The 54503-nt window shown below is 45.2% G+C and carries 65 protein-coding genes, 1 riboswitch and 1 other annotated feature (2 of these 67 only partly in view); of the genes, 40 read left to right on the top strand and 25 right to left on the bottom strand.

From position 1 onward, the window contains the following. Positions 1–453: the end of a GGDEF domain-containing protein gene (locus FQV28_RS13850; RefSeq protein ID WP_146497086.1), read on the top strand. 639 nt of this gene lie to the left of the window's left edge; only the last 453 of its 1092 coding nucleotides appear in the window; the start codon falls outside the window, past its left edge; it ends in the stop codon at positions 451–453. Between the two features lie 64 nt (positions 454–517). Next, the gene (locus tag FQV28_RS13845) at positions 518–1153 is read left to right on the top strand and encodes an NUDIX hydrolase (protein ID WP_146497085.1); all 636 of its coding nucleotides are present in this window, start codon (positions 518–520) and stop codon (positions 1151–1153) included. Between the two features lie 90 nt (positions 1154–1243). On the opposite strand, the gene FQV28_RS13840 is transcribed toward FQV28_RS13845, so the two are convergent. The 5 genes from FQV28_RS13840 to FQV28_RS13820 all read right to left on the bottom strand — a co-directional run bounded on the left by FQV28_RS13840 (position 1244) and on the right by FQV28_RS13820 (position 5894). Then, on the bottom strand, positions 1244–2431 hold the full coding sequence (locus tag FQV28_RS13840; RefSeq protein WP_146497084.1) for an NRAMP family divalent metal transporter: 1188 nt from the start codon (positions 2429–2431) through the stop codon (positions 1244–1246). A 25-nt stretch (positions 2432–2456) separates the two neighbouring features. Then, a complete protein-coding gene (locus FQV28_RS13835; RefSeq protein ID WP_146497083.1) occupies positions 2457–3227 on the bottom strand; it encodes a LamB/YcsF family protein in 771 nt (256 codons plus the stop codon). Further along, a complete protein-coding gene (locus FQV28_RS13830) occupies positions 3224–4204 on the bottom strand; it encodes a 5-oxoprolinase subunit C family protein (protein WP_146497082.1) in 981 nt (326 codons plus the stop codon). The genes FQV28_RS13835 and FQV28_RS13830 overlap by 4 nt, the downstream gene beginning before the upstream one ends. Continuing rightward, on the bottom strand, positions 4188–4886 hold the full coding sequence (gene pxpB, locus FQV28_RS13825) for a 5-oxoprolinase subunit PxpB (protein ID WP_146497081.1): 699 nt from the start codon (positions 4884–4886) through the stop codon (positions 4188–4190). Before pxpB ends, FQV28_RS13830 begins: the two co-directional genes overlap by 17 nt. Before the next feature lie 159 nt (positions 4887–5045). Continuing rightward, positions 5046–5894: a transporter substrate-binding domain-containing protein gene (locus tag FQV28_RS13820; protein ID WP_146497080.1), complete on the bottom strand. Its 849-nt coding sequence runs from the start codon at positions 5892–5894 to the stop codon at positions 5046–5048. A gap of 182 nt (positions 5895–6076) precedes the next feature. Here FQV28_RS13820 and FQV28_RS13815 point away from each other — a divergent pair, with 182 nt between their 5' ends. From FQV28_RS13815 to FQV28_RS13805, 3 genes are read left to right on the top strand one after another with little or no spacing between them, the layout of a single operon-like run. Then, positions 6077–6715 carry a TetR/AcrR family transcriptional regulator gene (locus tag FQV28_RS13815; RefSeq protein WP_146497079.1) on the top strand — a complete coding sequence of 213 codons (639 nt, stop codon included), beginning with the start codon at positions 6077–6079 and terminating at the stop codon, positions 6713–6715. After that, positions 6712–7611 carry an ABC transporter ATP-binding protein gene (locus tag FQV28_RS13810; RefSeq protein WP_146497078.1) on the top strand — a complete coding sequence of 300 codons (900 nt, stop codon included), beginning with the start codon at positions 6712–6714 and terminating at the stop codon, positions 7609–7611. The genes FQV28_RS13815 and FQV28_RS13810 overlap by 4 nt, the downstream gene beginning before the upstream one ends. Then, positions 7611–9215, top strand: a complete 1605-nt coding sequence (locus tag FQV28_RS13805) for an ABC transporter permease (protein ID WP_146497077.1) — start codon at positions 7611–7613, stop codon at positions 9213–9215. The genes FQV28_RS13810 and FQV28_RS13805 overlap by 1 nt, the downstream gene beginning before the upstream one ends. Positions 9216–9260: 45 nt before the next feature. Here FQV28_RS13805 and FQV28_RS13800 read toward each other — a convergent pair whose 3' ends face one another. Together FQV28_RS13800 and FQV28_RS13795 are read right to left on the bottom strand one after the other, a co-directional pair. Beyond that, positions 9261–9950, bottom strand: a complete 690-nt coding sequence (locus FQV28_RS13800; protein WP_146497076.1) for an LrgB family protein — start codon at positions 9948–9950, stop codon at positions 9261–9263. A 1-nt stretch (position 9951) separates the two neighbouring features. Then, on the bottom strand, positions 9952–10326 hold the full coding sequence (locus FQV28_RS13795; RefSeq protein WP_370455135.1) for a CidA/LrgA family protein: 375 nt from the start codon (positions 10324–10326) through the stop codon (positions 9952–9954). A gap of 234 nt (positions 10327–10560) precedes the next feature. On the opposite strand from FQV28_RS13795, the gene FQV28_RS13790 reads away from it, so the two are divergent. The 5 genes from FQV28_RS13790 (at position 10561) to brnQ (ending at position 15422) form a co-directional block, all read left to right on the top strand. Beyond that, a complete protein-coding gene (locus FQV28_RS13790; RefSeq protein ID WP_146497075.1) occupies positions 10561–11217 on the top strand; it encodes a LysE family translocator in 657 nt (218 codons plus the stop codon). A 43-nt stretch (positions 11218–11260) separates the two neighbouring features. Further along, a complete protein-coding gene (locus FQV28_RS13785) occupies positions 11261–11953 on the top strand; it encodes an AIM24 family protein (protein ID WP_146497074.1) in 693 nt (230 codons plus the stop codon). An 85-nt stretch (positions 11954–12038) separates the two neighbouring features. Then, positions 12039–12953, top strand: a complete 915-nt coding sequence (locus FQV28_RS13780) for a DUF2971 domain-containing protein (RefSeq protein ID WP_186763880.1) — start codon at positions 12039–12041, stop codon at positions 12951–12953. Positions 12954–12979: 26 nt separating this feature from the next. Beyond that, complete coding sequence (locus FQV28_RS13775) at positions 12980–13756, top strand: glucose 1-dehydrogenase (RefSeq protein WP_146497072.1); 777 nt, start codon at positions 12980–12982, stop codon at positions 13754–13756. Between the two features lie 295 nt (positions 13757–14051). Beyond that, on the top strand, positions 14052–15422 hold the full coding sequence (gene brnQ, locus FQV28_RS13770; protein ID WP_146497071.1) for a branched-chain amino acid transport system II carrier protein: 1371 nt from the start codon (positions 14052–14054) through the stop codon (positions 15420–15422). A 98-nt stretch (positions 15423–15520) separates the two neighbouring features. On the opposite strand, the gene FQV28_RS13765 is transcribed toward brnQ, so the two are convergent. Next, on the bottom strand, positions 15521–16183 hold the full coding sequence (locus FQV28_RS13765; RefSeq protein ID WP_146497070.1) for a GntR family transcriptional regulator: 663 nt from the start codon (positions 16181–16183) through the stop codon (positions 15521–15523). A gap of 181 nt (positions 16184–16364) precedes the next feature. On the opposite strand from FQV28_RS13765, the gene FQV28_RS13760 reads away from it, so the two are divergent. From FQV28_RS13760 to FQV28_RS13725, 8 genes are all read left to right on the top strand, one after another. Next, on the top strand, positions 16365–16721 hold the full coding sequence (locus tag FQV28_RS13760; protein WP_146497069.1) for a SpoIIAA family protein: 357 nt from the start codon (positions 16365–16367) through the stop codon (positions 16719–16721). Positions 16722–16866: 145 nt separating this feature from the next. Beyond that, a complete protein-coding gene (locus FQV28_RS13755; RefSeq protein ID WP_146497068.1) occupies positions 16867–18060 on the top strand; it encodes a class I SAM-dependent rRNA methyltransferase in 1194 nt (397 codons plus the stop codon). Positions 18061–18203: 143 nt separating this feature from the next. After that, the gene (locus FQV28_RS13750) at positions 18204–18509 is read left to right on the top strand and encodes a DUF3817 domain-containing protein (protein ID WP_146497067.1); all 306 of its coding nucleotides are present in this window, start codon (positions 18204–18206) and stop codon (positions 18507–18509) included. A 128-nt stretch (positions 18510–18637) separates the two neighbouring features. After that, positions 18638–19852: an MFS transporter gene (locus FQV28_RS13745; protein WP_146497066.1), complete on the top strand. Its 1215-nt coding sequence runs from the start codon at positions 18638–18640 to the stop codon at positions 19850–19852. 17 nt (positions 19853–19869) lie between these two features. Further along, positions 19870–20430 (top strand): GNAT family N-acetyltransferase, encoded by a 561-nt coding sequence (locus FQV28_RS13740; protein WP_146497065.1) that lies wholly within the window; start codon positions 19870–19872, stop codon positions 20428–20430. Between the two features lie 45 nt (positions 20431–20475). Next, positions 20476–22215 (top strand): ABC transporter ATP-binding protein, encoded by a 1740-nt coding sequence (locus tag FQV28_RS13735; RefSeq protein WP_146497064.1) that lies wholly within the window; start codon positions 20476–20478, stop codon positions 22213–22215. Positions 22216–22276: 61 nt separating this feature from the next. Beyond that, on the top strand, positions 22277–23044 hold the full coding sequence (locus FQV28_RS13730; RefSeq protein ID WP_146497063.1) for a MerR family transcriptional regulator: 768 nt from the start codon (positions 22277–22279) through the stop codon (positions 23042–23044). 175 nt (positions 23045–23219) lie between these two features. Beyond that, the gene (locus FQV28_RS13725; protein WP_255472951.1) at positions 23220–24062 is read left to right on the top strand and encodes an endonuclease/exonuclease/phosphatase family protein; all 843 of its coding nucleotides are present in this window, start codon (positions 23220–23222) and stop codon (positions 24060–24062) included. A 69-nt stretch (positions 24063–24131) separates the two neighbouring features. On the opposite strand, the gene queF is transcribed toward FQV28_RS13725, so the two are convergent. Next, on the bottom strand, positions 24132–24626 hold the full coding sequence (gene queF, locus FQV28_RS13720) for a preQ(1) synthase (RefSeq protein ID WP_146497062.1): 495 nt from the start codon (positions 24624–24626) through the stop codon (positions 24132–24134). Positions 24627–24722: 96 nt separating this feature from the next. Continuing rightward, positions 24723–24770: riboswitch (PreQ1 riboswitch) on the bottom strand. A gap of 168 nt (positions 24771–24938) precedes the next feature. Continuing rightward, positions 24939–26252, bottom strand: a complete 1314-nt coding sequence (locus FQV28_RS13715) for a cytochrome P450 (RefSeq protein ID WP_146497061.1) — start codon at positions 26250–26252, stop codon at positions 24939–24941. 280 nt (positions 26253–26532) lie between these two features. Between FQV28_RS13715 and FQV28_RS13710 the strand changes: the two genes are divergently transcribed. The 4 genes from FQV28_RS13710 (at position 26533) to FQV28_RS13695 (ending at position 29023) form a co-directional block, all read left to right on the top strand. After that, positions 26533–27468 carry an aminoglycoside phosphotransferase family protein gene (locus tag FQV28_RS13710; RefSeq protein ID WP_146497060.1) on the top strand — a complete coding sequence of 312 codons (936 nt, stop codon included), beginning with the start codon at positions 26533–26535 and terminating at the stop codon, positions 27466–27468. Between the two features lie 75 nt (positions 27469–27543). Continuing rightward, the gene (locus FQV28_RS13705; RefSeq protein WP_146497059.1) at positions 27544–28083 is read left to right on the top strand and encodes a TraR/DksA C4-type zinc finger protein; all 540 of its coding nucleotides are present in this window, start codon (positions 27544–27546) and stop codon (positions 28081–28083) included. Positions 28084–28199: 116 nt separating this feature from the next. After that, on the top strand, positions 28200–28553 hold the full coding sequence (locus FQV28_RS13700) for a nuclear transport factor 2 family protein (protein ID WP_146497058.1): 354 nt from the start codon (positions 28200–28202) through the stop codon (positions 28551–28553). Positions 28554–28624: 71 nt separating this feature from the next. Further along, positions 28625–29023 (top strand): thiol-disulfide oxidoreductase DCC family protein, encoded by a 399-nt coding sequence (locus FQV28_RS13695; RefSeq protein WP_146497057.1) that lies wholly within the window; start codon positions 28625–28627, stop codon positions 29021–29023. 55 nt (positions 29024–29078) lie between these two features. On the opposite strand, the gene FQV28_RS13690 is transcribed toward FQV28_RS13695, so the two are convergent. After that, positions 29079–30284 (bottom strand): DUF3238 domain-containing protein, encoded by a 1206-nt coding sequence (locus FQV28_RS13690; protein ID WP_146497056.1) that lies wholly within the window; start codon positions 30282–30284, stop codon positions 29079–29081. Positions 30285–30464: 180 nt separating this feature from the next. Between FQV28_RS13690 and FQV28_RS13685 the strand changes: the two genes are divergently transcribed. Beyond that, complete coding sequence (locus FQV28_RS13685) at positions 30465–31340, top strand: STAS domain-containing protein (protein WP_146497055.1); 876 nt, start codon at positions 30465–30467, stop codon at positions 31338–31340. A 16-nt stretch (positions 31341–31356) separates the two neighbouring features. Here the strand turns inward: FQV28_RS13685 and FQV28_RS13680 are convergent, their stop codons facing one another. Next, entirely contained in the window at positions 31357–31857 is a 501-nt protein-coding gene (locus tag FQV28_RS13680; protein ID WP_146497054.1) for a metallophosphoesterase family protein, read from the bottom strand. 195 nt (positions 31858–32052) lie between these two features. On the opposite strand from FQV28_RS13680, the gene FQV28_RS13675 reads away from it, so the two are divergent. Together FQV28_RS13675 and FQV28_RS13670 are read left to right on the top strand one after the other, a co-directional pair. Beyond that, entirely contained in the window at positions 32053–32505 is a 453-nt protein-coding gene (locus FQV28_RS13675; RefSeq protein WP_146497053.1) for an NUDIX domain-containing protein, read from the top strand. Between the two features lie 47 nt (positions 32506–32552). Next, positions 32553–33086, top strand: coding sequence for a dihydrofolate reductase family protein (locus FQV28_RS13670; protein WP_146497052.1), 534 nt, complete (start codon positions 32553–32555; stop codon positions 33084–33086). Positions 33087–33178: 92 nt separating this feature from the next. Here the strand turns inward: FQV28_RS13670 and FQV28_RS13665 are convergent, their stop codons facing one another. After that, on the bottom strand, positions 33179–33523 hold the full coding sequence (locus tag FQV28_RS13665) for a PaaI family thioesterase (protein WP_255472948.1): 345 nt from the start codon (positions 33521–33523) through the stop codon (positions 33179–33181). A gap of 123 nt (positions 33524–33646) precedes the next feature. Here FQV28_RS13665 and FQV28_RS13660 point away from each other — a divergent pair, with 123 nt between their 5' ends. Beyond that, complete coding sequence (locus FQV28_RS13660; protein ID WP_146497051.1) at positions 33647–33997, top strand: ASCH domain-containing protein; 351 nt, start codon at positions 33647–33649, stop codon at positions 33995–33997. Positions 33998–34003: 6 nt separating this feature from the next. After that, a complete protein-coding gene (locus FQV28_RS13655; protein WP_146497050.1) occupies positions 34004–34435 on the top strand; it encodes a hypothetical protein in 432 nt (143 codons plus the stop codon). A 51-nt stretch (positions 34436–34486) separates the two neighbouring features. Here FQV28_RS13655 and FQV28_RS13650 read toward each other — a convergent pair whose 3' ends face one another. From FQV28_RS13650 to FQV28_RS13640, 3 genes are read right to left on the bottom strand one after another with little or no spacing between them, the layout of a single operon-like run. Then, complete coding sequence (locus FQV28_RS13650) at positions 34487–35296, bottom strand: carbohydrate ABC transporter permease (protein ID WP_146497049.1); 810 nt, start codon at positions 35294–35296, stop codon at positions 34487–34489. An 18-nt stretch (positions 35297–35314) separates the two neighbouring features. Next, complete coding sequence (locus FQV28_RS13645) at positions 35315–36190, bottom strand: carbohydrate ABC transporter permease (protein ID WP_146497048.1); 876 nt, start codon at positions 36188–36190, stop codon at positions 35315–35317. A gap of 4 nt (positions 36191–36194) precedes the next feature. Beyond that, positions 36195–37454, bottom strand: a complete 1260-nt coding sequence (locus FQV28_RS13640) for an ABC transporter substrate-binding protein (protein WP_146497047.1) — start codon at positions 37452–37454, stop codon at positions 36195–36197. A 205-nt stretch (positions 37455–37659) separates the two neighbouring features. Next, positions 37660–37871: a binding site (T-box leader), on the top strand. A gap of 69 nt (positions 37872–37940) precedes the next feature. Between FQV28_RS13640 and trpE the strand changes: the two genes are divergently transcribed. Together trpE and FQV28_RS13630 are read left to right on the top strand one after the other, a co-directional pair. Then, positions 37941–39281: an anthranilate synthase component I gene (trpE, locus tag FQV28_RS13635; RefSeq protein WP_146497046.1), complete on the top strand. Its 1341-nt coding sequence runs from the start codon at positions 37941–37943 to the stop codon at positions 39279–39281. After that, complete coding sequence (locus FQV28_RS13630; protein ID WP_146497045.1) at positions 39278–39868, top strand: anthranilate synthase component II; 591 nt, start codon at positions 39278–39280, stop codon at positions 39866–39868. Before trpE ends, FQV28_RS13630 begins: the two co-directional genes overlap by 4 nt. Positions 39869–39998: 130 nt before the next feature. Here FQV28_RS13630 and FQV28_RS13625 read toward each other — a convergent pair whose 3' ends face one another. After that, on the bottom strand, positions 39999–40856 hold the full coding sequence (locus FQV28_RS13625; RefSeq protein WP_146497044.1) for a dimethylarginine dimethylaminohydrolase family protein: 858 nt from the start codon (positions 40854–40856) through the stop codon (positions 39999–40001). Positions 40857–40995: 139 nt separating this feature from the next. On the opposite strand from FQV28_RS13625, the gene FQV28_RS13620 reads away from it, so the two are divergent. Beyond that, positions 40996–41418, top strand: coding sequence for a GNAT family N-acetyltransferase (locus FQV28_RS13620; protein WP_146497043.1), 423 nt, complete (start codon positions 40996–40998; stop codon positions 41416–41418). A gap of 32 nt (positions 41419–41450) precedes the next feature. Here the strand turns inward: FQV28_RS13620 and FQV28_RS13615 are convergent, their stop codons facing one another. Together FQV28_RS13615 and FQV28_RS13610 are read right to left on the bottom strand one after the other, a co-directional pair. Next, positions 41451–41834, bottom strand: coding sequence for a nucleotide excision repair endonuclease (locus tag FQV28_RS13615; protein ID WP_255472961.1), 384 nt, complete (start codon positions 41832–41834; stop codon positions 41451–41453). A 91-nt stretch (positions 41835–41925) separates the two neighbouring features. Further along, positions 41926–42573, bottom strand: a complete 648-nt coding sequence (locus FQV28_RS13610; protein WP_146497041.1) for an SDR family oxidoreductase — start codon at positions 42571–42573, stop codon at positions 41926–41928. A gap of 134 nt (positions 42574–42707) precedes the next feature. Between FQV28_RS13610 and FQV28_RS13605 the strand changes: the two genes are divergently transcribed. Continuing rightward, complete coding sequence (locus FQV28_RS13605; protein ID WP_146497040.1) at positions 42708–42986, top strand: DUF6509 family protein; 279 nt, start codon at positions 42708–42710, stop codon at positions 42984–42986. 29 nt (positions 42987–43015) lie between these two features. Here the strand turns inward: FQV28_RS13605 and FQV28_RS13600 are convergent, their stop codons facing one another. After that, on the bottom strand, positions 43016–43753 hold the full coding sequence (locus tag FQV28_RS13600; protein ID WP_146497039.1) for a SurA N-terminal domain-containing protein: 738 nt from the start codon (positions 43751–43753) through the stop codon (positions 43016–43018). A 111-nt stretch (positions 43754–43864) separates the two neighbouring features. Between FQV28_RS13600 and FQV28_RS13595 the strand changes: the two genes are divergently transcribed. The 5 genes from FQV28_RS13595 (at position 43865) to FQV28_RS13575 (ending at position 47854) form a co-directional block, all read left to right on the top strand. After that, on the top strand, positions 43865–44746 hold the full coding sequence (locus FQV28_RS13595) for a DMT family transporter (protein WP_146497038.1): 882 nt from the start codon (positions 43865–43867) through the stop codon (positions 44744–44746). Positions 44747–44920: 174 nt separating this feature from the next. Then, a complete protein-coding gene (gene hisC, locus FQV28_RS13590) occupies positions 44921–46030 on the top strand; it encodes a histidinol-phosphate transaminase (protein WP_146497037.1) in 1110 nt (369 codons plus the stop codon). A gap of 137 nt (positions 46031–46167) precedes the next feature. Further along, positions 46168–47079, top strand: coding sequence for an NAD(P)/FAD-dependent oxidoreductase (locus FQV28_RS13585; protein ID WP_146497036.1), 912 nt, complete (start codon positions 46168–46170; stop codon positions 47077–47079). 83 nt (positions 47080–47162) lie between these two features. Continuing rightward, complete coding sequence (locus FQV28_RS13580; protein ID WP_146497035.1) at positions 47163–47462, top strand: hypothetical protein; 300 nt, start codon at positions 47163–47165, stop codon at positions 47460–47462. 23 nt (positions 47463–47485) lie between these two features. Continuing rightward, positions 47486–47854, top strand: coding sequence for a nuclear transport factor 2 family protein (locus FQV28_RS13575; RefSeq protein WP_146497034.1), 369 nt, complete (start codon positions 47486–47488; stop codon positions 47852–47854). 66 nt (positions 47855–47920) lie between these two features. Here the strand turns inward: FQV28_RS13575 and FQV28_RS13570 are convergent, their stop codons facing one another. Genes FQV28_RS13570 through FQV28_RS13560 form a run of 3 tightly spaced genes read right to left on the bottom strand, consistent with a single transcriptional unit; the run spans position 47921 to position 50332 of the window. Then, complete coding sequence (locus FQV28_RS13570) at positions 47921–48484, bottom strand: 5' nucleotidase, NT5C type (RefSeq protein ID WP_146497033.1); 564 nt, start codon at positions 48482–48484, stop codon at positions 47921–47923. Then, positions 48481–49584, bottom strand: coding sequence for a bifunctional diaminohydroxyphosphoribosylaminopyrimidine deaminase/5-amino-6-(5-phosphoribosylamino)uracil reductase RibD (ribD, locus tag FQV28_RS13565; RefSeq protein WP_146497032.1), 1104 nt, complete (start codon positions 49582–49584; stop codon positions 48481–48483). The genes FQV28_RS13570 and ribD overlap by 4 nt, the downstream gene beginning before the upstream one ends. After that, positions 49571–50332: a GTP cyclohydrolase II gene (locus tag FQV28_RS13560; RefSeq protein WP_146497031.1), complete on the bottom strand. Its 762-nt coding sequence runs from the start codon at positions 50330–50332 to the stop codon at positions 49571–49573. Before FQV28_RS13560 ends, ribD begins: the two co-directional genes overlap by 14 nt. A gap of 240 nt (positions 50333–50572) precedes the next feature. Between FQV28_RS13560 and FQV28_RS13555 the strand changes: the two genes are divergently transcribed. From FQV28_RS13555 to FQV28_RS13545, 3 genes are all read left to right on the top strand, one after another. After that, on the top strand, positions 50573–51073 hold the full coding sequence (locus FQV28_RS13555; RefSeq protein WP_146497030.1) for a ferritin: 501 nt from the start codon (positions 50573–50575) through the stop codon (positions 51071–51073). Between the two features lie 63 nt (positions 51074–51136). Further along, complete coding sequence (locus FQV28_RS13550) at positions 51137–51868, top strand: ABC transporter ATP-binding protein (protein WP_146497029.1); 732 nt, start codon at positions 51137–51139, stop codon at positions 51866–51868. Next, positions 51865–52614: an ABC transporter permease gene (locus FQV28_RS13545; RefSeq protein ID WP_146497028.1), complete on the top strand. Its 750-nt coding sequence runs from the start codon at positions 51865–51867 to the stop codon at positions 52612–52614. The genes FQV28_RS13550 and FQV28_RS13545 overlap by 4 nt, the downstream gene beginning before the upstream one ends. Before the next feature lie 27 nt (positions 52615–52641). On the opposite strand, the gene FQV28_RS13540 is transcribed toward FQV28_RS13545, so the two are convergent. Beyond that, a complete protein-coding gene (locus FQV28_RS13540) occupies positions 52642–53691 on the bottom strand; it encodes a saccharopine dehydrogenase family protein (protein WP_146497027.1) in 1050 nt (349 codons plus the stop codon). A 190-nt stretch (positions 53692–53881) separates the two neighbouring features. Beyond that, positions 53882–54289, bottom strand: coding sequence for a GNAT family N-acetyltransferase (locus FQV28_RS13535; RefSeq protein ID WP_146497026.1), 408 nt, complete (start codon positions 54287–54289; stop codon positions 53882–53884). Positions 54290–54446: 157 nt separating this feature from the next. Here FQV28_RS13535 and FQV28_RS13530 point away from each other — a divergent pair, with 157 nt between their 5' ends. Then, a protein-coding gene (locus tag FQV28_RS13530; RefSeq protein WP_146497025.1) for a S8 family peptidase crosses the window boundary here: on the top strand, positions 54447–54503 show its start. Its footprint extends 915 nt past the window's final position; the window shows 57 of its 972 coding nt (coding positions 1–57); it begins with the start codon at positions 54447–54449; the stop codon falls past the right edge of the window.

The following is a 54503-nucleotide window of genomic DNA, read 5'->3' as shown; positions in this document are numbered from 1 at the left end:
CGGTTTTTCAAGAACAGGGTACAAAAGCTTTTAATGAAGGATGAGCCGGTATCCATTGTGATGTTTGATGTGGATTATTTTAAAACATATAACGATACCCATGGCCATCAAAAAGGAGATGCGGTATTAAGAACATTGGGCCAGTTGTTGAAAGAAGCGGCTGGAAAAAATGATTTGATTGCCAGATATGGCGGCGAAGAATTTATCCTTTGTTATTCGGGAGCTTCAGACGCGGACAGAGTAAATGCAGCTGCTGAGCACTTCCGGAAAACGGTGCAGGATTACCGGTTCGAAGGCGAAGAACAGCAGCCGGAAGGGAATTTGACCATTTCACTTGGCGTCAGTTTCTCGGGAAGCGGTAAAACGCTGGAACAGATCATCGAAGAAGCAGATCAAGCGCTCTATCAATCTAAGAAAATGGGCAGAAACCGTGTAACGGTTTGGGCTGGCTGAAGATAAAGAAGTCACGGAAAACCGGCATAGGATTGCCGGTTTTTTGCTCGGAAGGAGACCAAAAATGGAAGCGGAAAAAATTGCAGTATGCGATGAAGAAGGCATTTTTCTGAAAGTGGCTTCGCGCCAGGAAGTCCATGGAAAAGGTTATTGGCATGAGACATTTCACTGCTGGTTTGTTGGCAGGAAACAGGGAAAAGACATTATCCACCTGCAATTGCGGAGCAAAGACAAGAAAGATTTTCCGGGTTTATTTGATATTACGGCGGCCGGACATATTCTAGCGGATGAAACGATGGAAGACGGCGTAAGGGAAGTTGAAGAAGAGCTTGGGATTGCCGTGTCTTTTGAAGAACTGATTCCACTGGGCGTCATTAAAGATCAAATCCATGAAAATGATTTCCTGGACAACGAACGGTGCCATGTTTTTTTATACAAAGCGGAAACTAACATTGCGGCAATGTATAAGCTGCAGAAAGAAGAAGTGGCCGGAATGATGTCAGCCGACTTCTCTTCTTTTTATGATATGTGCATGGGCACTTCTGCGGAGATGGAAGTGGAGGGAATTGAATGGCTTCCAGGCGGAGAAAAGGCTGCTATTCAAAAAAGCGTGTCTTTAAAAAATTTAGTTCCTCACGGAAAACACTATTTGCGTGATGTAGCATTAGCCATCAAATCAGAACTAGACGCTTTTAAATAAACGTCAGCAAGCTGGAGCCTGTGGCGCCTAACTATGTCCCGAAGAGCAAAACGCTTGGACCAGAGTTGATTGGCCCAAGCGTTTTTTTTGTTACTGAAAAAGTTGAGGAATCCCGTTCGACAATGTATAAATTCCCATCCAAGCCATGGCAATCACGATTATTACGCCGACAATGGTCATCCACAATGGGTGCTTATAGTCGCCGACAATTTTTGCTTTATGCGCGGCGACAAGCATAACCCCTAGGGCAATTGGCAAGATTAAGCCATTCAACGACCCAACGAGAACCAAAATCAGCACCGGCTGGCCGATAGTTGCAAAAACAATAGTCGAAATGATGATAAAGCTAATTGTCAGCAAACGGTGATATTTGTCCAGCGCAGGGCTGAATGTTCGGATAAATGACACCGATGTATAGGCTGCTCCGACAACTGACGTAACAGCTGCAGCCCACATGACGACACCAAATATTTTATACCCGATATTTCCGGCCGCCAGTTGGAAAACAGATGCTGGAGGGTTGCTCGGGTCGAGTGTTAGTCCCTGGGATACGACGCCAAGCACGGCGAGGAATAAAATAATGCGCATGAGGGAAGCGATCCCGATAGCATAAATGGAACTGCGCGTCACTTCCGGAAGCGCCGCTTTGCCTGTCAGTCCCGCATCAATCAATCGGTGTCCGCCGGCAAATGTGATATAGCCGCCCACCGTTCCGCCAACCAAAGTGACAATGGCAAAAATATCAATGGTATCCGGTACAAATGTTTTAGCAACGGCTTCCCCGACAGGAGGCTGCGAGACGATCATGACATAAACGGTCAAGCCGATCATGACAAAACCAAGGATTTGAGCAAAGCGGTCCATTGCCTTCCCGGCTTCTTTGACAGTGAAAATGCCGATGGCCAGGACTCCGCTCAAAAGAGCACCAGTCCTGGGAGATATGCCGAAAAGAACGTTTGTGCCAAGGCCAGCGCCCCCGATGTTTCCGATATTGAAAGCAAGGCCGCCCATGACAACCAGTAAAGCCAAAAAATAGCCAAGCCCGGGCAGGACGTCATTGGCAATATCCTGTGCCCGCTTTCCCGATACAGCAATGATGCGCCAAATATTTGTCTGTGCACCGATATCGATTAGGATAGAAATCAAAATAACAAAACCAAATGAGGCAAGAAGCGATTCGGTAAAGACGGTTGTCTGAGTCAGGAAGCCCGGTCCGATAGCTGAAGTCGCCATCAGAAAAGCAGCACCAAGCAAAATGCTGCGATTTGTGTTTTTCATGCCAGTCACTCCTTTCGTATAGTGATTATATAAATTCCTGTACTTTCATCACTTGAATGCCTGTTTCCCGAAGCGTTTGGGAAATCTGAACAGCAAAATCAAGCGCCATCGCGCCGTCGCCGTGTATGCAGATCGTATCGGCTTGGATATCGACATCTTGATGTTCAACCGTTTGAACTTTGTTTTCTTTTATCATCCGCACCACTTGATTGATAGCTGTTTGCGGATCGGTGATCAAAGCGTTTGGTTGGGTCCGCGGCGTCAAGGTTGCATCAGGCTGATAGGTCCGGTCAGAAAACACTTCGTTTGCGGTGTGCAGTCCGATTTTTTGTCCTGCTCTAATAATTTCGCTGCCCGACAAACCAAATAGCACCAGCTCAGGATCGATTTTATAAACCGCTTCCGCAATTGCTTCTGACAGGGCTGCGTTTTTAGCTGCCATGTTGTAAAGTGCGCCGTGCGCCTTTACATGCTGTAAACGGCCGCCTTCCGCTTGAACAAAGCCCGACAAAGCACCAATTTGGTAAACCGTGAGGTCATAAGCTTCCTGAGGTGAAATCGCTATGTTGCGCCGGCCGAAACCGACCAGGTCCTGAAGGCCTGGATGGGCTCCGATGCCGACATTTTTCTCGAGCGCCAGCTGCACGGTTTTTCGCATCGTCGCCGGGTCGCCGGCGTGGAAGCCGCAAGCGATATTCGCCGATGTCACATAGTCGAGTATCTCGGCATCATGGCCCATTGTGTAGGTGCCGAAACTTTCACCCATGTCACAGTTCAAATCCACTTTGTAACTCATTTCCATTCCTCCCATTTCAGCTGGATGCTGATCTTTAATTGCCGGATTCTCTGTTCCTGCTCGGTCCAAAGCCGCTGGGCTTCTTTTAAGCTGATTTCCTGGAAGCGAAGGCGATCTCCCGGCTTGAGCTGCGAGATGAGCGGCAAGTCGATCGATGCGACCTGGCCGATTTTCGGATAGCCGCCGGTTGTCTGGCGGTCCGCAAGCAAGACAATCGGATTGCCATCGGCTGGCACTTGAATCGAGCCGAAGGCCACTGCTTCAGAAATCAATTCACCTGGCTCTTTAAGAGACAATGTTGCCCCTTCTAGGCGGTAGCCCATACGGTCAGAATTTGAAGATACCGAAAAGAAATCGGTAAATATAGTGCTTTGGCTTTCTTCATTGAACAACTCGTATTGGCGCCCTCTCATTATCCGGACAACAGGTTCCATCGAGTAATGGGGGGCAGGTACTTGCCAGTCCGATTCCTTAGACAAGGCTTTGTCAAATGCGGCAAGTTGCCAAGCCGGTGTAGGATTTATTTCTACTAAATCATTCGCTTTTAACGCTCGCCCCTGATAGCCGCCGATTTCCGCCCTTAAGTAAGTAGAACGGCTATTCATCACTTCCGGAACGGAAATGCCGCCGGAGACCGCCAAATAACAGCGGCAGCCTGTCTTTGGTGCACCAAATGTCAATTGGCTGCCTTTTCTCACAGCAAGCGGCCGCCACGCATCTACTTTTTGGCCATCGATTTTAGGAGATAACTCTCCGCCGCACAATGCAATGAACAGATCTCTTTCAAATTGGATAACAGGGCCGACAAGCGTAATTTCAAGCGTTGGAGCATTTTCTTCATTGCCAACCAGCAAGTTGGCTAAGCGGTGGGCATATGGGTCCATGGCGCCGCTTGCGATAACACCGTATTTTTGGAAGCCGTAGCGCCCCAAATCCTGCACAGTTGTTTGAAGGCCGCTTTTAATAATTTTCAGCATCGTCCTCCTCCTTCCATGCGTGATACTCGCTTTCTGTGATTTTTTTAAAAACAATCTTATCGCCCGCGCGCAGCAAGCTTGGCACAGGATTTTCAGGACGGAACAACCGGACGGGGGTCCTGCCGATCAACTGCCAGCCGCCCGGAGTTTCAATAGGGTAGACGCCGGTTTGTTTGCCGGCAATCCCCACAGTCCGTTCCGGTATGCGAAGGCGCGGGGAATCGCGGCGGGGAGCTGCAATTTTCTCGGACATTCCGCCGATGAACGGAAATCCTGGAGCAAAACCGATCATGTGGACAGAATAAGTGCCGCTTGTGTGGATGGCGATAACTTCTTCCGGTGTTAATCCGTTGTGTTCAGCGACAAATTCCAAATCGGGACCGAAATCTCCGCCATAACAGACAGGAATTTCGACAGTCCGTACTTCTGAAGCTATAACTTCTTTTGTTTGTTGCAGCAGTTCTTTCAGTTCGGCTTCGACTGTTTCAAAATCTGCGGACATCGGATTATAAAACACTGCTACGGTTGTAAAAGCCGGAATGGTTTCTATCAGCCAATGGGGCGGCTTGCTTTCGAGAAGCTGAGAAACTGTCCGAACACGATTTTGCCCTTCGTCACTTATTTCCTGGCCGATTTCGATCATGATGGCTTGGTCACCGAGTGGGGAAAAAGAGTAGTCCAATCGCTCACCTCATTCATTAAGTATTCTGATTATAAATTCAGTATAAGGCTTCGCTTCAAGCAACGAAAGCAACAAGGTGGCTAATTTACAAGAAAGGAAAAAGAAGGAGAATAAAAAAGAAGCGGCTGAGAAAGTCTCGGCCGCTTCTTTTCATGCTTCTTATTCTTCAATATCCACTTTTTTTGTCACATCTGCACCGTTGAAGAATTCGCCTGAAATTTCGGTGACGGTGCCGTCTTCAATCATTTCCTCGATTACGCGGTTAACGTTTTCCGCCAGTTCCGCGTTGTCTTTGTTCATGACGACGCCTACTTCTGACGGGCTGTATTTAATGTCCGGATGAATGGTAATGTTCAATTCCGGGAACGCGGCGAGTGCCAGTGTCTGCAAGTAGTAGTCGTTTAAGATGACATCAGTCCGGCCGATAGCTACATCGCGCAGATATGTTTCATTTGTTGCATTGTCGTAGACGACTTCTTCGGCGCCGTAAGAGCGTGCAGTTTCCATGTACACCGAAGTGGAAGCACCGGCCGCTTTTTTGCCTTCTAAATCTTCCAGCGTTTCAATGCCGGACAGATCATCTTTGCGGACAATTGCTGTTCCATAAGAATACTTGAAAGGTGTTGAAAACAAGAAATTCTCTTTTCGGTCTTCAGTCACTTCGATGTCATTTGCAGCCATGTCCACTTGGCCTGTTTGGACAGATGTCAACATTTCATCAAAACCAAGTTCCGTAAATTCAATTTCGAGGTCTAAGCGCTTCCCAATTTCCTTTACCACTTCCACTTCAAAACCTGTCAATTCGTCCGTGCCTTCAGCGCGGTAAGAAGTCGGGAAAAGGGTGCCGGAAGTTGCAACAGTCAATTTGCCTTCTTCCTGAATCCGGTCCCATTCGGTTGTTGTTTCTTCAGCTGTGTTATCGCTTCCGTTTCCGCAAGCCGTTAAAAGAGCAAGTGACGCAATCCCAACAAGTAACGCGCGGCTCTGTTTTTTCAATAAATTCTTCAAAACGTTCGTACCTCCTATTTTTGTTCTCTTCAAAACATAGCACTTAGGAGGAAATAGGGCAAAGCTTTATTGCTGCGAAAAAGATATTTAACTATTCGTTCAACTTCGAGTTGACCAGGGTGGTCGAGAAGTATATACTGAGGTCGACCGAAGTGGTCTAAAGAGAAGGAGAGGTTTGCGCAATGGATAAATTTATCGCTTTGGATGAAACCAAGCAACAAAAAATCCTCAATGCCGCGTTGAAGGAATTTGCGGAAAATGGCTATGAACAAGCTTCGACTAATCGGATTGTAAAAGAAGCGGGCATTGGAAAAGGGATGCTGTTCTACTACTTTAAAAGCAAAAAGGAATTATACGATTATTTAGCGGAGTATAGCCTGGACTTTATGGTAAAGCGTTATTTCAACTTAATAGATGCGAGTGAACCGGACTTTATTGAAAGGCTCAAGCAAATAGCAGAAGTGAAAATCAAGGCCCAATCGGAAAACAGGAGTGTTTTCGATTTTATTGGGACTTTATTATTGGCAAAAGAAAGCGACCTGCCTGTATCCATACAAAAAAAGTACGAAAATATGCAGAAAGCTGGAAACGCGATGCTTTACGAAGGCATTGATCTGACATTGTTCCGGGATGATGTGGATGTAGAAAAAGCTTTTAAGTTAATCCGTTGGTCAATGGATGGCTATCAAAATGAGTTATTGCATAGGTTAGAAGGGCAGAAGTTGGCTGCTATCGACTTTGAACCATACTGGAAGGAATTTTACGGCTACCTGGATATTTTAAAGAAAAGTTTCTATAAAGAAGGGAAGCGGGAAAGATGACCATTTTGCAGACAAAAGGGCTAACGAAAAAATTCGGGGATTTTGCGGCGCTCGATGGCGTGGATATTGAAGTCGGGAAAGGAGAAATTTATGGCTTCATTGGCCCGAACGGCGCCGGAAAGTCGACAACCATCCGTGTGCTTCTTGGCATATTACGGGCGACTGAGGGGCAGGCAACTATATTTGGCAAGGATGTTTGGAAAGACGCCGTAGATATTCACAAGCGCGTTGCTTATGTGCCAGGAGATGTCAACCTATGGCCAAATCTGACTGGTGGTGAGGTGATCGACTTGTTCATCAAATTGCGGGGGAGAACCGACAAAAATCGGCGTGAGGAATTGATTCGCAGATTTGATTTGGATCCAAGCAAAAAATGCCGCACGTATTCGAAGGGAAACCGGCAAAAAGTGGCCTTGGTTGCGGCATTTTCTTCAGATGCCGACCTTTATATATTGGATGAACCAACGTCGGGATTAGATCCATTGATGGAACGTGTTTTCCAGGAATGTGTCATGGAAGCGAAAGCACAAGGGAAAAGCATCTTGTTGTCGAGCCATATCTTGTCTGAAGTTGAAAAACTATGCGACAAAGTCGCCATCATCCGCCAAGGGAAAATTATTGAAAAAGGGACGCTGCATGAGCTGCGGCATTTAACCGGGACGATTTTGCTGGTTGAGACCAGACAGCCGATGCCTGCGTTAAGTGAGATGAAAGGTGTGAGGGGCATTGAAGAAAAAGGCGGCGCTCTTTCTTTTCAAGTGGATACCGAAGAACTGGATAATGTAATCCGCTATATCAGCGGTTTTGGGGTTGTACGGATGGAAAGCTCACCCCCAACTTTAGAAGAATTGTTCATGCGCCATTATGAAGGAGCAGGTGTAGGAGGCGTGTCTTAATGGAAAAGCAGTTTTTTGCCGAAACAGCAAGTCTCTCACGTTTTGTTCTGCGGCGGGACAGGTTACGGATCCCAATCTGGATTTTTGCCTTTGTCGCTGCTACTTTGCTGATTGCTGTTGCGTTTACCGATCTCTACCAGAATGCCCAAGAGCGGCAAGCGATAGCGGAAACGATGAAAAACCCTGCAATGACAGCAATGGTTGGACCGGGATATGGCTTGGCAAATTACACGGCCGGTGCGATGATGGCGCATCAAATGCTGTTAATGACTGCGGTCGTCGTTGGCTTGATGAATATCTTGCTGTTGACCCGCCATACCCGGACAGACGAGGAAGACGGGCGCATTGAACTGGTCCGTTCACTGCCTGTCGGCCGCTTATCAAATTTGGTATCGGCATTATTGGTAATGGTTCTTGTCAATGTTCTCTTGGCACTCATTACAGGGACCGGATTATACGCGCTCGGCATAGAAACCATGAATTTAGAAGGATCTTTGCTCTACGGTGCCGCATTGGGCGCAACCGGCTTGATATTTGCGGCCATCACCGCTGTCTTTGTTCAACTTTCCCAAAATGCCAGAAGCGCTATCGGCCTGTCAATCGGCTTTTTATTGCTGGCGTATATGGTGCGTGCAATCGGCGATGTCGGGGACGAAGCAATCTCCTGGCTATCGCCGTTGGGCTGGATTTTAAAGGCTGAAGTTTACGTTAATAATTACTGGTGGCCGGTTTTATTGACAGTTGGCGTTGCGGCGCTATTGGCAGCCCTTGCCTTGTATTTGAATTCAATTCGGGACTTGGGAGCTGGCTTCTTGCCTTCACGCCCGGGAAAAATGCATGCTTCTGGTTTTTTAGCAAGTCCAATCGGCCTTGCTATTCGGCTGCAGCGCACAGGAATGCTAGCTTGGGCAGCCGGCCTGCTGTTAATCGGCGCGTCTTACGGCTCGGTGCTTGGCGATTTGGAATCGTTTTTCGCAGATGTAGATATAATGCAGGAAATGCTCGTGCAGACGGAAGGTTTTTCGCTGACAGAGCAATTTATCCCAATGTTGATGTCAGTCATGGCCATTATAGCGGCTATCCCAGCCATCATGGCGGTCTTAAAGCTGAAAGGGGAAGAGAAGAACGAACGCGTGGAACATGTGCTTGGCCGGGCGGTTTCGCGTAACCGTTTGCTGGGCAGTTACGTCCTATTGGCTTTTATCGTCGGGTTTGTCATGTTGTCGCTTGCGGGCCTTGGCCTTGGGTTAGTGGGCCTTTCCGTCATGGAAGAAGAGCTGGCACTGGGCATGTTTTACCGTGCAGCCCTTGCTTACTTGCCTGCTATTTTGGCGATGATCAGCATTGCGGTCTTATTGATTGGTTGGGCACCGAAACTTACAGGGCTTATCTGGTTGTACCTGATATTCTCTTTCGTTGTCGTTTATCTTGGAGGGTTATTCCAATTCCCAGAATGGGTGGTCCAATTATCGCCATTCGGCCATGTTCCGAGGATACCAATTGAAGACATGAACTATTTGAAGCTTCTTCTATTAACAGGGGGAGCTGCCATTTTGGCGGCCCTAGGATTTGCCGGATACAATAAAAGAGATATTGGAAGATAAAAAATGCCCGCATCCCTAATCAGAGGGATGCGGGCATTTGGATAATTAGAAAAACAGCCAGACAAGAGCAGGGCCGAGAAATGAGCCGACAACGGCGCAGAGGGTCATGGCGACTGAACTCATCGAACCGTCTTCAGGACCGTATTCGAATGCCATAGCTGTGCCAAGACCGTGGGCCGAAGATCCGAGCCCAATTCCGCGTCCAATCGGGGAATCGATGCCGAGCAATTTCATCAGCCAAGAGCCGAAAATGACGCCGCTAAATCCGGCGACCATAACAAATACGGCAGCTAGTGAAGGAATACCGCCAAAGCCATCCGCAAGCTGCATCGCTACAGGGGAAGTGAGTGATTTTGGCAGGACCGTTAAGATGAGTTCCTCTGAAAACCGGAACGTTTTTGCTAACAATAAGCCGCTGGCCATTCCGACAAAAGCGCCTGAAATGACGCCCAGCGCCACAGGCCATAAGTTTTGTATCAGCAGATCCCGTTGCTTGTAAAGCGGCACAGCTAAGGCGACAACAGCCGGCCCGAGAAAAGAGCCGATCCACTGGCCGCCGAGCATGTATTGTTCGTATGACACATCAAACAGCAGCAAGAGAATGATGATTATGGTGGTAGTCGTTAAAACAGGGGTCAAAAGTGTCCAGCGATATTTAAAATATAAGCTGTTTAGCAACAAGTAAGCGGTGATGGTCATTCCTGCAAATAATAAAGACAATAGGACAACGTCCATATCAACTGCCCCTCCTTTGATCCGCCGAACGGCTTGCCCATTGGCTAAGGAGTCCTGAAACCGCCATCGTGATTAACGTGCTGACTAATACGATGGCGATCAACCAAACTCCTTTGCCGGTAAAAACCTCTCCATATTCCATTGCTCCCACTGTTGCCGGTATGAAATACAACGATAAAAATGCCAACAAAAAATGAGCTCCGGATTCAATCCAGCGAAGCGGATAGATTTTTAGCATTAAAGCGGTGAACAAAAGAAGAAAACCGATAATGCTCCCAGGGAGCGGCAAGCGAAACAACGTCCGTATTTCTTCTCCTATCAAATAGATGCCGTATAATACAATAATTTGAATAAAAATGATGGCAAATTTCATCATCAATCGCAGCCTTCCGTTAATTTGCATTAAACTATAAAAAGGAATAGCCGCCTCCCCATAAGGAGGGACGGCTATTCCCATCATTTGAAACAGTCGTTCTTTCACTTTCTATTTTACAGCAAATGGGGCAAGAAGCGTTAATAGTAAGTTTTATCCAAAAAACTAGAATTGTTTCTTAAATAAAGATTAAAGGTATATTATTAATATCAAAAAAATACCAAAATGGGTATTAACATGATAAGCGAACTGTTCAGCTTTATTGTGTTAGGATTTTCTTTAGCAATTCCAGTCGGTGCCCTTACGATTGAAATGATCAAAAGAGGGATGCGAAGTGGGTTTTTACGAAGCTGGCTTGTCGGTCTGGGGGGAATGTCAGCTGATGTTGTTATGATGCTGCTAATCTATTTTGGCATCACGAATTTCCTAACAGGACAGTTTGCTCAATTGGCCATCTGGATACTCGGTTTCATTGTATTGATTTATTTAGGCATTAGCAGCATTCTTGATGCTTTTCAAACACTTGAAATCAAATTGGGAACCCTGAAGAAAGTAGATTCTTTATTGGGATCGTACCTTGCCGGATTTGCGATTGCAATATCTAATCCAATGAGTATTGTTTTTTGGATAGGTATTTATGGAGCTGTCTTAGCAAAGAGTTTACAAACTCTAAGCGGAGAAAAGGTTTTATTGTACAGCGGGAGCATTTTCATAGGCATTGCAATCTGGGACATTTTCGTGGCAAGTTCTGTCCATTTTAGCAAAGGGTTTGTAGGAGACCAATTCATGAAATGGTTCTCGGTCGCTGCCGGTTTGGCTTTGATTCTTTTCGGTCTGTCATTTGGTTGGCGGGCGACAATGGTTTTATACAAAATGGTAGTTGAAACTTTCTGAATTTCCAACCGTATGATAGAAAACGCGAATGGAGGAAGAGGGAATGGGCGAATACACACTCAACGAATTTATCCAGAAGACAAAACAAGATGAGCAGGAAAACGACTATTTTGAACTGGAGACCCCGAGAATTCTGGAAGTCAACTTAACTGATCTTGTATGGGCGAAGGCTGGCTCGATGATTTCTTATACAGGCCAGATCAAATTTGAACGGGAGCGGATGTTTGAACATGGCGTTGGCCAGATGTTCAAAAAAGCGTTAACTGGAGAAGGCGTTCCATTAATGAAAGCGACAGGCCGTGGCCGGTTGTATTTGGCGGATCAGGGAAAGAAAATTACGATCTTCCACCTGAATAACGAAACACTTACGGTGAATGGCAATGATTTGCTGGCTTTTGAACCGAGTGTTGAATGGGATATCAAATTGATGAGAAAAGTAGCGGGCATGATGGCAGGCGGCTTGTTCAATATAGCTTTGTCGGGAAAGGGAAGAGTTGCCATCACCTCTCATTACGAACCGTTGACATTACTTGTGCGCCCTGGTGAACCGGTCATAACCGACCCCAATGCTACCGTTGCTTGGTCTGGCAACTTGACGCCGGAATTTCGCACAGATGTGAGTTTCAGGACATTAGTCGGGCGCGGCAGCGGAGAATCGATTCAAATGGAATTCAAAGGAGAAGGGTTTGTTATCGTCCAACCGATGGAAGAAAGGCAACCGACTAATCTACAATGATTTTCCCCTTGCAGTTTGAATAGGCGGCAAGCGGGAATAAAAAGGAAAAACCGGTTTCTTATCTTTTATGGAGAGGGGCTGCGGCATGGCGGAGAGTATAGCATTGGCAGAAGTGCTTGAACAACAGTTCCGGGACAATGTCGAGAAGCAGATCAGGAAAGTGCATGAAACTGAGCAGACCCTTTATCATTATACGGGCCTTCCAAGTTTGATGGGAATGATGGAAACCAATCAGTTGTGGATGAGCAAAGGGACCTTTTTGAATGACTCGAGTGAACTAGTTTATTTTTCTAAAGTTCTAGAATTTGTTGTAAAAAAGTTGGAAAACCAAAAACATACTCCATTATGGCGGCTGTATATCCGTGAAGTCGTACGGATTATGGGCCAGTTCATCGAAGAAGTAAAAGAAAATGGATTTGAAGTTTATATTTTTTCATTATCGCACTCGCAAGATTCACTCGCGCTTTGGTATAACTACGCTAAAGGGGAAGGTTATAATATCGGGTTTTCTGCTGAACAGCTTTTTCAACGAGTGAGTGGATTTTCCATTGGTCCGATGCTCCATGGCTACGTTATGTATGGCAGGCAGGAACAGGAAGAGGTTTTGGTCGAGTTGCTGCTGAAAACGTTTGAATTAGTGGAGCCTTATGAAATAGATGAAATAAAAAAAGCGTTGCCTGAGCATTTCTTTTCCTTGATTGCTTCGTGTGCAGTATTTTTTAAAGATCCGGCATTTAAAAGTGAGGAAGAATACCGGATTGCTTTGATGAGCAGAAAAAGCGACAAGCAGCCGGATGTCCAATTCCGTGCGCAAAATGGCGTCATCATCCCTTATATTACAGTTGATTTTCAATCGAGGCTGCCGATCAGCCATATTACGATCGGCCCCAAGAACAATGTGGACATCGCCAAAAGCGGAATGGAGCATTATTTGAAATGGAAAGGTTATGATTTGGAGCATGTCAGCATCAGTAAATCTGTGGCAGCGCTCCGTTACTAAATCCAACTATCTGAAGGAGTGGTTGAATGTATCCAGATTTGGCAGGGAAAACAGCGATTGTAACAGGTGCTTCTAAAGGAATCGGCAAAGGCATTGCCGAACGGTTTGGCCAGGAAAAGATGAACGTAGTAGTTGATTATCATACGGATGCAGAAGGCGCCAATGATACCGTGGAGAAAATCCAGGCAAATGGCGGGCAAGCCATAACGGTAGAAGCGGATGTATCAACTGAGAGCGGTATCCGGAAGCTTGTGGAGGCAGCGCACGAAAAATTTGGTTCAATCGATGTGCTGGTGAATAATACCGGTTTTGGCGAAAACTCGCCTTCAGAAGAATTGACCCTGGAACTATGGCAGCGTATTCTTGATGTCAATTTAACGGGCGCATTTATTGCCAGCCGCGAAGTGCTTCAATATATGTTGGGCAAAGAAATCAAAGGAAGCATCATTAACATCACAAGTGTCCACCAGACCATTCCGCAAATAGAAGGGGTGCCTTATAGCGTATCAAAAGCCGGGCTGAAAATGATGACAGAAGCATTGGCTTTGGAATATGCGGAACGGGGTATCCGCATTAATGCAGTAGGTCCCGGAACGATTCAAACCCCTGCCAATCGGACAGACAAAGAAACGCCCGAGGAGAAGGAAAAAACCTTGGGGAAAATTCCGATGAAGCAAATTGGGCATCCCGATCAAATCGCATCAGCGGTCGCTTGGCTTGCATCTTCTGAAGCCGATTATGTAACCGGCGCAAGCTTGTTTGTAGATGCCGGGATGACGCTTTACCCGTCTCAACTAAAATAACCTGCAGGTTTGCCTTTTTGGCAGACCTGTTTTTTTGTTGCTATTTTAGTTCATAGCACGTTCACTTAATCATAAATTATATCGAAAAAGCATCAAAAGTATTTTTTCTTTCCAAAATAAGCAGATTTTTTAAATAAATCGAGTTTTTTTTGTTGCTTTTAGTTTGAAATAATGTATGATTACATTTGTGATATATTGCATACCTTAATTCGTGGAAAAATCAGTTATAGTGAAATCATAATGTTCAAATTATTTATTGGAACATTGTGCAGGTACAGGAAGGGGAAAGGGCAAGATGGATACAAAATTATCCTTTAAATCTTATGCTGTAGTAGGAATGATGTTGTTTGCTTTATTTTTTGGAGCAGGCAATTTAATTTTTCCAGCGCAGCTTGGACAATATGCAGGAACAAATGTGTGGGTAGCGGTAGCAGGATTTCTAGTTACAGGAGCTGGCTTGCCATTGCTTGGAATTTTGGCGATCGGCTATTCAAAGAGCGATGATTTGCAAGATCTTGCTGGACGGGTTCATCCTATGTTTGGATTAATCTTTACAGCCGTGCTTTATTTGACAATAGGCCCGTTTTTTGCGCTTCCAAGAACAGGTGCCGTCGCTTACGATATTGGAATTGCACCATTTGTTGGCGGGGCTTCCATGACGACAGGTCTATTTATCTTCTCGCTTGTTTTTTTCGGAATTTCACTTTGGCTTTCGCTAAACCCATCTAAAATGGTCGACAACATTGGGAAATTCCTATCACCTGCAATCTTATTGGCATTACTGTTGTTGTTGGTAATGGTTATTTTGAAGCCGTTAGGTGGAATGGAAGCTCCACAGGAAATGTACTCAAGCGGAGCGTTTTTAAAGGGTTTCACCGAAGGATACAACACAATGGATGCACTTGCTTCATTGGTGTTTGGAATTATTGTCATTTCAACTGTCCGCAAAATGGGCATCAAGTCCCCGCAAGGCATCCTATCGGCAACTATGAAGAGCGGAGTTGTGGCGGTAGGCTTGCTGGCTTTAGTGTATGTCGGAATCGCCTATCTGGGAGCAACTAGTACAGGTGTGTTCGGTTTGTTCGATACAGGCGGGCCGGTGTTAAGTGAAGCTTCGTCTTATTATTTTGGAACTTTCGGGGCAGTGTTGCTTGCAATCATTATAACGTTAGCTTGTTTGACAACAGCTATCGGATTAACGGTGGCAACATCTGAGTTTTTCAACAAACTTACCCCGCGCATTAGTTATAAAGTTTATGTCGTGATTTTCACACTATTTTCTTTGATTGTCGCAAATGCTGGATTGTCTAACATCATCACGTATTCCATCCCAGTTTTGATGCTGTTGTATCCATTGGCGATTGCGTTGATCATACTGGCATTTTTATCGCCATTGTTCAAGCATCACCGTCTCGTTTATGTCTCGGTTATCGCAGTGACTTTCCTGATCAGCCTCATTGATGGATTGAAAACATTGACTGCTTTATTAGGAGTTGCAAACCCTGCTTGGTTGCAGGCAATCATCGACTTTTATGCGTCTGTGCTTCCGTTCTACAATAGTGGGCTTGGCTGGTTCCTCCCAGTCCTTATCGTAATTGCTGTTACAGGTGTTATCGCGAATCTTGGAAAAAGTACGCGTACACGGGCTGCACAAAACGAAATGTAATTCCATTTAAAAAGGTCAGGTTGAAAAATCAGCTTGGCTTCAAAATAAAAAGCTGTCCTAAAAGCATAAGAGCTTTTAGAACAGCTTTTTTCTATTGGTTAAGCATTTGCTGGCGCTGTTAGTTCGTCAATTGTTCGGATCCAATTCGCTTTCATCAAACGCGAAACTTCTTCGGCATCTTTTTCTTCAAGAGCGCGAATGATTTTTTTATGTGTATCATACGAACCGGCGGTCAGAATCAGTGAATTATGGAAAAATTGTCTTCTAACATGTGACTGCAAGTGGTCAAGCATAGTATGCACGTAAGGATTTTGTGCAGCGTTTACAATCAACTGATGGAACTCTTCGTCAATCTTAAGCGCACAGAAGTTGTCGTTTGCTTTTATCGCCTGAACGAATCGTCGATTGGTTTCTTTTAACATGTCAATCGATTGACTGTCCATATTAGGGATTGCCAGTTCCGCTGCCAATGCTTGAAGTACAGCTACCGGAGGGAGAAGGTGGACAATATCTTCTTTATGGACTTTTGTCACACGTGTCGTCTTGCCTGGAAACATTTCAACAAAACCTTGTGCTTCAAGAAGCTGGAGAGCCTCGCGAATAGGGGTTCTGCTTAAGCTCAAAGCCTGTGCTAGGTCGGTATCTACCAATTTCTCATCGGGTTGCAGCGTGCCATCTATAATCCATTGCTGTAATTGCAGGTATGCACTTTCTTTTGCAGTAACACGTACAGGTTTCGGGTGATTTACTGGGACCGGCATTGCAGTTTCCCCTTTCTTCTTTTATAAACTACATCCAGTATACACCAATTTTCATTATTCCAAAAGATTGTTTATGCAATATACTGCAGCTTCATGTAAGAATAGTGAAATGTATGCTTGTTTGAAGCTGTAAGGATAGGGAAGAAGAAAGGTAAGAATCCAAGTTGAAAGGAGTATACGCATGTTGACATTAGTTCCAAGCAAGGATACTCGTACGATTGCAGTTGAGGTGAACGGCAAAGTCAAAAAAGAAGATATGGAAAAACTAGATAAAGTAATTCAGGAAAAATTTGCAGAAGACGGGGAATTCAATGTTTATGCAGTCATTTATGATTTTGATGGAGCGTCTTTCAAAGCTGCAGCTGAAGAAGTAAAAATTGACGTGAAGCGATGGAGCCAATACGCAAAAATGGTGGTGGTGAGCGACAGCAAAGGGCTAAAAGGGCTAACGGATGCGAGCGGCTATTTGCCGAGTGTCAAAACTAAGCATTTTCCATTGAATGAGATGGAAGAAGCCTGGGAATGGATCAAAGCATAAAAAAGGCGTTTTGCAGAAATGCAAAACGCTTTTTTATGGAAAAAAGCCTTCAGCGATAACCTATAAAAGCAATCGGTATAAAAGAAGAGCACTTTGTATTACACTGATTATAAGATTAATCGGATCTACAGATAGGATGAGAATGATGAAACCGGAAATTTCGTTAAAAGTGAATGACAAATTTAAAGCGAACTTTGTTAAAGGCTACCCGCTAATCACGAAGGAATCAGTGGAAAACATAGAATCCATTAGGGCGGAAGGCGCTATTGTGCGGTTGACGGATAAGCAGGGGCGTTTTATCGCCAAAGGCTACTGCGGCAAGCAAAACAAGGGATACGGCTGGGTGCTGACGCGCAGTGAACATGACATGATCGATCAAAGCTTTATCCAGGAAAAACTGGCAGCTGCATTTGTGAAGCGGCAGTCATTTTTTGACAATGCAGCCACGACAGCTTTTCGGGTATTTAATGGAGAAGGCGATGGATTCGGCGGATTGACGATTGACTATTTCGCTGGCTATTATCTCCTTAGCTGGTACAGTGAAGGGGTTTATACGTTTAAAGCGGAAGTTGTTGCAGCTCTTAAAAACCTTGTGGAATTCAAAGGCATATACCAGAAAAAGCGTTTTGATCTAAAAGGGCAATATATTGAAGAAGATGATTTCGTGGCGGGCGAGCGCGGGGATTTTCCACTGATCGTAAAGGAAAACAACGTCAATTACGCCGTATATTTGAACGATGGCGCAATGACCGGAATTTTCCTCGATCAGCGCGATGTACGCGGTAAAATAAAAGAAAAGTACGCGAAAGGCAAAACGGTGTTGAACACCTTTTCGTATACGGGTGCGTTTTCAGTTGCTGCAGCAATAGGCGGAGCTGCAAAAACGACAAGCGTCGATTTGGCAAAACGCAGCTCAAGCAAAACCATCGAGCAGTTCAGTGTCAATGGAATCGACTATGAGAGCCATGACATTCTCGTCATGGATGTCTTCAACTATTTTAATTATGCAAAGCGCAAAGAATTGAAATTCGATTTGGTCATCCTTGATCCGCCAAGCTTTGCGCGTTCAAAAAAATATACGTTCAGCACAGCAAAAGACTATACGAACCTGATGAAAGAAGCAATCGAGATTACCGAAGACAATGGTGTCATTGTCGCTTCGACAAATAGTGCTTCTTTTGGCATGAAAAAGTTCAAAGGATTTATCGATAAAGCATTCAAAGAACTTGGGAAGAAATACAGCATTGTGGAAGAGTTTACATTGCCAAGTGATTTCCGTGTGCAAAAGGAGTTCAAAGAAGGCGACTATTTGAAAGTATTGTTCGTTAGATTGCAGTAGATCCGTTCCACTAGCGCATTTATTGGCAAACTATGGCGAAACGTTGAAGGCAAGGGAATTTTATTAGCAAACTTGCTGCAGGAAAACTGTACAGGCCAGATTCCCCGCTTTTATAATGGAAAGTAGATTGTGAGGGGAATTGAATGTTTAAAAATGCACTAGAGCAATTTCGGGTAATGGGTTTTTTGGAAGGCACTTCGTTATTGGTTTTATTGTTTATCGCAATGCCGCTTAAATACGGTTTTGATTTGCCGGAAGTGGTGAGTGTGGTAGGAGCGATTCACGGTGGATTGTTTACACTTTATTGTCTAGTAATTGTCTATGCAACTTTCGTGGTGAAATGGCCGATCCGTTTTGCGGTTGGCGCAGTTGCGGTGGCGTTTATCCCATTTGGCAATTTCGTTCTGGATAGCCGGCTGAAAAATTGGAAAAAGGCTCAAGCCGCTTAAAACACTTGTGGATTCGCTTCCGCAAGTGTTTTTTGCTTGGGGTAAAATAGGCCAAAGGATTTCTGATCAGCAGGAACTGTTCTATAATGGAAGCATTCCATAAAACTTTAGTTATTGGAGGCATTGTCATGGCAAAAGCAGTTTCTTCTCCCGCAGCGGGAAACCCGGTTTATCCGGTCATGTTTGCAATAGGCGCGTGCCATTTGCTAAACGATTCCCTGCAGGCGGTCATCCCGGCGATGTTCCCAATTTTAGAAACCGACCTTGGGTTGACGTATACGCAATTGGGGCTCATTGCATTTGCGTTAAACATGGTAGCGTCCGTCCTGCAGCCGGTTGTTGGCTATATCAGCGACCGGAAGCCGATGCCTTACGCCTTGCCGATCGGCATGACAAGTTCGTTTCTTGGGATAGCGGGACTGGCGTTCGCTCCTGAATATTGGATGATTCTTGTAGCGGTAATGTTTCTTGGTTTTGGATCTGCCATTTTCCATCCTGAAGGGTCGCGTGTATCATTCATGGCCGCAGAGTCAAAACGGGGATTGTCCCAGTCGATTTATCAAGTCGGAGGGAACTCTGGCCAAGCCCTCGCTCCGCTGATCAGCGCGTTTATCCTTGTGCCGCTAGGACAGAGTGGCGCGGCACTGTTTTTAATCGTGGCAGCTATCGGCATTTTTATTTTGATGCGGATTTCTTTTTGGTACAAGGAACGGCTAGCGCAGGAAAAACTGCAAAAACAGAAAAAACCAATTCTTTCTTCACTGCCGGAAATGACCAGAAAACAAGTGGGAGTGGCCCTTGGATTGTTGTTGATCATTATTTTCGCTCGTTCGTTTTATGTAACGAACATGACCAGTTTTTACATTTTCCATTTGATGGAAACCTACGGGTTGACGATTCAGCAAGGACAATTGTACATCTTCTTGTTTTTGGCCGTCGGCGCTGCCGGAACCTTCTTTGGCGGTCCTCTAGCGGACAGAGTCGGCCGGAAAAACGTTATCGTGCTGTCGCTTTTGGTGCCGATACCGCTTGCAGCCATACTGCCTTACATACCGCTGTATGCTGTTATAGTTTTACTCGTGCTCATCGGCTTTTTCATCATGCTCAGCTTCTCTGTGACAGTCGTATATGCGCAAGAACTGGTGCCAAGCAAAATTGGGACGATGTCCGGGCTGACTGTTGGCTTGGCTTTTGGCATGGGCGCAATCGGCGGTGTCGTCATCGGTATGCTGATGGACACGATTGGCGTCTACGAAACGATGGTTGTCGTCTCGTTCTTGCCGATTATTGGGTTGGTCGGGCTGGGACTGCCAAAAGATAAAAAAATCAATGCAGCACATTAAAGGGAAGAGGTGAAAAAATGGAGACCGGATTGCCTGAAATACCGAAGGAAATCCAAACGGAGCGGCTGCTTCTTCGGATGCCGCTGCCTGGCGATGGAGAGAAAGTAAATGCCGCAATACGCTCTTCTCTTGATGAATTAAAACCATGGCTGCCATTTGTGCAAACTTTGCCAACCCCTGAAGAAACTGAAATTAATTTGCTGGAGGCCCATATTCAATTTTTAAAGCGGGAGAACTTGCGTTATCTCATTTTTCACAGGAACACTGGTGATTTTATCGGCACGACAGGCTTCCACGATATTGAATGGGAAATTCCGAAAATGGAAATCGGCTATTGGATCGATACGAAATGGAGCGGATCCGGTTATATGGTGGAAGCGGTGGAAGCATTGAACCGCTTGGCAATTGAAGGCTTTTTGTGCAGGCGCGTAGAGATCAGGTGCGATGCAAAAAATAGCAGAAGCCGGGCCATCCCGGAAAAGCTAGGATTTGTGCTTGAAGGCATTTTGCGCAACGATGAGCTGTCTGTTGACGGCAAGCGGTTGACCGATACTTGCATCTACGCAAAAATCACCTGATGTAAGCTGTTGAAAAACTTTATCTAAAGGATAGGAGTTTTGATTATGGAGCAACCGCAAGAAAAAACAGCGTTAAAACCATTCATTTCTTTGCTTTTATCTTTGAAGATTCCTAAATGGGCTCTGATTGCCGGCTTAGCGGCAAGCTTGGTCACAACACTTGTCGGACTTTTAGTGCCGTTGTTGACTAAGAATTTAGTGGATGGTTTTTCTGTCGATTCCCTTAGCCCCATGCTAATCGGTGGCCTTGCCGCAGCTTTTATCTTGCAAGCTGTTATCAGCGGGCTATCCATTTACTTGCTTAGCATGGTCGGACAAAAAGTGGTTGCTGGGCTACGCGAGCGGATGTGGGTAAAATTGATTCGGCTCCGCGTCCCTTATTTTGACCAGCAATCAAGCGGAGAAACGGTCAGCCGAATCGTCAACGATACAGGGATTGTCCGCAACTTGATCACAGACCACTTCCCACAGTTTATCAACGGCATCGTTTCAATTATTGGCGCCGTTATAATTCTGCTCGTTCTTGACTGGAAAATGACATTGATCATGCTTTTGGCAGTGCCGGTAACAGTAGCGGCGATGATTCCCCTTGGCCGCCGCATGGCTAAAATTTCACGTAATTTACAAGACGAGACAGCTGTCTTCACGGGGCATGTCCAGCAAACGATGGGCGAAATCCGTTTGATGAAATCATCGACAGCTGAAGGTGTGGAAGAAGACAGAGGCTTGAAGGGTATTCAGAAACTTTTTTCACTCGGGTTGAAAGAGGCAAAAATTTATGCGCTTATTGCTCCGCTCATGTATACAGTAGTGATGGTCGTCATTGTTGTGATTATCGGTTATGGGGGCATCCGTGTAGCTGAAGGTACGATGTCGACAGGTTCGCTTGTCGCCTTTTTATTGTATTTATTTCAAATCATCATGCCTGTCACTACATTCGCTTTGTTTTTTACAGAACTTCAAAAAGCGAAAGGGGCGACCGGACGCATCATTGGCATTTTAGATTTGACGCAGGAGGAAGAAGAGCAAGGGCTTGAATTGGACATAGCCCATAAAACTCTGCAGGTGTCGAATGTCAGTTTCGCTTATGAAATGGGAGAACCGGTTTTGCAAGACGTGTCATTCAAGGCGCAGCCTGGTGAAATGATTGCTTTTGCAGGCCCGAGCGGAAGCGGGAAAACAACAATTTTTGGACTGGTCGAACGTTTTTATGAACCCTTGTCCGGAGAAATCATGATAGGCGGCATTCCAATCAACAATTTGTCGCTGCCGTCTTGGCGCAGCCAAATCGGTTATGTTTCTCAGGAAAGCGCAATGATGGGCGGCTCGATACGCGAGAATCTGGTTTATGGCTTGCCAAACGCCAATAACATATCCGATGAAAAATTATGGAAAGTAGCTGGCATGGCATATGCAGAGGCATTTATCCGTGATTTTCCCGCTGGGTTGGATACAGAAGTGGGCGAGAGGGGCGTTAAGTTGTCTGGCGGACAACGCCAGCGTATTGCGATTGCCCGGGCTTTTTTGCGAGACCCGAAAATCCTTATGATGGATGAAGCGACCGCTAGCCTAGACAGCCAGTCAGAAGGAATTGTCCAGCAAGCGCTGAGCCGCCTTATGGAAGGCCGCACTACGTTAGTCATCGCCCACCGATTATCTACCATTGTCGATGCAGATAAAATCGTCTTTATTGAGAAAGGGCGGGTGACCGGCATCGGGACCCACTTGAAATTGGCGGAAACCCATCCTCTTTACCGTGAATTTGCGGAACAGCAATTAACGTGAAATTCGGCTTGACCTTGACGTTGCGTAAAGGTGTAGAGTGGAGCTATCAGGAGGTGAAGGGATGGAATATACTGTTCAAAAGATGGGGAAACTGGCGGGAATCAGCACTCGGACACTTCGATATTATGATGAAATCGGCATTTTGAAGCCGGCCAGAAAAAATCCATCTGGATACCGCATCTACGGAAAAAACGAGGTGGATAAGCTGCAGCAGATACTTTTTTACCGAGAGCTTGGCTTGGATTTGGATCATATCAAGAAAATAGTCAACGATCCTTTGTTCGATGGTGCTGCAGCTTTGAAACAGCATCGGGAACAACTCCTTGCCAAACGCAGGCAACTGGACCTCTTGATCAATAATGTGGAAAATACCATTTCCGCAACAGAAGGGAAGAGTCAAATGGCTGACAGCAAAAAATTTGAAGGTTTTAAACAAAAGCTGATTGAGAACAACGAAAAACAGTATGGAGAAGAAATCCGGGAGAAATACGGCAATGATATGGTAGATGCATCAAATGCCAAAATGCTGAATATGTCGGAAGCGCGGTACGCAGAATTTATGAGCCTGGAAGAAGAGTTTCGAGCTGTACTTGCGGAAGCGTTCAAAACAGGCGATCCCAAAAGCACCGCCGCTCAAAAGGCGGCTGGGCTCCACAAACGATGGCTGATGTTCACTTGGCCAAACTACAGTAAAGAAGCACATGCTGGCCTTGCACAAATGTACGTAGATGATGAGCGGTTCAGCGCTTATTACGACAAGGAGCAACCGGGAACCGCCCAATTTCTTAGAGATGCGATTTCTATCTACACAGGCAGTAAACAATTTTAAAATTGTAAAAGAAACTGGGTCTAATTAATTAGACCCAGTTTCTTTTCGGGATAATATTAATGAAATCTTCATAAAATTTACATAAAGTGAATACATTTTAATGGATTCTTTGCTATAATTGAAGCTATAGCACTCTAGCCTATGATTTGTTTTATTTGAAAGGGAGAGGATTATAGTGACTGAGAAGAACATGGCTCCAATCGTTTCTGTCAAGGTAATGTCGTTCAATATCGCTCATGGATTGGGAATGGATGGTACGGTAGATTTGGAGAAAACGGCTTCAGTGATTGAAGATTCCTGTGCCGGCATTGTAGCCTTGCAGGAAGTAGACCGCCATTTTTCAGCACGTAGTTCTTTTATGGATCAAGTGGATTGGCTTAGCAAACGATTGGGGATGCATGCGGCTTTTGGGGCAACGCTGGATTTGGAGCCGGAGATGCCTGAGATGCCAAGACCGCAGTATGGGAATGCGATTTTAAGCAAATACCCGATCAAGTATGTGGAAAATCATCTTTTGCGCCAAGTGATTACTCCAATTGGGCACAATGAACAACGCGGCGTCCTTGAAGCGGTCATTGAAGTAAAAGGATCTCATATTAGCGTTTTTAATACACATTTAGCTTTTAAGGATGAAGAACTGGAAGTCAGTATAAAAGAACTTCTCAACATAGCAGGCAATGACCGCTTTCCTCGGATCATTGCTGGGGATTTCAACGCTGCACCGGATCATGCGGAAATGAAGAAAATGAAAAAAGAGTTTTCAGATGTCTTCTTAAAAATGAAAAGAGGGGATGCTTATACGTATCCCGCTTCTTATAAAAATGAAGCTGCCGGTGAACTATTAAAACCGGTAACGCGCATCGATTATATTTTCATGGATGGCGAATTTGAGGTTGCCCAAACAGCGGTTATGGACACGGCTGTCTCCGACCACCTTCCGATTCTTGCTGATTTGATCGTCATGAAAACCAAAAAGCCTTCAGAACAGCCGACAGCAGCCGAACTTCAAAAAGCATAAAGGTTTATAGTATACGGAAAAAGCCGGAAGCGTAATGCTTCCGGCTTTTTATGGTCTGTCTCAAGAAGATTAACGGTTCGTAATGGTTTCCGGATACATATCGTGGTTCATCATACGATAAGAAGCCATTTCTTCGTATTTTGTCCCTGGTTTACCGTAGTTGGTATAAGGATCGATCGACAAGCCGCCGCGCGGTGTGAATTTGCCCCATACCTCGATGTAGCGGGGATCCATCAATTTGATTAAATCATTCATGATGATGTTGACGACGTCTTCATGAAAATCGCCGTGGTTGCGGAAGCTGAACAAATACAGCTTCAACGATTTGCTTTCCACCAGTTTTTTGTCCGGGATAAAGCTCAAGTAAATGGTCGCAAAATCCGGCTGTCCGGTTTGCGGGCACAGTGAAGTGAATTCTGGGCAATTGAATTTCACGAAATAATCCCGTGTGTGCAAATTGTCAATCGGTTCGAGAATATCTGGATCGTATTCGAATTTATATTTGGTGTTTTGATTGCCGAGAAGTGATAAGTGGTCTAGTGTGTCTTCGTTTCTTCCTGCCATTGGAAAGGCCTCCTTAAAAATGCCGGTTTGAGAGCAGCCTATAAAAAATGGACAAAAGAAAAAGCCGAATCGCATGTGGATTTGGCTGAGTTTCAACAATCCATAGTTTTTTATAGAGGGTGAAATGCTATGAACCTCTCCCGGAACCGGGTTATTTGGTTTTACTAACCCATACTATAAGACTTTGGATTTCCTGTCAATTCGGGTTTTGATTGATTGAATTTTAAGGAAGAATTGTCGCAGAGCGCTTCACGATCGTCAACCTTCTGTTGAGAGGGAGAAAAGGAAGCGGGAACGGCTTTGCGGTTGTATCTATAGTGTTACTGCTGCCTGACTTTGCTGATAAAGAATGATATTTTCCGGTGATGGTTGAACTTTCTTAACATTGCTGATGATGAATCTGCTTTTCGGCAGCGTCGGCATGCGCCTCATATCATATCGTAAATCTTGTTCCGGAACGGTGTAGCTGATGTTTTCAGTCAAGTACTTGAAGAAAGCCTGCATGATCATGACGGTCATCCACTCGCCCGCACAGCGGTGGCCCATATAATGGTCGCCGCCTCCTTGCTGAACAAAGGCGAACGGGCTGCCTTTCCAATCGTGGAAGCGCTCAGGAATAAATTCATCAGCGTTTGTCCAACTATCAGGATGGCGATTGGTCCCGAAAATATCCAGTATTACCATCATATTTTTCTTGAAGTGGTAACCGTGCCAAACGAAATCCCGTTTTACTTTTGCTCCCATGGCTGGAGTGAACGGATAAAAGCGACGGACTTCTTGCGCAAACATTCGGCTGTAGTTGTTTTGTCCAGCTTGCAGTTTTGCACGGGTCTCCGGATATTCGTGAAGGGCGAGTGCCCCAAAGGCAATCAAATAAGCGGTGGCTTGCATCGGGCGGTAAGCGTTATTAAGCTCCACGGCAGCTGTATGGAGGGGCAAATATTTTCCGTCGGTCCCTTTATGATGTGCCACAATATAAGCCGCAGTGTAAGAAGGGGGATTATAAATGCCGGAGCGAATGTCTTTGATGATTCCTTCAAGCCATTTTTCTTGGCTTTGCCGGGCTACAGCACCTTCCTTGAACCTTTTAGGAGAACCGCCAAAAGAATCGACCATTGCCGAGAGTTCTTGGGTTCGCTGTTTTACCTCACTTTCTTTTAATGGCAAGCCTGCCCAATGGCAGATGGCCCGAGCCAAAATTTCTTCCACTTCATCAAATAGCCGTACTTGTTTCTTGGTTTGCCATTCTGAAACTTTTGCATCCAGCTCTTCAATGACCATCCGTTTAATATCTTCCAGCCGCTCAGGGGTCATCATCGATAAAAACATTAACTTTCGGTGATGATGTTCTTCTCCGTCTTGTTCATGGATGCCGCCTTCACCGAGCAAGGTTTTCTTCAAGGGCTTTGGCAAAGCGCCTTTGCGTTTAAAGTATTTAGGGTCGTAAAAGAGCGCTGCAGCTTCTTCTCCCGCGATGCAAACCGCTTTTTGCCCCATAAATCGTGTTGTGAAAATATCCGAGCCAAGTGCTTGCCGGCGGCGCGGAATAAAATCAAATCCTTCTTTCACGAGGGACATAGTGCTGTCAAACTCTTTTGTTCTTGGAATAGGGCGTTTCACTTGCATCAACTTCAACTCCTTTTTCTTGGTGAGCTATCTTCTTGTTATAGCACCATCCAGATAGATGGAAATCAAAAGTTTCTTCCTCTAAACATACCCCTTCGAAATATTGGTAAACGCATTCTTAAGAGCGGGCATATACTGCGAAAAGGAGTACACATTGCGTGAGCAGGGTATGGGTTTACATACCGATCAGAAGTGTTTATTGTTTAAACCTGTCTTTTGTATGGCGGGTTTTTTGAAGTTCTTTATTTAAAAGCGATTAAAAAGGAAAGGGGCAGAATAGATGGTGAGTATTGGGCCGAGTGCATTACCCGGAGGAATTTTGACTTGGGTTATGGAGTCGATTGGGGAAGGAGCTGAAATACGCCATGTCCAGCCTCTTGCCGGCGGGACATCTTCGACGTTGCGGGAGCTTACGGTTTGCCGTAATGGGGAACTGTCCAGCTACGTTTTGCGCTTGTTTTCAAACAAAGAATGGCTTGGGCAAGAACCGGATTTGGCTTGGCATGAAGCTGAAAGCTTGCGGTATATGAGGCAAAGCGGCGTCACTGTTCCCAATCTGATTGCTTACGATGAAACGGGGGAAAGGTGCGGGTTGCCGGCAACCTTAATGACTAAAATAAGAGGCGCTGTGGTATTGCGCCCGACAGATGAGAACCAATGGATTGATGGGTTAGCTTTAGCACTTGCAAAGATTCATCAAACGAATGGAGAGAACTTTCCGTTTGAACACTTTTCCTATAATGATGCTTTAACGCTGGAAAAGCCATTATGGTCAAAAGTGCCAAATGACTGGATGCGTGCTTTTTATATAGTAGCTGGCATTCGTCCGCAAACAAAATTCTCTTTCATCCATAGGGATTACCATCCGTCCAACGTTTTATGGGAGGGCGGAAAAGTGAGCGGTGTGGTGGACTGGGTCAATGCGTGTCTGGGGCCGATCGGCGTTGATGTAGGCCATTGCCGCGTCAACTTGGCGCAGCTTTATGGCGTGTCGGTAGCTGACCGGTTTTTAGAGGCTTATCAGCGCTGTGCGGGAGAATCGTATAGCTATCATCCGTATTGGGATTTGCTTTCATTGATAGACACACTTGACGGGCCGCCGTCTGTATATGCCGGCTGGGTTGAGTTTAGTATGTCAGGCCTGTCAGATGAATTGGTCCAGCATCGTTTGGACGATTATTTGCTGAACTTGCTTGACCGTTTTGATGACTTTTAAGTGCGGAGTAGCCAGGTTTGACTTCTTTAAATTAGGCAATATACAAAACAAGCGAGTTTTTAAGGAGGAATCACAATGACAGATGAGCAACTAAACCAATTAAAAGATCAATTGACCGATCAATTGAAATCACTTGAAAGACGCGTTCAGCATAAAGAAGAATTTGATACGACCGAACTTTCCAATTACGATAACCACCCAGGCGATGCTGGAACGGATTTATTCGATATGGAACGGGGGATGGCGCTTACCCAGTTCAAGGAAGAAGAGCTTGATGATACTAAAGCGGCATTGGCAGCAATCGAAGCTGGAACATATGGGAAGTGCACGGAATGCGGAAAAGAAATTCCTTTTGAGCGGCTTGAAGCGATGCCAACAGCTTTAACGTGCATCGACCATGCGGACCAAGAGCCGGACTTGACGAGCCGCCCGCCGGAAGAAGATGTGTTAACAGGTTTTACTTCAAACCCAGTAAAGCAAGAAGACGACCGGTTAGAAGATTTCACGGATAACTTCCAAGATGTTGAAGAATACGGTTCGTCTGATGGACCTCAAGATCAACCTGGGGACGACGAAGACATGGAAGATTTTTATGAGGATAAAAGCAAAGATTGATTCTTGCCCTTGGCTTTTAATAGCCAAGGGATTTTTATGGAGAAAGGAATTGGAGATCTGGCTGTCGAACCCTCTAGTAAGGGAAGGATATTTCCCGGGAAATGGGGAGAAGTAAAATGAGCAAATTGGAAAAAGAGATATATGCTTTAGAACAGAGCCACTTGCAGCCGGATGTTCGGGTTTCGCAGCAAAAGCTGAAAGGTGTACTTGATGAAGAGTTTTATGAGTTTGGAAGTTCTGGCCGGATATGGAGGCGGTCGGATTACAAAGAAGATCACTCCTTAACGCCAGACCTCATGGATATTACAGATTTCATTATGCATGAACTTGGACCGGAAGCGGTGCTGACAACATACCATATCTATAATAGAACAACTGGGAAAAAGTCGCTCCGCAGTTCAGTCTGGAAAAAGCGTCCCGAAGGCTGGAAACTGTTTTTTCATCAAGGGACAGGGGCAAATTCTGAATGAGCAGTGTTTTAACGTTCTTTAAATAGGTTATTTATAAATAATAATAAGTTAAATTTGGAGGAGGAGAAAAAATGGAACATGCCATTGTGCTGTTTGACGGAGATTGCAACTTCTGTGACTCAAGTGTCCAGTTCATCATAAAACACGATCCCGCAGGTTATTACCATTTTGCATCCCTGCAAAGTGATGTCGGAAGAGAACTTAGAAAAGAACACCAAATTCCGGACGATGTTGACAGCCTAGTATTGATTGAGAACGGCCAGGCATACATCAAGTCAGAAGGTGCTTTAAGAATTTCACATCACTTGACCGGATTGTGGAAGCTGGCTTTCTATCTGAAATCAGTGCCGCGCTTTGTAAGGGATGGCGCTTATGATACGTTTGCCAGAAACCGCTACAAAGTATTCGGCAAACTCAATAGCTGCATGTTGCCGCCTCCGCATATCCGCAAAAGATTTTTGGACAAGTAAAAAAACAATCCGAAACAGGTGATGCGTTTCGGATTGTTTTTTATGTTCCATTTTATCAGTCGAATGTAGAGATTCGCCAATACTGGCTGGCGATGGCGTCTGACATCCAGGCGAGCCCCTTGCTTTCCGCCTCATGGATTTGTTCCCATTCAGTGTCTTTGCTTGTTCGTAAATACACTTCATGATTAGGTGCCTGATCATGGATGCCGATAATATCATAATAGCCATCCCGGTAGAAAGTCGCCGAAATTTCATAATCGATATTAGGTGAAGTGGTGAGCGGATTTCCAACACTGTGCTTCAGCGAAAGCGATACTTTATGTGGATCTTCTTTCACTTTTTCCAATACAATGCCTTCTGATGATGCGACATCTGCTTTCCGGAATTTTTTACGCCAGTCATAAGCGATGCTGGTACCCACATCTTTTTCATACTCGAGCACAGCGCCGCCTTCAGTCAGCTCGAGTGAAAAATTCACTTGTGTACGGTAATGTTTAGACTCCGGATCGAAGCTGCGGCCGTCTCCCGAAAAGTAGCGGTTGGGGGACAGTGGGTTGGGGCTCGGCAAAAACTCCTGCGGCAAGAAAGTTGTATAGCGGAAGTGCCAAACCGGGTATTGCAACTCAGTTTTAGCCAGCTCTTTTTCGGCAAGCATCCGGTCACGGCTTCCTACTTTCTTCGTTATCCAGAACTCTTCTTCTGCGGCTTTTTCCTGAGAAGATTTTGTGTTGACCAATCCGAAGACTCTCGCAACGGCAGACTTTTCAGTTTTAAAACTTTCTTCGGACTTCTCCAGCGGCCGTTTGCCGCGGATCCAATACGTATAGGGCTGATCCATTTCGGCATTGCGGTCTGTGAACTGATTCTTATCAACGGTATCAATAAGCTCGCCGTCGCGGTAAATTTCAAACTGCCCGATGCCCTCAATAGCACCCCAAGCTAGTACAATCTTCGACTTGGATAAAATGGTCGTTAAGGCGATTTGCTGCAGGCGGTTGACGAAATTTTCGACGTGGTTCTCGGTGCCTGTCTGCATTTTAATCTTTTCGACCGCTTTGCCTTCATCATCCAGCCGTTCAATGGTATACGTATACAATTCACCGCGCTGCAAATTCTCATCTTTCAGGGAATTTTGCGTTCCAGTATAGATAACTTCTTCATCGCGGGTTACGCGGCATGTATCACCGGTATAGGACCAAGTAAAATCAATGACGGTATCCGATTGCTGCAATAAATCAATTTCAAGGGAGTTCGGTAACAACTGCTATCACCTCCAAAGTGGGTTAATATGCTATACCCTTTCTTAAATCGGGCGAACCTTCCCGGTGAAAAGTTCCATGCTAAAAAACATGCGCTGTTTGCAAAAGCCAAAAACGAATAGTATGTTTAAAGAAATACAGTCAAACGTTCATGGGCGAATTGCAGTAGGAGGAATATACCGATGTCTCTACAAGAAAACAAAAAGAAGCGCAGCTTCCGCAATTTTGACGAAGCAGCTGGACATATTCTCGAAATGCTCAGCAAACAATTAAAAATTAATACATTATTCATTGCTAAAAATGATGGTCAAACAAATGAAATCGTCAAATCCCGCAATACCAGAAAAGAGCTGATTATAGAAGGAAGCTTTTTGCCTTTAGAAAATACATTTTGCAGCCTTAGCATCAGTTATGGGGAAGCGCCCCTGGTCATTGAGGATATTTCCAAAAGCAAAATGACGGAGTCGCTGGAGATTGCTTCACAGTTCGATAACGGCTCCTTTATTGGAATTCCTGTGTATTACGAGGACGGGGAGGTTTATGGAACAATCTGCGGATTGGACAACGAACCGTTCGAATTTACAGAAGAACATATATATACATTTGAAACGATGTCTTCGCTGCTGACATATGTTTTAGAACTTGAGAAAGCGAACAACCAAATCCAGACGCTTTCATCGCCGCTTGTCCCTGTTACAAAAGGTTTGGCGATTTTGCCGGTCATCGGTGAAATTACAACACAGCGAGCCCAAACTATTATCGATCACGTGCTAACAAAAGCGGGGGAAAAAGATCTGGAGTATTTGGTCATTGACGTTTCCGGCGTCTCCCAAATCAACACGGCAGTAGATGAATACTTGCTAAAGCTGGTCGATATTCTAAAAGTAGTTGGCATTGCTCCAGTCATTACAGGCATCCAGCCGTTTATGGCATTAAAGGTTCCTCACTTTGCCGCTAGTTTAAAAGGCGTCTTAATCGAAGCCAATTTAGAAACCGCGTTAAAACAACTAGGTTTTGTATTGATGCAAAATTGTCCAAAAAACTCGGGCCGCCTTTAATGGCGCCCGAGTTTTTTTAGCTTTCTTTATCGAAGAAAACGTGTTTCAATTCCCAGGAATCCCCGATTTCTAACAAGCCGAAAGAATACTGGGGTTGGGTGCGTTTATCGGTAGGAGAGCCGGGATTGAACAAGATGACGCCCTCCACTTCGCGCATGACCGGGATATGGGAGTGGCCGAATACAATAATATCCACTTTTTCTTCACGAAACGCATCAAATGCCCGCTGTTCCGTTGTTTGGCGGATGCCATCGCCATGGACTACACCAATACGAAGACCTCCGAATTCCAGGATTTTACTTTTGCCGATGCGATCTGAAATTTCCCAAGGGTCTACATTACCAGTGACGCCATCTGTTTCCGCATAAGCCGCAAACTCATAATACACATCCATCGTCTGCCAATCTCCTGCATGGATGATGAAATCCGCCTCTTGGCATGCATCAATTAAGATTTGAGGCAATTTCTTTGCGCGTATTGGAATATGGGTATCTGATACTATGACGATTTTTTTCATGTATGTACCTCCGCTCCATTGGTTTCTTCAACCGTAAAACTAATTATAGCCAATGTCAAAAACTATCTCTTTTTATTCTTCGACGCCAACAGGTTCATTACTGCCAAATAAAATAAGTTGTGATAAAATTAGCAGAATAATCAATTTGTTGTGTTGAAACAAGAAACTTTATATTAAAAGGGAAGGAGGGATAATATGCGCTATATCGAGAATTTAAGAGGGAAGGTCGGCAATGAACCATTATTGGCGGTCAAAACGTCAATTGTTGTACTGGATAAAAGGGGCTATATCTTGCTGAAGGAACGGGATGACGGCAGTTGGTCCTTGCCTGTCAGCTTTATGGAGTTGACTGAAACAGCGGAAGAAGCGGGAAGGCGTGGAGTCAAAGAGGAAACAGGAATTGAAATTGGCGAATTGAGCTTACTCGGCATTTTTTCAGGAAAAAAGTATTTCCAGGAAATGCCGAATGGAGATCAGTTGTATTCGCTAACAATCAATTATTGTTGCAGAGATATCCGAACCCCACTGCCTTTGGAAGATGCGGACGCTTCGCTGCAATTCAACTTTTTCGCGCTTGACCAGCTTCCTTCTTCCATCTGCGTACATACAAAAAAAGTCATCCATCATTATGGCGCTTCGTTTTATTGAACAGAAGTTCTTTATGCTCCGCATCAATAGACAAGGAGGAGGCAAAAGTGCCAAAACAACGCAAAATCGTGTGTTATATCGCTATTAGTCTAGATGGATATATCGCGACAGAAGATGATTCGCTTGAGTGGCTGTTCAAAGTTGAAGGAGAAGGCGATGCGGGATACGGGGAGTTTATAGAAACTATTGATACTGTAGTAATGGGCCGCCGCACATACGACTGGGTAATGGAAGCGGAAGGCGGGAAGAACCCTTATCCTGACAAGGAGTGCTATGTTTTTTCTACTGCAGAACAAGGGCAAAAAGAGAAAGTTAAATATACAAATGAAGAAATTTTGCCATTTGCAGAAAGGCTGAAACAAGAGCCGGGCAAAGACATTTGGGTGATTGGCGGCGGCAAGCTCCTGCACGGCTTCTTAAAAGAAAAGCTAATTGATGAATTTATTATCTCCATAGCGCCAACGCTTATCGGAAAAGGCATCCCGCTGTTTCAAGAACTCGATTTTGAAATCGAATACCACTTAAAGAACGTTCAGCAATTTGGACAGTTCGCGCAGCTGCATTATGAAATGAAAAAATAGAACGAAAAGAAGGATTCAAAAGCAGCAAGCTTTTGAATCCTTCTCAATTGTTGAAAAGAACAGCTTTTGCTTTGGCGATGAGATTGTCTTGATCATCGTGGCTCATGCAATCGGCATGAGTAAGGTTGCGCCCTTTTTCGACTGCGAATATGCGCGGCTGTCAAAAAATCGGATTTCGCAGCTTTTAAAAAGGTCACTGACAAATCGACCGTTACAACAGTTTGTTTGCCCTTTGTATCTGGAACTACTGTGTTGAATAGGGCAACATCCGCAAGTGCGGAAATGATGCCTCCGCGGATAACGCCGATGCTATTGACAAATAAGGGGTTGACCGGCAATGTCACTTTGACGCTATTTTCGGTTGTCCGCTCATACTTCATCTCCAAAAATTCATCGAATGGCTGGCGGATAAAAAAGATATTCCCTTTTTTTGGCATATCGATTCTTTTTGTTTATTCGCTTAAAGTTCGATAGAATCCTTTTTCACTATAAGAAAGAGCCAAGTAGATGCAATTTTTCGCTATAATGTTAAAGGGATTATGGAAAGGTTGGGTAAAGCAATGACAGAAACGTTAAATAGCGGGCTGCCGCCAAAAACATGCAGCATCGAGCGATTGGTCACGAATAAAAGAGATGTAGAAAAAGTATTAGCTGGCAAGAAAACAGCGACCCGGCGCAACGGCCGGTATGCGGATGCCGGGGAAATTATGGTTCTTGAAGGGCAAACGTTCAAAGTAGAGCGCGTCTATCGCCAAACTCTCGGTGAACTGACGGACAAAATGGCGATGCAGGAAGGCTATGACAGCGTTGAAGCATATAAGCAAACGATTTTGTCGTTTCATCCGGGCATGCCATGGACATCGGATATGAACGTTTGGGTCCATGAATTCAGTCCGGTATCCGGAGAGTAGTAAGCGATGTACTCTATTCTCTTATACGCTCACACTATGAGTGCTGTTTTATCAATCGGTCCTTTTTTTGTACTGGTTCCGCTGGTTAAGCGGATGGAGTCGGCACGAGGTGAAGTTCTGCATGCGCACATAGCTACTTTTAAATCAGCTACCCGCCTCGTTAAACATGCTGGACATGTTTTAGTGGCCAGCGGCGCTTTGCTGATCTGGCAAAGCGCATGGCAATGGTCGGCTTCATGGGTTGTTTTGACGCTGGCGGTCATGTTTGCATCGATTTTTTTCCTGGCCCGCGCCTTTACGCCGGTGTTGCGGAAGTTTGATGAAGCGGAGGCCGATCAAGCTGTGCTCGTCAAAAAATTAAACCGGTCTTTATGGATTTATATTTTTCTCCTGCTGTTGATGCTTTGGTTCATGGTGGATAAACCGGTATTGTGGTAACAAAAAAAGCTGATGTTCCGCTTTGGCAAGAGCGGGACATCAGCTTTTTGTCTAGCCTTTTACTGCGCCTGCAGTTATGCCGGCGACAAAGAACCGTTGAAGGAAAATGTATGCAACGACCATCGGGGCCGAAGCAATGATAACTCCTGTGAAAAGCATCGGATAGTTGGTGGCGTATTGCCCTTGGAATTCAAGCAAAGCAAGCGGCAAGGTTTTATACGCGTTGTCCGTGATGAACAAGAGCGGATACAGCAAATCGTTCCAGTGCATCACGAACAGGAAAATGGCAGTTGCCGATAAAGATGGCAAGGATAATGGGACGACGATAGTCGTAAACACTTTCCAATTACCCGCCCCGTCCATTGTTGAAGCTTCGAACAATTCTTTCGGCAGTGTCTTCATAAAGCCTGTCAAGATAAAGACTGCAATCGGAAGCGTTGTCGCGATGTTGACGAGAATCAGCCCGACTAGGCTATTCGTCAAATTTAGATCAAGCATTAATGAGTAAAGAGGAACCATGCTTACTTGCGCTGGAACCATCATCCCCAAAGTAAATAACAAGAACAAAAGATTGCCAAACCAATTGTTGAGCCGGGTAATGCCGTAAGCGATCATAGCTGCAAAAAGCAGCGTGAGCGAAACGGAAAATAACGTGACGATGGAACTGTTCATAAAATAGCCCGCCATCGTCTGTTCCTGGAAAATGTTGACGTAGTTATTGAATTGCAGTCCGCCCTCTGGAATTCCTAGTGGGTTGGCGAACGTTTGCTGAAGTGTCTTAACGGAAGTCAGCACAACGACCAGCAACGGAATTAAGATCAACAATGCATAGACGGCAAGAGAGAATTTTCGGAAAAGCACATTGTTGTCCTCCTTTCACTAATAAGATATGCGGTCCGATCGCAGTGCCTTGAATTGTAAAAATGTAATAATGGCAATGATGACCATGAATATAACAGAAATGGCGCTTGCATAACCAAATTGAAAGCCACGGAAGGCCACCTCATAGATATACGTAGCGATGATTTCCGTTGAGTTGTTTGGACCGCCGCGAGTCATGGCAAAGACCAAGTCAAAGGCCTTGAACGATTGAATGGTCGTATACGCCACAACAATTGTAGCGGAAGGGGCAAGCAGCGGCCAAGTCACTTTTCTAAACGTCTGCCATTTGCTTGCTCCTTCGATTTTCGCTACCTCATACAAATCTTGCGGGATAGCTTGCAACCCTGCTACAAAGATGATTAGCATTTGTCCAGCATGGAACCAGACTTGTGTTATTGCTAATGAATAGATGGCCATATCAGCGTTCCCAAGCCAGTTTTGAGCCAAGAAACCAAGCCCTGCCAACTCTAGGAGCTGGTTCAAAATACCAAGCGAAGGGTCGTAGATGAACGACCAAATGAATGCAACCGAAACAGACGACAAAATTGTCGGGAAAAAGTACAGTGCCCGCAAAAAAATCGTTGTTTTGGTATTTTTCAGGACAATCAACGCAAAGGCAAGGGCTACCATTGTTTGGAGAATCACTACAACCAACATGAATTGCAAGTTATTTCCAATAGATTTTATAAAAATAGAATCTCCTGTAAATGCGCGGCTGTAGTTATCCAAACCGACAAACTGGAAAGACGGACTGAATCCGTCCCAGTTTGTGAATGAATAAAACAACGCACTTAAGGTCGGGTAGATAAAGAAAATACTATAAAGGATAAACCCTGGGATAAAAAATAAATAGATGGATTTTGAAATTTTCATGCAATCATTCCCTGTTTTCGTCTACGATTTTCTGGGCAGCTTTTGCTGCATCCATTGGGTCTGCTCCGCCCAATACGTCTTCAATCGAGCTGAGTACAGCATCTTCAACTTGAGCATTTGTGATTAAAAAGCGAGGTTGGAATCTCGTTTTTCTTTCGTCGATCCAGTATGCCGTATTTTTCAGCTCTTCAGTTTCATAATTGACGTCTTTAACTGTCAAATGCTGACCGGTTTCATTGGCATATTTCGATGCATTTTCCGGTTGGCTGAGAAATTCGATGAACTTTTTCGCTTGCTCTTTTTTCTCGGAATTGCTGTTGACAGCAAGCATGAATGTCGCTGTGTTGATGCCCTCATATTGGGCTTCGCTTTCTTCCACTGTGATAGGGGCAAGCAAATCCAATTCAAGATCCGGATTCAAACCAATAAGAGAAGCCATATGGTAAGATCCTGTTGCAAGCATCGCTGCTTCTTCACTCGCTACCATTTGCATTGCCGCATCTTGGTTCGTACCTAGTGCATTTTCTTGGATATATCCTTTTTGTTCAAGCAACTGGAAATCTTCTAGCGTTTTGACCCACCATTCGTTGGTCAATTGTTCTTCGCCGCTTTGCAATTTAGCAAAGATTTCTTCATCAGGAGCATTATTCATCATCATACTGTTCATAAATTGGTTTGGTCCAATATCCGCTCCCGGGAAAGCGATAGGGGTAATGCCATTTTCAAGCAAAGTGTCACAAAGCGCTTGGAACTCAGACCAGCTTTTTGGAACTTCGAGGCCCAGTTCTTCAAACATCGCTTTGTTGTAGATTGGCATATTGAAAACTAGCTGATAGGGCAGAGCCAGCTGTTTGCCGTCTTGCTGACCTACGCTGATTAAGTTTTCATCAAAGTTAGAAACAAATGCTTCTCCGCTTAAATCTTCAAAGACTCCGGCGCTTTGAAGTGATTCAAATTGGGAACCAGGAAATGACGCAAAAACATCTCCAGTTGAACCTTCCTGGAGCATACGTTGGGCAGTCGCCATGTATTGGTCGGATGGATAAATGGTCATTTCAACTGCAATGTCTGGATTTTCTTTTTCAAATTCAGCAATGATTTCGTCTAATACGGCCTTGTCTTCACCACGCCAGTGCATAAAGTTGATTTGCGTTTTTGACCCGCCTTCACTGCTGCTGTTGCTGGTGCTTTCGCCGGCACATCCAGAAAGAATCAATAGTACGGCTAAGAGTGTAAGCACCACAGAAGAATACTTTTTTTTCATCTTTGTTCCTCCTCGTCTTTTTTGAAACTTCCCCTCATACCTAGAATACCTTATAGATGCACCTAAAGACAAAATTATCGAATAACTAAAATAATTCTATTGACAAGTTGCGCGATATCGCATAAGATGGGTTCAACCTTTTTGGACGGATGGTAGAGGTGCCGGGAGCGGCATCGCCATAGTCTAGTTGAGTTGAGCATAGCTGAGCAAATCGCTGAATAAGAAGAGTAGCGCATCATCAACCTCTCAAAGAGAGCCAGTGGCGGGTGGGAACTGGCGGGGAATATGCGTGAATGGGCTTATGAGAGATTCCGTGAACGTTGATTAGCGGAATTCGTCACCCCGCGTTACTGGGGATCAAGGGAAAGCTGTGTCAGCTTTAACGTGAGGTGGTACCGCGGTCAATCCGTCCTCTGCTAAGGAATGTTTCTGTTCCTGGCAGGGGACTTTTTTATTGTCCAGCGAGTGATAAGGAGATGAGCAGAGATGAAGATGAGGAAAATTAATGGAGATTCATTGACGCCGATTGCAGTATTTAATCGGCTGACGGGGCCTCGGAAATGCTTGTTGGAAAGTTCACTGAAAACGACGGCTTCCGGACGGTATTCATTTATCGGTGCGGATCCATCAAAAAGTTTTATCGGCGAGGGAAACAGCTTGGTCGAAGTGGATTATCGGACGGGCGGCAAGGCAGAACTTGCCGGCAAACCGCTGGAGCTGTTGAAGAGCCGGATGCCGAAGTACGAGGCGCAAGTAGAAGGGCTGCCGTTTACAGGAGGCGCGCTCGGCTATATCGGCTATGATGCCATTCAAGCTTATGAACCGGTGGATGCACCGAGAAAGAACAGCCTGCAAATGCCGGATCTTCATTTGCACCTATACGAGACTCTTGTCGTATTTGATCATGTAAAGAACGACGTCACGATCATTTCGTTTGAAGATAAGTTGGACCAGATTGAACAAGAACTCAGTATGCCTGAAAAGACGATAGGATTCGATGAGCAGCAGCCGCTGCAATTCCAATCGAAAACCGATGCGGCCAAGTTCCGCGCCCAAGTGGAGCAGGCGAAAGACCACATCCGCAAAGGGGACGTGTTTCAATTGGTGCTGTCGCAGCGTTTATCGGCTTCTTATAAAGGAGATGCCTTCACGCTGTACCGCAAATTGCGCAAGCAGAATCCATCGCCGTATCAATTTTTTGTTGAATTTGATGAGTACACAGTCGTGGGTGCATCTCCTGAGAGCTTATTGACAATCCGTGATGGTGGGATGGTGACCAATCCGATTGCCGGAACGCGCAAGCGCGGAAAGACGGAAGCGGAAGATGATATGCTGGCGACTGAATTGGCGAATGATGAAAAAGAGCAGGCAGAACACCAAATGCTGGTCGATCTTAGCCGCAACGACGTCGGCCGCGTCGCTGAAATCGGCAGTGTCGCCATTCCAAAATACATGGCCATTGAAAGATATCAACATGTCATGCACTTGGTATCCGAAGTGACCGGCGAGTTGAACCGAGCAATGCATCCGCTTGATGCATTGGTATCATGCTTGCCCGCCGGTACAGTATCAGGCGCGCCGAAAGTCCGGGCGATGCAGCTGATTCAGCAATTTGAAGAAGAGCGGCGCGGGGTATACGGAGGCGCCATCGGGTATTTTGGGTTTAACGGCAACTTGGATGTCGCGCTCGCCATCCGGACGTTTGTGATGAAAGACGGACAGGTGCATGTGCAGGCAGGAGCAGGCATCGTCTATGATTCCGATCCGCAGGCGGAATACGAAGAAACGCTCCACAAAGCACGCTCATTAACGGAGGTGTTCGGATGATTTTACTAATTGATCATTACGATTCGTTTACGTACAACATTTACCAAGCAGTTGCGGAGATGGGGGTTGAAGTGGAAGTGGTCCGTTATGGCAAGCTCCCAGTGGAAGAACTTCTTGCAAAGAAACCCGAAGCAATTATTTTATCGCCAGGTCCGGGGCATCCGGATGCATTGCCGGAGTCCATCCGGCTCATCCAGGAAACCTACAAATCCATTCCGCTGCTCGGCATTTGCCTTGGACACCAGCTGCTGGGGGCGGCGTTCGGAGGAAATGTCGTGCAAGCTCCCGTTATTCGGCACGGCAAAGTGTCGGTCGTGGAGCATCGAAACGAAGGGCTGTTTTCCAATTTGCCGCAACCACTGCCGGCGATGCGCTATCACTCTCTTGTACTTGAGGCAGCGACTTTGCCGGATTGCTTCAAGGTACAAGCTGCTGCAACGGATGATAATTCAATCATGGCAATCCAGCACCGAGATTATCCTGTGTTTGGCTTGCAATTTCATCCGGAATCGATTGGCACGCCGGATGGAGTAAAATTGTTGAAGGGCTTTGTTTCAGAATTGAAGCGGGAAGCTGGCGTAAAGTAAAGGAAGGGAATTGGAAAGTATTTTCGTATTTTAGAAAGTATTTCAGAGAAAACGGAAAGTATTTTATCCATTTCGAAAAGTAAATCCAATCGACTAAAAAACCTGGCCCACAAAAGTGGGCCAGGTTTTTTTAAGGTTCCCGGACAACCGGCATTGTGCAGCAGCGAAAGGCGCCGCCAGATTTGATGATTTCCGAAAAGTCGACTTCAATCACGTGATACCCGCGCGAGGCGAGCTGGCGATTGACGCCCGCGTTTTGCGGCTGGCTAAAAACGCGCTTCTCTCCGATAGACAAAACGTTCACGCCGAGAGAAAACTGCTCTTCGCTGCTCACACGGATCAAGTCATAAGATTCGGCAAGCAGATTGATGGTCTTGGAGCTCAAAGCTTCTGGATAGATGAGGGCTTCTGTAGGAGACAGAATATTAAAGACGCAATCAAGGTGCAAATATTTCTCGTCGAAAGGAATCGGCATTATGCGGCGGTCGGGCAATTTTCGCTGCAGCTCTTGAATGACTTGTTCGGATGTCCGTGAACTGATGCCGACAAATGCCTTATTGTGATCCAAGAGAACGTCGCCGCCTTCAATTGGCTCGCCGAAAAGCTGTTCACAAGTGATGCGATGGCCTGTAAGCCAGTTTAGCAATATTTTTTCTTCGCCTTGACGGATTTCTGAAGCCATGGCGCCAATAAAAACTTTTTCGCCAATTGCAAAGCCGATATCCCGAGTAAAAACTTGTTCAGGAAACTGAGGGGCCGGCTCAAGCAGCGTGGTCTCGACTCCGTTTTTTTGCAATGCTTCCACAAATGCAGCATGCTGGGCCAACGCTTTTTCATTATTGATGTTTTCATCTTTATACGCTTCTTGTACATCGTTGATCACTTCTTTGATTTCCATGAAACGGGGAGGGCATAGGACAGCGCGGCGCAAAGTGCCATACTCGCTTTCGCACCGGCCATCGGATGATTCTTTTGTATAAGCTTGCATTTGATTTCCCCCAATAAACAGAATTTATTAAGATGTTATTCCCTTTTGGCCGGCCGAATAAAACCTGAATTCCACAGCCCCATTCACAAGGAGGAGGACACATGAGAAAATGAAGAAGCGAAAAGAAAGGAGCAAACAGATGAAAATCAACAAACAGGAAGTTCAGGAAGACCGCGAATTTATCCGTTCAAAAGTGATTGAACACAATATGGCGAGCTTGTCAGATGCGATAAAATCACCGAGTGAACAAGTGAGTTTCATCGCTCGGAACGATGATGGGGACATTATCGGCGGCGTGACCGGCACAAGTTTCTGGCAGCATATGCACATCGATTTTTTATGGGTGGATGCGGCTGAACGGGGACAGGGAATTGCTAGGCAATTAATGGAGCAAATAGAAGCTTATGCCCGTTCAATAAGCTGCCGGTTAATGATTGTGGAAACTTTCAGCTTTCAAGCACCAGGCCTCTACAAAAAATTAGGCTTCAATGAATTTGGCATAATTGAAGATCATCCGGCTGGACACAGTTTCCACTATTTTGAAAAGCGATTGACTACATAAAGAAAAAACGGGCGCCAATGGCAGCCCGTTTTTTAGTCTTTGTAGAAAACTTTGTCTACGTTATATTTTGCTTTTTGCGTATTGATCACATAAGTTTCGTAAATGTCGCGTTCCATCGGATCTTCAACGATCGTCACTGAAATGCGGTGAATTTCTTCGCGGTGGTTTTTCAATGGTGAAACGGTATCTTCCAAGTGTTTTTTCACTCGTTGGCGAAGTTTGCGGGCTTTTCCGACAAACAATAACTCGCCGCTGTGATTGAAAAACTGGATGATGCCGCCTTTGTCACGTGGAATCTCGTGCAAATCGATGAAGCCGTAAATCGGTTTGATGACCGGTTCATCGCCATTGATTTCCTGTTTGCGCTGGGTAATGGTCACGTCTGCTTTTGGCAATTGAATATTAATCATGTTTATCACGTCCTCTAATTATCGTATTGCCTATCGTAACACAAAAAAGAGCGAAAATCTATTCGCTCTTTTTTCATCGTCCAAGAAAATCTGGCAGTTACAACGATTTTAACGCGTCTTCAATAACTGTATCGCCTTGCAGTACCTCAAAAGTCTTGTGGTAAGTATTGCTTCGGCCAAGCACATCGACAAGCAGCGTTGCCACATCTGCCCGGGTAATGGAACGTCCTTCCATTGAAGGAAATCCATCTTCGGCTATTTCGATTTTGCCGACGGGATCTTCATTGGCAAGTGAGCCAGGGCGGACAATGGTATAGTCAAGGCTGGTATTTCGCAAAAGGTCGTCAGCTGTCCGCTTGGCCACAAGATAAGGCTTCATTTCCTCGCCGCCCGCGTCCGGATTGCCGGAGCCAATGGAACTCAGCTGCACAAAGCGCTTCACGCCTTTTTCTTCTGCATACTTCGCAGCTTTAACAGCACCCCATAAATCGATGGTCAACGTTTTGTCAGCGCCTGTGGAGCCGCCGGAACCGGCTGCGAAAATGACGGCGTCTACACCTTCGTAAGCATCGCTGAAATCTTCCTCAAGATTGCCAAGCACTACACGAGAAGCGCCCAGTTCTTTCAGGTTTTCCACTTGTTCTTCTTTGCGTACCATGGCTGTCGCCTCGTGCTGTGAATCGGCCAATGCCTTTACAATCTTCTGGCCTACTTGCCCGTTCGCACCAATTACTAGTACATTCATGTATGCCCACTCCTTTTATCTATTCGACCTTTTTATAATTCCCTCCCATTTGTCTATCAAACATCTGCTATTTTTATACTTTTGCTATCCAAAGAAAAGGAGACAGGCTAAAATGAAAGGACGGAGGTGTAACAATGGAAATCACGAACTATGTTTTGGAAGAAATAAAAGATCCGACAGGAATCATGGTCGGCAAACGCTACGAATTTTTATTGGACGTCGAAGTGGACGAAGACGACGAGTTATATACAACAGGCGGCCTTGAGTTGCGCGTCATTCTGGCAACAGACGGCAGTGCATCGCGCATCGCCCACTATAACTTTATCGACAAATTGTCGCGTGACGTGCTCGAATTCGGATTAGAAGATGACGAAGAGGCGGACGTGCTGGCATTTTGCGCAGATAAATTATAAAAAAATCCCCAGCCAACGCTGGGGATTTTTTAGACTTTCACTTCAATTTTTGCATCTTTTTTCAATTCCTCGATGCGCTCAAATACCGCATCTTGTGTTTTTTGCTGCTCGAGTGACTGGCGGATGGTCGGTTCCATTTCCTCAAAGGCCGGAGCTTCTTGTTCCGATGATTCCACAAAACCATCGTATGCTTCTTGTACTTCTTTGTCCGTAACTTTGCCGCCTTCAATTTCTTCTGCTACATAGCTTTCGTAAACAAGTTGTTCACGGAGCTGTTCTTCTAGCTCTTCCATCGTATAGCCTGTCGATTTTAGTGTCTCGTTCATGGCTTCTTCATTTTCAAACTGGCCCTTCATTTCTTCGAGACGCTCTTTCAAGACCGTTTCATCTGCTTTATGGCCTTTCTTTTCTGCGTCCTGGATGATGAGCTTATTGCCCACAATCACTGTAACGGCCTGGGATTTAACTTGTTCCGCAGTTTCTGCGCTGCTTGTATCTTGCCCTTGGGTGGCAAGAGAAGACTCCAATTGGCGGGCAACACTGCTGTAAACATTTCCTTTAATTTCTTCACCGTTGACAATTACTGCAACTTCATCGTTAGCTGGCAATTCCATACTTGAAGCTGGCTGTTCTGTGGCAGCTTCTTGCTGCTCTGTGGTTTCCACAGCGGTTTCTTCCTTTGGTGCAGCTTCTTCATTATCTGAACACGCTCCAAGCGTTAATAACAAAAGAAAAGGGGCTAAGGTGAATTTCATTTTTTTAATCATGCAAAATCTCCTCTTTGTTTGTCTCGTTTCAGTTAACCATATTTATATAAGCGATACAAATAATTTAGCGGTTCTGTATAATGGAACCTATTATAAGCAGGAGGCTTGGAAATGGATAAATTTTTTACACGGGCAATGGGCTTGCTGCTGTTTTTGGTGGTGATCTGGGGCGTCAGCTGGTCTATATATAAAGTGGCGCTTGAGTTCACACCGCCGATTTTATTTGCAGGAATTCGGTCGCTTCTAGGAGGCCTCATGCTTGGCCTTGTGCTATTGCCTTCATGGAAACGCATCCGGTGGCGTGAAAACTGGCGAGCCTATTGCGTTTCTGCGCTATTGAACGCTGTGTTTTTTTACGGTCTCCAAACAATGGGGCTCGAGTATTTGCCTGGAGGTTTGTTTTCGGTTTTGATTTATTTTCAGCCAGTGCTCATTGGCATATTTGCATGGCTATGGCTTGGCGAATCAATGACGGCCCTAAAAATAACCGGTTTGCTTGCCGGTTTCTTTGGCATTGCCGTAATTAGTGCCGACAGTTTTGGCGGTGCACTTTCGGTTCCGGGAATTATTTTGGCTTTACTGGCAGCGGTCAGTTGGGCACTTGGAGTGGTTTTTGTCAAAAAAGTGAGTGATACTGTCGACTCGATGTGGATGGTTTCGTTGCAATTTATTGTTGGCGGTGTGATTTTGACGGCCGTTGGTACTGTGGTCGAAAGCTGGACGGATATTATTTGGAACACATCTTACTTTATTGGACTTGGCTTTGGCTCAACACTTGGCATTCCGGTTGCATTTGTCATTTATTTTCATTTGATCAATAGAGGAGAAGCGAGCAAAGTGGCGGCGTTCACTTTTCTTGTGCCTTTGATTGCGGTATTGACAGGCACGTTCTTTTTGCAAGAGCCGGTTACTTATACACTGGTTATTGGATTGGTTTTAATTGTCTCAAGCATTTACCTGGTGAATCGCCAACCGAAAAAAAGCAAAATATAGCGAGTGATGCTCCACCGGGGACTATGACGAAGTGTGAGTGTTTGGCTGGGGAAATACCGAAGAAGTCGATTTGCTGCATTGATTTGGCAACTAGGGCTGTTATAATTACCTATGAAACCAAATATTCATACTTTTTTCATTAACAACTAAATCGAGTTTTTTGGAGGAATTGTAATGGGACAGACAAATAACATCCAACCGCGCAAAACATTAGATGCAATTGAACCTTATTCACCGGGCAAGCCGATTTGGGAAGTGCAAAAAGAATTAGGGCTTGAGCGTGTCATCAAGCTCGCTTCGAACGAAAATCCGTTAGGGCCTTCACCGAAAGCGCTCGAAGCCATCAAAAATGGCTTAGCGGAACTGAACCGTTATCCGGACGCAGACGCCTCCATGTTGAAGCAGGCCATTGCCAAGGAATACGGCGTTAATCCCCAACAGGTAATTCCGACAAACGGGGCAGATGAACTGATTACATTGATTTCCGAAGCCTTCCTGGAAACGGGAGATGAAGTGATTGTTCCTTCACCATCGTTCAGTGAATATGATTTTGGAGCTCATATTATGGGGGCAACCGTTGTTCCTGTCCCATTTGCAGAAGATTTTAAGTATGATGTGGATGCATTGATTGCAGCGGTAACAGAGAAAACAAAACTGATTTATATTTGTACGCCTAACAATCCAACAGGCACATATATAGCAAAAGCGGATATTGAAAAGTTAGTGAAAGCGGTAAAAGGTGCACTTATCGTGTTTGACGCTGCGTATAGCCACTTTGCTGAAGATGAGGATTACACGAATGGCATTGAATTTATCCAAGCAGGCTATCCGGTGCTGACTCTTCAAACATTCTCCAAAATATACGGCATTGCAGGGGTGCGTGTCGGTTATGGCATCGCGCCGGAATTCATTATTCAAGCGATATTGAAAGTGAAAGAACCGTTCAACGTCAACAGCCTTGCCCAAATCGCTGCAACTGCAGCCATCGGCGATACAGAGCATGTCCGCTCATCGCAAGCGGTCAATAAAGCGGGAAGAGAACAATTATATAAAATCTTTGACGGCCTTGGCTTGGCTTACACAAAGAGCATGGGCAATTTTGTGCTTGTGCATGTAGGGCCTGAAGGTGAGAGAATTTATAAAGAGTTGATGGCAAAAGGCGTGATTGTCCGCTACGGGAAAACGTGGGGCTTGCCGGAACACATCCGTGTGTCAGTAGGGACTGAGGAAGAAAACGCATTTTTCGGTGAAGTACTGTCCGGATTATTGGCAAAACAACTATAAGCAGAAGCTGTTTCCTAAGGGAAGCAGCTTTTTTTTATGCCCGGCAAAAAACATGGCGGGAGCGCTGGTGTTCTTGTTTAATAGGCAAGCAGAGCGGGAAGATTTGAGGTAACCGATTTATGCGAAGGATGGATGTTATGATATACGATTGCGCAATTATTGGAGGCGGGCCTGCGGGCCTGAATGCAGCATTGGTTTTGGGAAGATCAAGGCGGAAAACAGTTCTTTTTGATGACGATAATGGACGCAATTTGGTTACTCGGGAATCGCATGGCTTTATCACGCGGGACGGCATCCAGCCGGAAGAACTTAAACACTTGGCCCGCCAAGATATTAAGAAGTACGATACTGTAGAATTGAAAAAAAAGAGAATTGATCGAATTGAGCGTTTAAGCGAAACGCATTATCAATTGACAACATCTGAAGGGGAAACTTTTCACAGCATCAAAATTATTCTGGCAGCGGGAGTGAAAGAACAGCTTCCGAATATTCCGGATATCGAGAAATACTACGGCACAAGTTTATATAGCTGCCCGTATTGCGACGGATGGGAATTGAAAGATCAGCCGCTTGCTGTTATTGCAGATAAAAACGTTTATGCACTTGCTAAGAAAGTGTATAACTGGAGCCGGGATTTAGCGGTATTCACTAACGGAATCGGCAGGCTTGAAGAAGAAGAAAAAGCGAGTCTCATCAAGCAAGGCATCAAAGTCTACGAAGATATCCTCAGTGGCCTGGAAGGGGAAAACGGGCAATTGCGAAGTGTCAGGCTGGAGGATGGCACCTTGATTGATCGGGTAGGCGGCTTCACAACACCGCTTTGGAGCCATTCTACTTCTTTCGCTGATGAACTCGGCTGTGAACAAAATAGTTACGGCGGCATCAAGACCGACGAATATGGCCGGACCAATGTCTGGAATGTTTATGCCGCAGGGGATGCATCGCTTATCGTCCCGTCGCAACTTGTTATTGCGGCTGGGGAAGGAAGTGCTGCGGCGATTGGCGTCAACGGCGATTTATCGAATGAATACTTCGACCCCGAGAAATAATTTGAGAAGATTTTAACTTTCGCTTGTTATCGTCCCGTTCCATGGGGTAAACTGCAGAAAACAGAACGCTGGGAGGCAGTGAAATGGACAATTCCAATCTATTGGCATCGATTACGTACATTGACACTGAACGATCGATCGAAGCCGGTGAAATGAAAATCGTCCATACGGAACATGCCCTCCACCTGTATGAAGACACAGTGACCACTTCTGCATCACATTTCCATTTGGCCAATGTATGGGACATGTCTTATCGTTCCTTTTCCGATGAAGCGAATCTATTGTATCTGCATACGCACCGCGGTGTTGTTGCCTATAAAGTGTACACAGATCCGGGGCATTTCGTCACCACTTTCAAAAAGTTGAAAAATGACAATTATTGATGTAGACGAAAGGAGAGCTTTTCATGAGCAACGTGATTGAAACGGCAGATGTTTGGGTTGATAAAGTGAACGCACAAGATGTGGAAGGCGTTCTTGAAGTATCTGACCCAAACATCGAACTGATAGGTCCGAGGGGGGCGGGTTTCGGCCATGACTTGCTTGTCCAATGGATGGAGAATACAGGTGTGAAGTTGCATACAATGACCCGTTATGCTGATGACCACCGCGTTGTTTATGAACAAGAAGCAGTCTGGGAAAACCAAGACGGGCACGTTATCGTCTATACATTCATGGAGATTAAAGAAGGCAAAGTGACACGGCTTGAACGGTTTGATAATATTGACGACGCATTCAGCACAAGCGGTTTGAACGAAGCGAATAAAGTGGCATGAAAAAAAGCGGCTCCGAATGACGGAGCCGCTTTTTTTACTGCCGTTTTAAGGTCAGCCTCTTTAATTTTAATTCTTGATCAAATTTTTAAAATCCGCCCATTGTTTGATGCGGGGCATATCCAAGTGGCGATTATACGATTGGTCTTTTACCAGTACTTTGACTGGGCTGCCAGCTAATGTATCTATCACTGAGGGTTTATCGTCAACATAATAGTCCAGCTGCAAATTTTTAATGATTTCCACTTTCTCCGCATCTTTCATGCCGCAGAAAAAGCGGTCATCGCGTACGGGAAAACCTTGCCGTTTCATCCATTCCTTCGTATTTTCAGCATGTTTGGCGCTTCGCGCCGTTATATAGTAGATTTCATGGCCTTCTGTTTCAAGCTGCTGAAGGAAATTGATTGCTCCAGGATAAGGAGGGCAGTCGGAATAATAAATTTCTTCCAGCGAGCTATTCCACATTTCTGCACCTTCTTGGTCTGTCATGCCAAACGCTTCATGTATTTCCACCCGCTCAAGAGCATGGAAAACATCCATTGACACAGTTTGGCCAAGCTTTTTTTGGTACAGATTGAACGCATACTCGCGCAATCCAATCAATGTATCGTCTATATCAAAACCGAATCTCATTTATTTGCTCCTTGTTTTTCGGGATAACCAGTAAACCGGAAGTCCGTCCCGACTTTTGTGAATTCCCCGTCTACTAGTTCTACCGCGTCTTTCATCAATTCAATCCCTTCACCCTCAATGAAAGTAGGCGCGTCTTTGCCGCCAATAAGTTTCGGGGCAAAATACAGCACCACTTTATCAATCAACCCTTGCTCTAGAAACGCTGAATTGATCGTCCCGCCGCCTTCGATAAAGAGGGAGGAGATGGATTTTTCTCCAAGTATGCGAACCACGTCTTGCACATCCACCCGACTTTCACCGCTTGTCTCAAAGATGGAAATTCCCTGAGCTTCAAGCTGTTGCCGCTTTTGCTGGTTGTATTTCTGGCTCGTGAAAATCCAAGTTTCTGCTAATCCGTCATTTAACAGCTTTGCTTCTAGTGGGATACGAAGTTTCGAATCCATCACAATGCGAAGCGGGTTGCGGCCGTTGGGAATGCGGGCGGTCAATTCCGGGTCATCTTCGATAACAGTTCCTACACCGACCAAAATCGCCATATGTTCACTTCTCAGTCGGTGTACATCCTGACGGGCACCTGCCGAAGTGATCCATTTGCTGTCCAAAGAATGAGTTGCGATTTTGCCGTCCAACGTAGAAGCGGCTTTTAAAGTCACAAAAGGTATTTTTTCAATGATAAACTTATTGAACACTTCGTTCATTTTCCGCGATTCTTCTTCTCGGATCCCCACTATGACTTCAATGCCGGCATTTTTGAGCATCTTTACACCATTCCCGGAAACAAGCGGATTGGGATCAAGTGCAGCGACGATGACTGTCTTGATGCCGGCATCGATAATGGCTTGGGCGCATGGGCCTGTCCGCCCATAGTGAGAGCAAGGTTCAAGCGTGACGTAGATTGTTCCGCCCCGCGCCAAGTCCCCAGCCATACGGATTGCGTGGATTTCAGCGTGCGGTTCGCCTGCTTTCAAATGGGCGCCGATTCCGACAATCCGCTGATTGTTGACGATGACAGAGCCGACGAGTGGGTTTGGGTCGGTTTGGCCTTTCATTGTCCGGGCATTGGTCAAGGCTAAATCCATGTGGAATTCATGGTGCGACATGGACAGAAGCCTCCTCATTCTTTAAGTGGCCTGAGCGGTTGATTTTGGTTTGCAAGTAATTTGAATTGAATTCAGATTCGTCTCCCCATATAGAGGCTCTTCCGGTAAGCTGCAATCCAGCTTCTTCTAGCGCGGCCAATTTTTTCGGGTTGTTGGTGATAAGGGTGACCGGTCTTGAACGCAAGGTTTTCAAAACAGCAATAGCATCTCCGTAATTTCTCGAATCATCGACAAATCCCAGACTTTCGTTTGCTTCTACTGTGTCATAGCCATTTTCTTGGAGAACGTAAGCCATTGCTTTACTAAATAGGCCAATGCCTCGCCCTTCGTGATTTGCCAAATAGAACAAGGCGCCAGTGCCGGACTCCACAATTTGTTTCATCGATTTTTTCAGTTGGAAACCGCAGTCGCAGCGCTTACTTCCAAAAATATCGCCAGTGTGGCAAATCGAATGCATGCGAATCAAGGCATCTTCCGCTTTTTCAAAATCCCCATAAACAAGCACGCTGGATTGCTGGTACTCGGCCAAATTCGAAGAAGAGAGCTTCTCGATAATGCGTCCGTAGTCTTCGGTTACTTCATCGTAATTGAGCCAGCAATACCAGTTGAATACGACCGTTTCACCGTATAGATTGACTGGCAGCCGGATTGGCCCCACTAAGTAAATGGCACCTTCGTCAGATGAGATCATTTGTATTTTATCTTTTAACACTTCAAAAACTTTCGGTTCAAGTTTCATAGTTTCCATAAAGATTGTCCCCCTAAAGTGGATGTTTCTAATTTGTATAGTTATCATACTACAACTGCTTACTAAAAGTAATCTATTATTTCTTCACATTTTCAATATTTCTTTGAATTAAAGATATTCAGCATGGAAATTAGTTGAAAAGCGCTGTCCGAAAGTTCATGCTGGCTTTGCAATTAGAAGGCGGATATGCTATATTTGCTACATTATAATAATTCTAAATAAGGAAGAGGAGGAATAAGCATGTTACCAGCAAAATTGACATTGGCTTTAAATGATCAGTTTAATAACGAATTACAAGCAGCGCATTCGTATACCGCAATGGCAGCCTATTTTTCGAAAAAAGGGTACCATGGTTTCGCCAATTTCTATTTAATACAAGCGCAAGAAGAACATTTTCACGCAATGAAATTTTATCATTTCTTGGTCACGATGGATGAGAAGCCGGTATTGCAAGCGTTGGCAGAACCGAAAAACCATTATGCAGATGCGATGGACGTGCTCGAAAGCTCGTTGGCCCAAGAAAAAGATGTGACCAGCCACATTTATGCGCTGGTGACATTAGCCGCTGACTTGCAGGAACATGCCACTGCATCTTTTCTGGATTGGTTTATCGAAGAGCAGATGGAGGAAGAAAAGCTGTTCCGCGATACCATCACACGCATGAAAAACATTACAGAAGGCGGAGAATATTTCTTAAAAATGAACGATGAATTTGCTGCACGAAGAATGGAAGAAGCATAATAATTAAAAAGCGGCACACACTTACTAGTGTGCCGTTTTGTTGTTATAGAAGGAAGTGGGGACATGTTTACTGATTACAAACCAGCTGTGCACCTCAATCAGGTCAGTTATATCATTGACGGCAACAAAATATTGAAACGCATTACCGGTTCATTTCCGGAAGGGAAAATAACGACATTGGTCGGGCCGTCGGGCGCCGGCAAAACCACCTTATTAAAATTGTGCAATGGGTTGCTGTCGCCAAGTTCAGGCGAACTGTACGTCAAAGGCCAGCCAATTAACAGCTATGAACCAACTGAATTGCGCCGATTGGTTGGGATTGCGCTACAAAGCGCCCCGATGGTCAGCGGTACTGTTTATGACAATCTGGCATTGCCGATGGAACTTCAGAGCAAAAAACTTTCTGCAGATGCGGCAAAGCAGCTGTTGCATGATGTCGGGCTGGAAGAAGAGTTTATGCACCGGAAAGTCAGCGACCTGTCAGGCGGCCAGCGCCAAAAAGTCTCCATTGCGCGGACGCTGGTAAATCGGCCGGACATATTATTGCTTGACGAAATCACTTCATCATTAGACCGGACCTCACTAAAGGAAATAGAAGAACTCATTGCAGCAATCAACCGAAAATATAAAACCACTATTATCTGGATTACCCATAATTTACAGCAGGCATTGGAGATCGGTGATTTTACATGGGTGATGATGGAAGGCGAAGTGATTGAAACCGGTGAAAGCGAGCTCTTGAAGTCGCCGGCTACCGATAAAGTCAGGCACTTTGTGAAAGGGGGAGCGGTATGAGTTATTGGACCCTGTCGATTACACTGATTTTTGTCGCTTTGCCGCTCTTGCTTTCAAAAACCTTGAACCTTGGATTAGAAAGAGATACGGTAATTGCAACAGTCCGTTCTATCATTCAACTGTTAGCGGTCGGTTATATTTTAAAGTTTGTTTTCGATTCTGAAAGCTTGTTGTATATTTTCTTAATGGTTACCTTAATGATTGCTGCTGCGACACATAATGCCCAGAAAAAAGGAATCGCCATTAAAGGCATTGTGTGGAAAGTTGCCGCGACATTAGTGTTTGTTGAAGTTTTAACGCAAAGCGTGCTGCTTGGCTTCGGGGTTACACCACCTACCGCGCAATACATTATTTCAATCAGCGGCATGGTCATCGGAAACTCGATGGTGCTGGCGATTTTGTTCCTAAACCGCTTTACTGCCGAAGTTGAAACACATCAAGATGAAACGGAGCTCGTCTTATCGCTCGGCGGAACGCCGAAGCAAGCGATACATACTCAGCTGATGCATTCCATCAAAGCGAGCATGATTCCGACGATTGAAAGCCAAAAAACGGTAGGGCTCGTCCAGCTGCCAGGGATGATGAGCGGCCAAATTATTGCAGGTGCAGATCCGATTCAAGCTGTGCAATTCCAATTGCTTATCATGTTCCTGCTCCTGACGACTGCCGCAGTCACCAGTGTAATGCTCGGATTTTTGTCTTATCCAACTCTTTTCAACCAACGAATGCAATTGCTAAAAAGCTGACCCGCAATCAACGCGGGCCAGCTTTTTTTATTCAATTTGAAAAGTTCCGGAACCCGGCAATTCTTCAATCAACTGTGCCCCAAAAAGGCCGGCAGGTGTAAAGCTGCCGCCTTTGTAATGGCCGTTAAGCAGCTTCTCCACTATAGCGAGCGAGCCATATACGGTAAGGTCATAGACATTAGCGGTCTGAATCCGTACAGTTTTCACTTGTCCACTGGCATTTCTTGCTTCTCCCCAAACAAATGCAGGAGCGCTGGATCGCAAGGCTTCATCCGGACCACTAATGTTTCGGTCCACCCAATCCGCCAATTTTTTTTGCATGAAAGAAGTTGCGAGCGCAGGGCCGAATCCTGAAAGCAACCGCGCGCCTAAAATGCGGTATTTCGCCATTGGGATCCAGGTGGAGATGTTCGGGATGCCGGTCGTGTGAAATGCCGTCGATACGTCGCCCCATGGAATGCCCATCGCAGAACGGGCGCCTCTGCCAAAGTCGATGGTGCGGCTCTGGCTTCCAAGCGGCACTGGAGTCAATGTGCCACTCCGTCGTTCCGCACTTCCCGAACCAAGCCCTTGAATCATTGTTTTCATCGTTCCCGGCGATATTCCCGAGTCTGAATCGAATCCGAGTGAGAGATGGGTGGCGTCAGGCAATAGCTCTTTTAGTTTTAACGCAATGCAGTCGGTCGGAATCACATCGAATCCGACGCCTGAACAAAGAATGACACCGCGTTCTTCAGCCAATAGGTTTTTGGCCTGTGTATGTTCAAGAACAGCAATCTCGCCTGTTATATCCAAGTAATGGGTTTTTGCTGCGATGCAAGCTTCAATCATGGGAGCGCTGGTGTTGCTGAAAGGGCCGGCACAGTGAAGCACCAAATCGATGTCTTCTAAAAATTTGGAGGCTTCGGCGTCAATTGGGAATTCCCGAACCTCCAATTTCAGTTTGATAGCAAGAGGCAAAAGATTTTCTTCGCTGCGGCCTCCTAGAACCGGAGATAGGCCGCGTTCTGCTGCTTCATGTGCAATCAAATCCCCTGTATAGCCGCTTGCTCCATAAATCATCCATTTCTTTTTCATTTGCTGTTACCTCTTTTCCAGTTGCTTTTATGAACTTTCACTGTAATTAAAGCCTAAAAGCAAAGAAACTTTGTATAGACGAATTATCGCTGTTCTCTCACCTGGACAGTAAGCTCATCATCCTTTTGTGTCCTGACAATTGTTTGTTGCTCATAAGTATAATTTATTGAGAATACAGGAGTATATAAAATTACAGGTATTTTTGCATCCCAGGTGCATCGGCAGGCCGAGCTTCAAAACCAAATTTTTTATAAAATTCCATCTTTCCTTTTGCGCTCGCAAGTTGGACTTGCTTCATGCCATCTTCTTGGCATTTTGCTAGAAGCGTAGTTAGTATTTCGCTTCCGATGCCTTGCTTTTGAAAGTCCGGATGAACAATCATATCGCCAATCAAGGTTTGATAAACACCATCCGAGATAATGCGCCCTGTGCCGACAAGCTTTTCGCCGCTATAAGCACAAACCATAAAATAGCTGTTACTGATCGCTGTCGCCAAATCGTCCGCTGTAAAACTGTATTTGGCATTCCATCCGGTTGTCGCAAACAAAGCGAAAAAAGCTTTTTTTTCAGGCACGGCGCTTTCGTAACGTATGGCCATGGCAAGCCCTCCATTCCCTCTTTTTTAATCCTTATCATGCCATTTAGTGTTAATAATTGCTAGACATCGATAAAAAGTTTTCAGAAAAAGAAAAAAAGGGAAGAGAGGGGTAAGAAACGGAGCACTAGCTTTTGCTTCTAACTAAGGAGGGGGAAGAATGAATAGAATCCATCTTATTCCTTATCGCATTGAAGAAATAATAACTGTGGCCCCG

The sequence above is a fragment of the Planomicrobium sp. CPCC 101079 genome (assembly GCF_007859275.1).
GTDB lineage: Bacteria > Bacillota > Bacilli > Bacillales_A > Planococcaceae > Planococcus.
Note: the sequence above shows the minus strand (reverse complement) of the source record. Positions and strands in the feature narration are given on the sequence as shown.

What these genes read in the sequence shown, in the direction of transcription:
- FQV28_RS13845 (WP_146497085.1), top strand. Translation starts at nt 518, where the DNA reads ATGGAAGCGGAAAAAATTGCAGTATGCGATGAAGAAGGCATTTTTCTG.
- FQV28_RS13840 (WP_146497084.1), bottom strand. Translation starts at nt 2,431, where the DNA reads ATGAAAAACACAAATCGCAGCATTTTGCTTGGTGCTGCTTTTCTGATG.
- FQV28_RS13835 (WP_146497083.1), bottom strand. Translation starts at nt 3,227, where the DNA reads ATGAGTTACAAAGTGGATTTGAACTGTGACATGGGTGAAAGTTTCGGC.
- FQV28_RS13830 (WP_146497082.1), bottom strand. Translation starts at nt 4,204, where the DNA reads ATGCTGAAAATTATTAAAAGCGGCCTTCAAACAACTGTGCAGGATTTG.
- FQV28_RS13815 (WP_146497079.1), top strand. Translation starts at nt 6,077, where the DNA reads ATGGATAAATTTATCGCTTTGGATGAAACCAAGCAACAAAAAATCCTC.
- FQV28_RS13810 (WP_146497078.1), top strand. Translation starts at nt 6,712, where the DNA reads ATGACCATTTTGCAGACAAAAGGGCTAACGAAAAAATTCGGGGATTTT.
- FQV28_RS13805 (WP_146497077.1), top strand. Translation starts at nt 7,611, where the DNA reads ATGGAAAAGCAGTTTTTTGCCGAAACAGCAAGTCTCTCACGTTTTGTT.
- FQV28_RS13800 (WP_146497076.1), bottom strand. Translation starts at nt 9,950, where the DNA reads ATGGACGTTGTCCTATTGTCTTTATTATTTGCAGGAATGACCATCACC.
- FQV28_RS13795 (WP_370455135.1), bottom strand. Translation starts at nt 10,326, where the DNA reads ATGATGAAATTTGCCATCATTTTTATTCAAATTATTGTATTATACGGC.
- FQV28_RS13790 (WP_146497075.1), top strand. Translation starts at nt 10,561, where the DNA reads ATGATAAGCGAACTGTTCAGCTTTATTGTGTTAGGATTTTCTTTAGCA.
- FQV28_RS13785 (WP_146497074.1), top strand. Translation starts at nt 11,261, where the DNA reads ATGGGCGAATACACACTCAACGAATTTATCCAGAAGACAAAACAAGAT.
- FQV28_RS13780 (WP_186763880.1), top strand. Translation starts at nt 12,039, where the DNA reads ATGGCGGAGAGTATAGCATTGGCAGAAGTGCTTGAACAACAGTTCCGG.
- FQV28_RS13775 (WP_146497072.1), top strand. Translation starts at nt 12,980, where the DNA reads ATGTATCCAGATTTGGCAGGGAAAACAGCGATTGTAACAGGTGCTTCT.
- brnQ (WP_146497071.1), top strand. Translation starts at nt 14,052, where the DNA reads ATGGATACAAAATTATCCTTTAAATCTTATGCTGTAGTAGGAATGATG.
- FQV28_RS13765 (WP_146497070.1), bottom strand. Translation starts at nt 16,183, where the DNA reads ATGCCGGTCCCAGTAAATCACCCGAAACCTGTACGTGTTACTGCAAAA.
- FQV28_RS13760 (WP_146497069.1), top strand. Translation starts at nt 16,365, where the DNA reads ATGTTGACATTAGTTCCAAGCAAGGATACTCGTACGATTGCAGTTGAG.
- FQV28_RS13755 (WP_146497068.1), top strand. Translation starts at nt 16,867, where the DNA reads ATGAAACCGGAAATTTCGTTAAAAGTGAATGACAAATTTAAAGCGAAC.
- FQV28_RS13750 (WP_146497067.1), top strand. Translation starts at nt 18,204, where the DNA reads ATGTTTAAAAATGCACTAGAGCAATTTCGGGTAATGGGTTTTTTGGAA.
- FQV28_RS13745 (WP_146497066.1), top strand. Translation starts at nt 18,638, where the DNA reads ATGGCAAAAGCAGTTTCTTCTCCCGCAGCGGGAAACCCGGTTTATCCG.
- FQV28_RS13740 (WP_146497065.1), top strand. Translation starts at nt 19,870, where the DNA reads ATGGAGACCGGATTGCCTGAAATACCGAAGGAAATCCAAACGGAGCGG.
- FQV28_RS13735 (WP_146497064.1), top strand. Translation starts at nt 20,476, where the DNA reads ATGGAGCAACCGCAAGAAAAAACAGCGTTAAAACCATTCATTTCTTTG.
- FQV28_RS13730 (WP_146497063.1), top strand. Translation starts at nt 22,277, where the DNA reads ATGGAATATACTGTTCAAAAGATGGGGAAACTGGCGGGAATCAGCACT.
- queF (WP_146497062.1), bottom strand. Translation starts at nt 24,626, where the DNA reads ATGGCAGGAAGAAACGAAGACACACTAGACCACTTATCACTTCTCGGC.
- FQV28_RS13715 (WP_146497061.1), bottom strand. Translation starts at nt 26,252, where the DNA reads ATGCAAGTGAAACGCCCTATTCCAAGAACAAAAGAGTTTGACAGCACT.
- FQV28_RS13710 (WP_146497060.1), top strand. Translation starts at nt 26,533, where the DNA reads ATGGTGAGTATTGGGCCGAGTGCATTACCCGGAGGAATTTTGACTTGG.
- FQV28_RS13705 (WP_146497059.1), top strand. Translation starts at nt 27,544, where the DNA reads ATGACAGATGAGCAACTAAACCAATTAAAAGATCAATTGACCGATCAA.
- FQV28_RS13700 (WP_146497058.1), top strand. Translation starts at nt 28,200, where the DNA reads ATGAGCAAATTGGAAAAAGAGATATATGCTTTAGAACAGAGCCACTTG.
- FQV28_RS13695 (WP_146497057.1), top strand. Translation starts at nt 28,625, where the DNA reads ATGGAACATGCCATTGTGCTGTTTGACGGAGATTGCAACTTCTGTGAC.
- FQV28_RS13685 (WP_146497055.1), top strand. Translation starts at nt 30,465, where the DNA reads ATGTCTCTACAAGAAAACAAAAAGAAGCGCAGCTTCCGCAATTTTGAC.
- FQV28_RS13680 (WP_146497054.1), bottom strand. Translation starts at nt 31,857, where the DNA reads ATGAAAAAAATCGTCATAGTATCAGATACCCATATTCCAATACGCGCA.
- FQV28_RS13675 (WP_146497053.1), top strand. Translation starts at nt 32,053, where the DNA reads ATGCGCTATATCGAGAATTTAAGAGGGAAGGTCGGCAATGAACCATTA.
- FQV28_RS13665 (WP_255472948.1), bottom strand. Translation starts at nt 33,523, where the DNA reads ATGCCAAAAAAAGGGAATATCTTTTTTATCCGCCAGCCATTCGATGAA.
- FQV28_RS13660 (WP_146497051.1), top strand. Translation starts at nt 33,647, where the DNA reads ATGACAGAAACGTTAAATAGCGGGCTGCCGCCAAAAACATGCAGCATC.
- FQV28_RS13655 (WP_146497050.1), top strand. Translation starts at nt 34,004, where the DNA reads ATGTACTCTATTCTCTTATACGCTCACACTATGAGTGCTGTTTTATCA.
- FQV28_RS13645 (WP_146497048.1), bottom strand. Translation starts at nt 36,190, where the DNA reads ATGAAAATTTCAAAATCCATCTATTTATTTTTTATCCCAGGGTTTATC.
- FQV28_RS13640 (WP_146497047.1), bottom strand. Translation starts at nt 37,454, where the DNA reads ATGAAAAAAAAGTATTCTTCTGTGGTGCTTACACTCTTAGCCGTACTA.
- trpE (WP_146497046.1), top strand. Translation starts at nt 37,941, where the DNA reads ATGAAGATGAGGAAAATTAATGGAGATTCATTGACGCCGATTGCAGTA.
- FQV28_RS13630 (WP_146497045.1), top strand. Translation starts at nt 39,278, where the DNA reads ATGATTTTACTAATTGATCATTACGATTCGTTTACGTACAACATTTAC.
- FQV28_RS13625 (WP_146497044.1), bottom strand. Translation starts at nt 40,856, where the DNA reads ATGCAAGCTTATACAAAAGAATCATCCGATGGCCGGTGCGAAAGCGAG.
- FQV28_RS13620 (WP_146497043.1), top strand. Translation starts at nt 40,996, where the DNA reads ATGAAAATCAACAAACAGGAAGTTCAGGAAGACCGCGAATTTATCCGT.
- FQV28_RS13610 (WP_146497041.1), bottom strand. Translation starts at nt 42,573, where the DNA reads ATGAATGTACTAGTAATTGGTGCGAACGGGCAAGTAGGCCAGAAGATT.
- FQV28_RS13605 (WP_146497040.1), top strand. Translation starts at nt 42,708, where the DNA reads ATGGAAATCACGAACTATGTTTTGGAAGAAATAAAAGATCCGACAGGA.
- FQV28_RS13600 (WP_146497039.1), bottom strand. Translation starts at nt 43,753, where the DNA reads ATGATTAAAAAAATGAAATTCACCTTAGCCCCTTTTCTTTTGTTATTA.
- FQV28_RS13595 (WP_146497038.1), top strand. Translation starts at nt 43,865, where the DNA reads ATGGATAAATTTTTTACACGGGCAATGGGCTTGCTGCTGTTTTTGGTG.
- hisC (WP_146497037.1), top strand. Translation starts at nt 44,921, where the DNA reads ATGGGACAGACAAATAACATCCAACCGCGCAAAACATTAGATGCAATT.
- FQV28_RS13585 (WP_146497036.1), top strand. Translation starts at nt 46,168, where the DNA reads ATGATATACGATTGCGCAATTATTGGAGGCGGGCCTGCGGGCCTGAAT.
- FQV28_RS13580 (WP_146497035.1), top strand. Translation starts at nt 47,163, where the DNA reads ATGGACAATTCCAATCTATTGGCATCGATTACGTACATTGACACTGAA.
- FQV28_RS13575 (WP_146497034.1), top strand. Translation starts at nt 47,486, where the DNA reads ATGAGCAACGTGATTGAAACGGCAGATGTTTGGGTTGATAAAGTGAAC.
- FQV28_RS13570 (WP_146497033.1), bottom strand. Translation starts at nt 48,484, where the DNA reads ATGAGATTCGGTTTTGATATAGACGATACATTGATTGGATTGCGCGAG.
- ribD (WP_146497032.1), bottom strand. Translation starts at nt 49,584, where the DNA reads ATGTCGCACCATGAATTCCACATGGATTTAGCCTTGACCAATGCCCGG.
- FQV28_RS13560 (WP_146497031.1), bottom strand. Translation starts at nt 50,332, where the DNA reads ATGGAAACTATGAAACTTGAACCGAAAGTTTTTGAAGTGTTAAAAGAT.
- FQV28_RS13555 (WP_146497030.1), top strand. Translation starts at nt 50,573, where the DNA reads ATGTTACCAGCAAAATTGACATTGGCTTTAAATGATCAGTTTAATAAC.
- FQV28_RS13550 (WP_146497029.1), top strand. Translation starts at nt 51,137, where the DNA reads ATGTTTACTGATTACAAACCAGCTGTGCACCTCAATCAGGTCAGTTAT.
- FQV28_RS13545 (WP_146497028.1), top strand. Translation starts at nt 51,865, where the DNA reads ATGAGTTATTGGACCCTGTCGATTACACTGATTTTTGTCGCTTTGCCG.
- FQV28_RS13540 (WP_146497027.1), bottom strand. Translation starts at nt 53,691, where the DNA reads ATGAAAAAGAAATGGATGATTTATGGAGCAAGCGGCTATACAGGGGAT.
- FQV28_RS13535 (WP_146497026.1), bottom strand. Translation starts at nt 54,289, where the DNA reads ATGGCCATACGTTACGAAAGCGCCGTGCCTGAAAAAAAAGCTTTTTTC.